Below are 56,217 nucleotides of genomic sequence, written 5' to 3'. Positions count from 1 at the left end.
GACCACGGCGACGGCGGCCTGCCGGTCCGCCACGTGCGCGACATCGTCGAGAACGGGGCACGGTTCGCGGCCCGCTGGGGATGGTGGCCGATGCGGGGGTGGCTCGACGCCTTCGAGGACCTCGGGCTGGTCACCGTGGACGCCGAGCGCGGCTACGTCCTGACCTCCGAGCGGCGGGACGCCCCGTGACCGGCGCGTGGCGGGCCGCCGAGTGGGCCACCGGTGACGTCCCTGTGGCGGGCCCGGACATCGCGGACGCCCTGGCGCTGGCCCGGGACCTCGCCCCGGTCGCGCGCGGCCTGGCGCAGGACCCGTGGCGCTACCTCGCCACGCTCGCGACCCTCGGAGCCGCCGACCTCACGGCAGCCCGGGCGGCGGAGCCGCACCTGGACGCGGTGGCCGTCCTGGCGCAGGCCGGCGACCCCGACCTGGGCGTCCTGGGGGTTGATGCCGCCAGCAGCTTCGGGGTCTACGCGGCCCGCGCCCCCGGCACCGGGCTGCGCGCCACCGCCGGGAGCGACGGCCCACGGCTCGAGGGGACCAAGGCCTGGTGCTCGCTCGCCACGGTGGTCAGCCACGCGCTCGTGACCGCCGACGACGACACCGCACCCCGGCTCTACGCCGTGCCGCTGCACCACCCCGGCGTCCGGCACGAGACCGGCACCTGGGTCTCGCGCGGGCTGAGCGCGGTGACCACCGGCAGCATGACCCTCGCCGGCGTGCCGGCCGTGCCCGTCGGCGGCCCCGGCTGGTACCTCGCCCGTCCCGGGTTCGCGTGGGGCGGCATCGGGGTGGCGGCGGTGTGGTTCGGCGCGGCCGCGGCGCTCGCCGGCGCCCTGACCACCGCGGCCGGTCGCCGTCCGCCCGACCAGGTGGCCCTGCTGCACCTGGGCACCACCGACCGGGCGCTGCACGCCGCCCTCCTCTCGCTGCGGGACGCCGCCGCCGCCATCGCCGCCGGCCGGGCGGACGGTCCGGCCGGGGTGCTGCTCGCGGCCCGGGTACGGGCCGTCGTCGCCGACGCGGCCGAGGAGGTGCTGCGGGTCGTGGGGCACGGGCTGGGCCCGGCCCCGCTGACCCAGGTCGAAAGCCACGCCCGGCGGGTCGCCGACCTCACGGTCTACCTGCGCCAGCACCATGCCGAGCGTGACCTGGCGGCCTTGGGCGGCCTCGTGCTCGGACCACGGGAGGACCGATGACCGGGGGCCCTCCGCGCTTCCACCACGCCGACCCCGGCACGCCCGAGCCGGTGTGGCTGGCCGACCCCCTGTGGTGGACCGCCCCGCTCGTGGACGTCGACGGGCTGCGCGATCGCTACGACAAGCTCCTCGTGCTGGCTGCGCATCCCGACGACGAGACCCTGGCCGTCGGCGCCTTCGTGGCGGCCGCCCACCGGGCGGGGCTGCGGGTACGGGTCGTGGTCGCGACCGCCGGTGAGGCTTCGCATCCGGACGCCCGGGCCTGGACACCGGGGCGCCTGGCCCCGGTGCGGGCGGGGGAGGTGGAGGCCGCCGTCGCGATCCTCGCCCCCGGCGCGACGGTCGAGCACCTCGGGCTGCCCGACGGTGGTCTGGCCGCCGCCGAGGGCGCCCTGGCCGACCGGGTGGCCGAGCGCAGCCGGCCGGGCACCCTCGTGCTGGCGCCCTGGACCGCTGACGGGCACCCCGACCACGACGCGCTGGGCCGGGCGGCGGCGACCGGTGCCGCCGGCGCCGGGGCCGCCGTGGCGCACTACCCGCTGTGGCTGTGGCACTGGGGCCGGCCGGGCGACCTCGACCGTACCCGCCTGCACGTCGTCGAGCCGGCTCCGGCCGACCTGGCGGCGCGGGCCGCGGCCGTGGCCTGCTACCCGTCGCAGACCGCGCCGCTCGGCCCCGGCCCGGGGGAAGCCGCCGTGGTGACCGCCCCGGTGCTGCGCCGGGCCCGGCGGCTGGTCGAGGCCCTGATGGCCGAGCCCGGGGTGCTGCCGGTCCGCCCGGCCCGCACCGACGCCGACGTCGCCCCGGCCTTCGACGGGATGTACGACGACGGCGACGACCCCTGGGGCTTCACCGGCTCGTTCTACGAGCGGCGGAAGCGGGCCCTCACGACTGCCGTGCTGGGGCGGGAGCGCTATCGGGTGGTGGTCGAGATCGGTTGTGCGACAGGTGTCCTCACGCGGGCTCTGGCCGAGCGGGCCGAGCATGTCGTGGCGGTGGACCCCAGTGCCGCGGCGCTCGAGGTCGCCGCGCGCAACGCCCCGGCCCACGTCCGATGGGAGCTCGGGCGGGCCCCCGGCGCGGTCCCCGAGGGGCCGGTCGACCTCGTGGTCCTCTCGGAGGTCGGGTACTTCCTCACCCCCGTCGAGCTGCTCGAGACCCTTGCCCGGGTCCGCGCCGCGCTGGCCCCGGGCGGCGAGGTCGTGCTGGTCCACTGGCGGCATCCCACCGAGGGCGTCCCGCTCGACGGGCCGGCCGTCCACGCGCAGGCGGCCACCGCCCTGGCCGACCTCGGCCACCGGGTGCGCCACGCCGACGGCGACGTGCTGGTCGACGTGTGGGGCGGCCCCGTCTCGGTGGCCGCCGCCGAGGGCCGCCGGTGAGTGGCTCCCGCATCGGGCACGTCGTCGTCGCCGTGCCCGCGCGCGACGAGGAGCGGCTGGTCGGCGCGTGCCTCGACAGCGTGCGGGTGGCCGCCGACCGGCTGCTGGCCGCCCGGCCCGACGTCACGGTCGAGGTGGTCCTGGCCCTCGACCGGTGCGTCGACGGCACCGCCGCCGTGGCGGCGCGGCATCCGGTCACGCTGCTGGCCATCGACGCGGGCTGCGTCGGGGTGGCCCGCCGCGAGGCGGTGGCGACCGGCCTCTCGGCGCCCCGGGCCCGCGCGGCCGACCCCCGCGCCACCTGGGTCGCGAACACCGATGCGGACTGCGCGGTGCCGCCCGGGTGGCTCACCCGCCAGGTGGCCCTGGCCGAGTCGGGTACCGACCTCGTGGTCGGCACCGTCGTACCGGTCGACGTCGTCGACCCCGCGGTCCTGCTGGCCTGGCGGGCCCGCCATCGCCTGCGCGAGGGGCACGGCCACGTGCACGGCGCGAACCTGGGGGTGCGAGCGGCGGCCTACCTCGAGGCGGGGGGCTTCGCCGAGGTGGGTCTGCACGAGGACGTCGGGCTGGTCACGCGGGTCCGCGACGCCGGCCACCCCTGGGTGGCGACCGACCGGGTCCGCGTGCGGACCTCGGGCCGGTCGAGCAGCCGGGTGGAGGGTGGCTTCGCGACGTACCTCGCCGCGCTCGGCCCGGCCGACTGACGCCGGCGTGGGTTCCGCGGACCGGTGGTCCTGCACCGCACCGGTGGTCCTGCACCGCACCGGCCGCATGAGGCCGGTGCGGTGCGAGGTGACCGGGGCGGACCGAGGTGACCGGGGCGGACCGAGGTGACCGGGGCGGACCGAGGTGACCGGCGCGGACCGAGCTGACCGGGGCGGCGTCGGGGATGATGGACGGCGTGAACGTGGTGAGCAGAGGCTTCGTCGGGCGGCGGCGCGACCGCGACCCCCGCATCCCGCCCGGCCAGTACCCCGAGCGCGACTTCCCGGTGCTCTCGGCCGGCCCCACCGCCAACGTGCCGCTCGACCGCTGGCGCCTCGACCTCACCGGCGCCGACGGCACCAGCCGCAGCCTCTCGTGGGCCGACCTGATGGCCCTGCCGAGCGAGCGCATCACCACCGACATCCACTGCGTCACGAAGTGGACCAAGCTCGACACCACCTGGCGCGGGGTGCCGGTGCGCACGGTGCTGGGCGACGTCGGCGACGCCCGCTACGCGCTGGTCCACTCCTCAGGGGGCTACACCACCAACCTGCCGTTGGCCGACCTCGTCGAGCGCGACGCCTGGGTGGCCTTCGAGTACGACGGCCGCCCCCTGCACCCCGAGCACGGCGGCCCCGCCCGGCTGCTGGTGCCGCACCTGTACTTCTGGAAGTCGGCCAAGTGGCTCAGCGGCATCGAGCTGCGCCACCAGGACACCCCGGGTTTCTGGGAGCGCCTCGGTTACCACGACTATGGCGACCCGTGGCGCGAGCAGCGCTACGCGGGCGACGGATGAGCGTCACGGCGGCCGGTGAGGCCCCACCCCGCCCCGGCCCGATGCCGTGGCTGCGCGCTCGCCTCGACGACGCCTGGCTGGAGACCAGGGTCGCCCGCACGCTGGTGCTCGACGTCCCCGGCTGGGCCGGCAACGACGCGGGCCAGCACGTCGACGTGCGGCTGACCGCCGAGGACGGCTACACCGCGCAGCGCACCTACTCGATCGCGTCGGCCCCCGAGCCCGGGCGGATGGCACTCACCGTGCAGCGGGTCGGCGACGGCGAGGCCTCGCCCTACCTGGTCGAGGAGATGCGCCCGGGTGACGAGCTCGAGGTGCGCGGGCCGATCGGCGGCTGGTTCCGCTGGGATGCCGCGTGGCCCGAGCCGGTGCTGCTGGTCGGCGGCGGGTCCGGGGTGGTGCCCCTCATGGCGATGATCCGCGAGCGGGTGCGCGCGGGGTCGAGGGTGCCGTTCCACCTCGTCTACTCGGTCCGCACGCCGGACCTGGTCATCTACACCAACGAGCTCTTCGCGCTCTCGCGCACGACCCCCGGGCTGCGGGTCGACCGGCTGTACTCCCGTGCGGGCCTGCCCGACGTTGCGCGCCCACCCGGCCGGCTGGGCCGCGACGACCTGCCGCCGGTGACCGCCACCGCCGTCCCGCCGCGAGTGTACGTGTGCGGCCCCAACGGGTTCGTGGAGAACGCGACCCGTCATCTGCAGGACCTCGGGCACGACGCCGCCGACATCCGCACCGAGCGCTTCGGCCCCTCCAGCTGACCGTCCGGACGCGTGGCGGCGCGACAAGCGGGGAGCGTTGTCTGGCCCGGGCCGCCCGGAGGGTGTAGGCAGGGGGTAGGCGCGGTACCGCGTTCGTCGACCGAGGAGGACCCATGGCCAGTCTCGACAGCGCCCAGCTGCTCGCCGCCCTCGAGCCCACCGTCGAGGAGAACCTCAACCGGCACCTCGGCGCCGCGCAGGAGTGGATGCCGCACGAGTACGTGCCGTGGTCGCTGGGCCGCGACTTCAAGGAGCTCGGCGGCGAGCCGTGGTCGGTCGAGCAGAGCCAGCTCTCGCCCATCGCGCGCACCGCGCTCGAGGTCAACCTCCTCACCGAGGACAACCTGCCGAGCTACCACCGCGAGATCGAGCGGGCCTTCGGGCGCGACAGCGCGTGGGGCGCCTGGGTCAACCGCTGGACCGCCGAGGAGGGCCGGCACGCCTTCTGCATCCGCGACTACCTGCTGGTCACCCGGGGGGTCGACCCCGAGGAGCTCGAGCGGGCGCGGATGGACACCATGGAGACCGGCTACGACTCCGGCGACAAGCCACTGCTGAACGTCTGCGCGTACGTGTCGTTCCAGGAGCTCGCCACCCGCGTCTCGCACCGCAACACCGGCCGCTTCACCGAGGAGCCCATCGCCGAGAAGCTGCTCATCCGGGTGGCCAAGGACGAGAACCTCCACATGATCTTCTACCGCAACATCATCCAGGCGGCCCTCGAGCTCACGCCCAGCCAGACGATGCGGGCGATCACCGACGAGGTCGTCAACTTCCAGATGCCGGGCGCGATCATCCCCGGCTTCGGGCGCAAGGCGGTGCAGATGGCGATGGCCGGCATCTACGACCTGCGCATCCACCACGACGACATCGTCGCCCCGCTGCTGCGCCAGTGGGGCGTCTGGGAGCTCGAAGGGCTCGACGCCGAGGGCGAGAAGGCCCGCGACGAGCTCGCCGCCGCGGTCGCGGCCCTCGACGAGGAGGCCTCCCGCTTCGTCGCCCGCCGCGAGGAGCGCGCCGCCAAGCTGGCCGCCCGACAGGAGGCCTCGGCCCAGCAGGTCACCGGCTGACGGCACCAGCCGACCGTCGCCGACCCGGCTGGGTAGGGCGGTTCAGGACGTGCGTGGCCGCGTGCGTCCGAGCGATGGAGCGGCGGGCAGCGGTCCAGCGGACCCATTAGGCGAACGACGTCCCGTAGGGGACAGTGGGGCGGGACGACGGGACCACTCATGCCCCACGCATCCTCGATGCCTCATCCCGGTACTGCCCACGGTTCCACCGCGAGCCCCGAGAACCCCAGGAGGCTCGCGCCGCGCCGGCGATCGACGAGCTCAGGACCGCCGCCGAACCCGTTCCGCGGCACCGGTCGCTGTCGTGGGGCGCTGTGACCCTACGCGCTGGGCGCAACGGGCTGGCCCCCGTGGACACGAGGTCTGCGCTGCACCTCCTGTTGATCCAGGACGGCTCCGCGACCGGCGAGCGCCACCTCGAGACCCTCCGGCACGAGTTCCCGAACGCCGACGTGCATGTCGAGGGCTGCCTGGACGACGCCATGGTCCATCTGGGCACCCACCCGGTCGACATGGTGCTCGCGGACCAGTCGACGCCCGGGTCGAACAGCGCCCTGGTGCTCCGCGCGATGCGGACCACGCACCCGGGGACGCCTCTCATGGTGATCACCGACGGCGGTGACGGTGGCCCGGCCCTGTGGGTGCTGGTCGAGGACAGCCGAGGACTCGAGAGGCCGGCCGGGTCCCACCGGCCCGTCGGGGTCGCGGTGCTGCGGGCCCTGCAGCTCCGGCGCGTGGAGAGCGAGGCGGAACGGTACCTCGGTCTGGCCCGCGGCCTGCTGGACGCGTCGCCCGACCCGACCTGCGCAGTCGACGCCGAGAGCACCATCGTCGCGGTGAACCAGGCGTGGCGCGACTTCACCGCCGCCAACGGCGGCACGGACACCGAGTGCGGGGTCGGCGTCAGCTACCTCGGCGCGTGTGACGGAGCCGCCGGCGACATCACCGACCCCGACCATCTCGAGGCGACGCTCATGGCGCAGGGTCTTCGTCACGTGCTGGCCGGGTCGTTGGACCACTTCCGGCACGACTACGCGTGTCACTCGCCGAGCGAGAGTCGCTGGTTCACCGGGCAGTTCAGCCCGGCAGCCATCAACGGGGGCCGCGGCGCGGTCATCTCCCACCACGACATCACCCTCGCGCACACCATGGAGCAGTCGCTGGCGCACCAGTCCCTCCACGACGCACTCACCGACCTCCCCAACCGCGACCTGATGGTCGACCGTGTGGGGCAGGCCATCAGCCACAGTGACCGCAACGGCCACCGCGTCGCCGTCACCCAGATCGACCTCCATCACTACCACCGGGTCAACGACCTCGTGGGGTACCGGGGTGGGGACAGCGTGCTGGTGCAGGTCGTCGAGCGGCTCCAGGCCAGGCTCCGCACCGGCGACACCCTCTCCAGCTTCACGCACAACACGTTCATGGTCCTGTGGGGTGAGCTGGACCCCGACGGACCCGAGACGGCGGTGGGCCTGACCGGGATCCTGCTGGACTGTCTCGACCTCCCCTTCGCGGTGGGTGGCATCCAGGTCCCGGTCTCCGGGAGCGCGGGGGTGAGCGTGCACACCCCCGGCCAGACCGTCGACGACCTGCTGCGGTCCGCGGACGCCGCCCTGCTGGACGCCAAGAGCCGAGGGCCGGGTCAGGTCGTCCTGTTCACCGAGCAGCTGCAGGGGGCGACGATGTTCCGCAGGAGCCTGGAGACCGACCTCGTGGTGGCGCTGAGCGAGCCGGTCCAGCTCGTCCTGCACTACCAGCCCGTCGTCGAGCTGGCCTCGGGCACGGTCGTGGCCGTCGAGGCGCTGGTGCGCTGGCACCATCCCCAGCTCGGGCTCCTGGGGCCGGACCGGTTCGTCCCCTTCGCGGAGGAGTCGGGACTGATCCATCAGCTGGGCGACTGGGTCCTGGGCCAGGCCCTGCGGGACGCTCCGCGCCTGGTGCAGGACGGCCGTGAGCTCGACATCGCGGTCAACGTCTCGGCGATCCAGATGGACGACCGGGTGGCGGCCAGCGTGCACCGGGCGCTGGAGAGCAGTGGCGTGAGGCCGCAGCGGCTGGTCGTCGAGCTGACCGAGTCGGCCATCGTCGAGGACGTGGACGCCACGGCCGCGACGCTTCGAGACCTCTCACGGCTCGGCGTCAAGATCGCGATCGACGACTTCGGCACCGGCTACAGCTCGTTGCTGTACCTGCGCCGGTACCCGGTCGACATCCTCAAGATCGACCGGGAGTTCGTCTCCGGCATCGGCACGAGTGCCGACGACGAGGCGATCTGCCGCAGCATCACCGGCCTCGCAGCGGGGATGGAGGCCACCACCGTCGGTGAGGGGGTGGAGACGATGGACCACTACGCGTTCCTGCGCTCGCTGGGGTGCACGCACGGCCAGGGCTTCCTGTGGTCGCCCGCGGTGCCCATCGAGAGGTTCGAGGCGGCCCTGACCGCCTGCGACCAGGTGCCCGTGCCAGCCGCCGGTGCACCGGTCGCCCGGCCCCGTCACGCTCTCGACACCGCCGTGACGGCGCTGATCGCCAGGATGCACCTCGAGCGCGCGCCGCTCCACACGGTGGCGGCCGCGCTGAACCGCACCGTCGGACGCCACCCCACCGGGGTGGCGTGGACCGCGGGCGCCGTGGCGCGCGAGCTGCCCGCCGACGAGGCGCCGCGGGGTACCCAGGGGCTCCAGCGGGCACCCCTCGCGCTGATCTGCACCGACCTCGAGCCGGTGCGGCGCCTGCTCCGCGTGGACCTCGAGGTGGCCGGCTTCGAGGTCGAGGAGACGAGGGACGGCCATGACGCGATGAGCCGGCTCATCGAGTCGGACGCTCCTGCGGTCGACGTCATCGTGGTCGACTCGGCCCTGGCGTCGGACGACGCGCGGTGGGTGATCGCGGCCATCCGCGGCCATGCTCGTCTCGACGACGTCCCCGTCCTGCTCGTCCGGTCCGCAGCCGGAGGCGAGCCCACCGGCGACCTGGATGACACGGCGTTCGATGCCGTCGTCACCCGACCTGTCGAGGCCGCCGCGCTGGTCGCGGCCGTGCAGGCACTGGCCCGCGGGGGCCGGACCCGCCACGCCTGACCCTCGCCCGCGGTGAGCCCGCGCCCTCCCGGGGGCCGTACGAGGCCGGTCGGGGGGCCGAACGGCTCGATGCTCCCGGCCGCGCCCGATTCACCGGACGTGAGCGGACGGACGTGCGAACCTGCACCCAGAGACGGGACGCGACACACGCCAACCAGATCCGGCCTCGGACGAGATGTCCGAGCCGCAGCGAAACGGCAAACCCGATGTGAGTCGGGGACGCAAAGCCACGGGGCCCGACCGGGTCAGCCGGGCTACCGAACGGTTCTCGTCCTTCCAGCACACGCGCGGCGCTGCCGCGCGTCCGTGCGGGCTGCGTCGAGGCCACAACAGAAGGTTGGACGCACATCATGAAATCCCTGCGCATCATCGCGAACGTCGCCATCGTCGGCGCGATCGTCACCCTGGTGCCTGCCACCGCGGCCATGGCCGCCGGCTCCGGTGACACCACGGCCACCTTCACCCTCGTGGGGGGCAGCCTCGACGTCACCGCCGCCGCCGGTGCGGCCCTGACCGACGGTGCCCCCGGCGCCGCCTCGGTCGCGGGCTCGCTGGGCGCGGTCAGCGTCAGCGACACCCGCGGCAGCACTGCCGGCTGGGTCCTGTCGGCCGCGTCGACGACATTCGTCGACGGCGCCGGGTCGGTCTCCACCGGGGTGTCGTACGACTCGGGTGCAACCACCGGCTCCACCGGGACGGTGACCCCGACCTCCACCGGCTCCACCAGCATCACGGCGGTCGCCCCGGTCGCCGCCGGAACGCTGGCCAGCGGGAACAACACCGCGTCCTACACCCCCACCCTGACCGTCGAGCTCCCCTCGAGCGCGCTGGCCGGCGACTACACGGGCACCGTCACCACGTCCGTCGCCTGAGGAACTGTCTCCTCCATGCGTCGACTGCTCACCCTGATCGCACTGGTGGCCGGGTCCCTGCTCCCGGCCGCCGGTGCGTTCGGCACTCCCGCCACGACCGCCGCGAGCGGTGGCACGGGCATCGGCATCCGCCTGGTCGACGCGCCCGTGGCGACCCGCGACAACCCCCGTGCCCGGGTCTACATCATCGACCACGTCTCGCCCGGCGACACCGTCGAGCGCCACATCGAGATCTCGAACGACACGGGGGCCCCCGCCGGGGTGGCGGTCTACGCTGCCGCCGCGAAGATCCAGAGCGGCTCCTTCGTGGGGCTCGAAGGCGACACCCCGAACGACCTCTCCACCTGGACGACGCTGTCCACGCCTCGACTCCAGCTGGCCGACGGGGCCAAGCAGCTCGTGGCCGTCACGATCACCGTCCCTCGCGACGCCGCACCCGGCGAGCAGTACGCCGTGCTCTGGGCGCAGACCACCTCCGGCGGCAAGGCCGCCATCACCCAGGTCAGCCGCGTGGGCATCCGGGTCTACCTGTCCGTCGGCCCCGGCGGCGAACCGGCCTCCGCCTTCACCATCGAGTCGCTCACCGCCCGGCGCGACGCCTCGGGCGTCCCGACGGTGGCTGCCACGGTCCGCAACACCGGGGGGCGCGCGCTGGACCTCAGTGGAACCCTCACCCTCGACGACGGACCTGGAGGTCTCTCCGCGGGCCCTTTCCCCGTCACTCTCGGCACCACGCTGGGCCGCGGGCAGAGCGCGCCCGTGACGGTCGCGCTGGACAGGCAGCTGCCGGCCGGGCCGTGGGCGGCGACCCTGCACGTGACGAGTGGGCTGCTCACCGAGTCCGCGCAGGCCAGCCTGACCTTCCCGGCCGCCGGCCGGAGTGGCCCGGTCGTGCCCGTCGAGCAGCACGCCAGCCTCTGGTGGTGGGTCGTGCTCCTCCTCATCGTCCTGCTCGGCGTGCTGGGGGTCCTGGGCGCGATCTGGACCATGAGTCGCCGTCGTCGACGGGGGGGCCGGCACTCGCTCGCCGCGCTCGCCGCGCGGCCCGCCCACCCCGCGCCTCCACCGTCCCGCATCTCGGCCTGACCGTCGTGCCCGCCCACCCCATCGGAGGTCATCCCGTGCGTCGTCTCCTCCACCTCCCGCGCATCCGCTGGCCGGCGACCGCCGCCGCCACCCTCGTCGCGTGCCTGGGCGTGCTCGGGGCGGGTGGCGCGACGGCGGAGGCCGGCGAGACGGCGACCACGGGCGCCAGCGTCACCCTGCAGGGCGGGGGCCTGTCGATCAGCGCCTCCGCCGACGCCGGCAACATCGGCACGCAGTCGAACGGGATCGGTGCCGTCACGGTCAGCGGGCAGCTCGGGTCTGTGCAGGTCACCGACTCTCGAGGCGCGCCCGCCGGCTCAGGGTGGACTGCCACCGCCATCTCGACGGCCTTCACCCAGACGGCAGGACCGTCGGTGGGGGCGGGCGCGGTGGGCTACACGGCCGGCCCGATCAGCACGGTGGGCACTGCGACGTACACCGCGAACGACCCGAGCGACCTGACCGGCGTGTCCGCGGTCGTGACCGCCACCGCCATCACCGGGGACAACACGGCCTCGTGGAACCCGACCATCCACGTGGCCTTCCCCGCCGGTGGGGTGGCCGGGGTGTACCTCGGCACCATCACCCACTCCGTGTCGTGAACCTGGGTCTCAGGTGTTGGTCGCCAGGGTTCGTCCCTCACCGCCGCTGAGCGCCCCCGGCATCCCGTCCCCCGGCGCAGATGAGCGGTTGACCCGACTCCGTCGGTCAACCGCTCATCGTGCGTCGGGGTGACAGGATTTGAACCTGCGGCCTCGTCGTCCCGAACGACGCGCGCTACCAAGCTGCGCCACACCCCGTGGCTCGTCGCCCGACCCTGCGGGTCGCGGCGACACCCGAGGATAGCCGACCCGCGCGACCCATCCGAAATCGGTCCGCGGACCCCGCGCCGGCGGCCGGGGTGGCCCGGGCACCGGAACCTTGCGGATGGCACCGGAACGGTTCCGGGGCGAGGGTGAAGGTTCCCGCACCGGGCGAAAAAGTTCACCTCAGGGTTCGCGGGCGACCAGGGTCAGCAGCGTCGCCTCGGGCCGGCAGGCGAAGCGCACCGGCGCGTACGGCGAGGTGCCCAGACCGGCCGACACGTGCAGCCACGCGGCGTCGTGGGGCGCCTCGGACGACGGCCGGACCCGCCCGCGCCGCCCCGTCGACCCGGCGCCGGGCCACCAGCGCGAGACCCCCTTGACGCGCCCGGTGTCGAGGTCGCAGTTGGTCACCAGCGCCCCGTAGAGCGGCACGGCCAGCTGCCCGCCGTGGGTGTGGCCCGCGAGCACCAGCCCGGCCCCGTCGGCCGTCATGGCGTCGAGCACCCGCTGGTAGGGCGCGTGCACCAGCCCCATCGTCAGCGCCACGTCGTCGCGGGCCGGGCCGGCCACACGGTCGTAGCGGTCGAACTGCACGTGCGGGTCGTTGACGCCGACCAGCTCGACCCGGTGCGCCCCCATCGTGACCGTCGTGCGCGCGTTGTCGAGGTCGCTCCACCCGCCGGCCTCGAGACCGGCGACCAGCTCGCGCACGGGCAGCTTCCCCCGCGACGGCGGCGCGGCCGCGTAGCCCCTCGTCAGGTAGCGCGCCGGGTTCTTCGGCATGGGGGCGTAGTAGTCGTTGGAGCCGAGGACGAAGGCACCCGGGAACTCCATCAACGGTTCCATCGCCCGCAGCAGCGGTGGCACGGCCCGGACGTGGGCGAGGTTGTCGCCGGAGTTGACCACGAAGTCGGGGCGCAGAGCCGCCAGGGAGCGCACCCACTCGATCTTCTTCGACTGCCCGGGGGTGAGGTGCAGGTCCGAGACCTGGAGGACGCGCACCGGCTCGGCGCCCACCGGCAGCACGGGCACGGCGAAGCGGCGCAACGTGAACCAGGTGCGCTCGACCAGCCCCGCGTAGGCGACCCCGGCGACACCGGCCCCGACGACGGTGGCGGCGGAGCGCAGGGCGGCGCGGGCGATCGGGTCCATCCGCCCATCCTCGCAAACGACGCCGGGCCCACCGGAATCGCGGGTGTGCCACCGCGTCGCCGGTGGGAGACTGGCCCCATGACCACCACCGGCCTGAAGGCGCAGCTCCAGCACGACCTGCACGACGCGATGCGCGCCCGCGACAAGGTCCGCGCCGCCACCCTGCGGATGACCCTCACCTCCGTGACGACCGCCGAGGTCGCCGGCGACGAGGCCCGCGAGCTCGACGACGACGAGATCCTCAAGGTGGTCGCCAAGGAGGCCAAGAAGCGCCGCGAGTCGGCCACCGCCTTCCGGGGCGGCGGGCGCGAGGAGCTCGCCGCCACCGAGGAGGCCGAGCTGGCCGTCCTGGAGGGCTACCTCCCGGCCCAGCTGGGTGACGACGAGCTGCGGAGCATCGTGGAGCGCGCCGTGGCGTCCTCGGGCGCGAGCGGCATGGCCGCCATGGGCGCGGTCATGAAGGCGGCCCAGGGCGAGGTGGCCGGGCGCGCCGACGGCGGCCGGGTCGCGGCGATCGTCCGGAGCGTCCTCTCGGGCGGCTGAGCGCCCCCACCACGACGACGGGGCCCCCACCGGAGAGATCCGGTGGGGGCCCCGTCGTGCGCAGCACGGGTCACTTGTTGGGCGGTGGGGGCTTCTTGGTCCGGCCGGGCTTGGCGGTGGTGGGCTGCGGCTGGGGTTGCTGTGGCGCCTGCGCCGCCGATGCCTGACCCGACCCGGACGACAGGAGCAGCCCGATGGTGGCGCCCTGGGGGGCCGACCCGGAGGGGCTGGTGCCCGCCACGGTGCCGTTCGGGGCGTTGCTGCTGATGTAGCCCACGACCTGGGCCGAGAAGCCGGCGTCCTGCAGGATGCGGGTGGCCGAGGACACGCTGCGCGCGTACACGTTGGGGATGTCGACCAGGTTGCCGCGCCGGGCCTTCTCGCTGGGGGCGGGGAAGTCCTTGACGGGCATCCCCTCGCTCAGCTTCTTCATCGTCGCGGCCCAGACCGGGGCCGACACCGTGCCGCCGAAGACCTCCCGGAAGCAGCCGTAGTCGCCGAAGCACTTGCCGTTGAGGGAGTAGAGGGTGCCGTTCTTGTCGGCCACCTGCACGTTGCCGATCCAGACCGCCGTGGCGAGCTGCGGGGTGTACCCGACGAACCAGCCCTGGTTGTGCTTCTCGGTGGTGCCCGTCTTACCGGCGGCGGGCCGGGCGTCGACGTTCCAGGTGCCCTGGGCGGTACCGCCGCTGCGGAAGGTGCCCTTCAGCAGGTACGAGGCCGCGTTCGCGGTGTCGGCCGAGATGACCTGCGTGCACTTGGCGGCGGGGAAGGTGATGGCCTTGCGGTCGGGGGTGGTGATCGAGGCGATCGGGCTGGGCTCGCAGTGCTTGCCGCCGGCCGCCAGGGTGGCGTAGGCGCTGGCGAGGTCGAGCGGGGTCGTGGTGCCCGAGCCCAGGGTGGCGTTGGAGATGCTGCGGTAGATGTCCTGGCCGTTGGCCATGTGGACGCCCATCTTCTTCATCGTGTCGAGCACGTTGCAGGGCCCGACGTCGATGGTGAGCTGGGCGGCCCAGGTGTTGATCGACTTTCCGATGCCCTCGCCCAGGCTCATCTGGCGGCCGCCGATGGCGTAGTCGTTGGTGACCCCCCACGGCTTGTCGGCACCGCAGGGAGCCCCGACCACCTTGTCGCTCTTGAAGACGTACTCCTTCTTCGCCGTGGCGAAGGGGACGTAGATCTTGCCGTCGAGGGGCATCCCCTGCTCGAGCGCGGTGACGAGCCCGAAGACCTTGGCCGTCGAGCCGAACTGGTAGCCGTACGGGCCGCCGCCGTAGACCTTGTCGACGTTGAGGTTGGTCTGGGTCTTCTCGAAGTCGCTGGCCTGGACCATCGCGAGGATCTTGCCGGTGCCCGGCTCGACCACGCTGATGGCACCACCGAGGTTGCTCTTGTTGTTGACCGGGACGGCGCGCTCGATCTCGGTCTGCGCGTCCTTCTGCATCGTCGGGTTGAGCGTGGTGCGGATGGTGAGGCCGCCCTGGTTGATCCGCTTCAGGCGCGCCTCGGGGGTCTTGCCGAGCACCGCCATCTGGGGGGAGTTCTGCAGGTAGGCCATCACGTAGGCGCAGAAGTAGGGCTGGCTCGAGCGGTGGCACACGCCCTTGACCGGCTGCTTCTTGATCATCTTCGGCACCGGGATCTTCTTGGCGGCGGCGACGTCCTTGGCCGAGGCGAACCCGAGCTGCTGCATCCGGGTGAGGACGACGTCACGGCGGGCCTGGGCCTGGTCGGGGTTCAGCAGCGGGTTGTAGGCCGTGGGCTGCTGCACGATGCCGGCCAGCAGCGCGGCCTGGCCGACGTTGAGCCGGCTGGCGTGCACGCCGAAGTAGTTCAGCGCCGCGGCCTCGACCCCGTAGGCCTGGTCGCCGTAGTAGACGAGGTTGAGGTAGCCCTCGAGGATCTGGTCCTTGGTGTAGTTCTCCTCGACGTTGACCGCGTACTTGAGCTCCTGGAGCTTGCGGGCGTACGACTTCTTGGTCGCGGCCTCGGCCGCCGCCTTGTCGCCGCGGCGCAGGGCGTTCTCCTGGAGGGTGATCTTCACGTACTGCTGGGTCAGGGTGGACGCGCCCTGCACGTCGCCGCCCTGGGCGTTCGAGACGACGGCGCGGGTGAAGCCGCGCAGGTCGAGGCCCCCGTGCTCACGGAAGCGCGCGTCCTCGATGGCGATCTGGGCGTTCTGCATCGCCGGCGAGATCTTCTTCAGCGGGACGATGATGCGGTTCTCGTCGTAGGGGTTGGCGATGAGCTGGCCCTGGGCGTCGAGGATCTTGGACTGCTGGGCGAGCGGGGAGACGGTGAAGTCGCTCGGCAGGTCGTTGAAGAAGTCGACGCCGCTCTTGGCCGCCTGGCCCGTGGCGCCGATGGCGGGCACCGCGAGCCCGGCCAGCAGCAGGCCCGCGACCGTGCTCAGCACGACGAAACCGAGGAGGAGCCGGAGCACGGCAGGGATGTTGTGGGCTCGACCGTCCATGGTCCCCAGGGTAACCCGGCCCCCTGGATGGGTCGGATTCCGAAGGCCCGCGACGCACCCGTCGGTCGGTGGAGGGGTCGCATCGTCCGTTCGGCGGGGTGCTCGACCGTTCGGCCAGCGCGTCGACCGGTTCGGACGATACCTGGGAGCCCGCCCGCTGCCTACGGTTTCAGTAGGTCCTCACCCACCGGTGGGGACAGGGAACGGAACGGCGAAACGAGGTGGACATGAGCATCAGCCCCGATGTGGTCACGGACGGCCACTGGGTCACGGAGTGGGCTCCGCTCGGACGCTGCGCGGGCACCGACCCCGACGCGCTCTTCGTCCAGGGCAAGGCCCAGCGCGCGGCCAAGGCGGTTTGCAAGGGCTGCCCCGTCGTCGCCGAGTGCCTCGCCGACGCCCTCGACAACGGCACCGAGTTCGGTGTCTGGGGAGGGATGACCGAGCGCGAGCGCCGGGCCCTCCTGCGCCGCCGCCCCGACGTCAGGTCCTGGACCGCCCTGCTCTCGGCCGCCAAGGCCCAGAGCGCGGAGACCGCGATCGCCTGACCCCCGTACTCCCCGGCGGGACCGACCACCCCCTGCAGCCAGTCGTGACACCCCCTGCAGTCACGAGTGGTCCGGTCGGTCCCGCCGGGGTTCTTCATGTCCGGAGGCCTCCGGCCGCTCGCGGCGCGCAGAACCGGGCCGCCCCGAGCCGCGGGCGTCAGCCCGCCAGGGCCGCCGCGACCGTGCGCAGGCCGTCGAGGTCGTGGATGTCGGTGGCTCCGGCCGGCACCGTCGAGACCGGCACCCCGGGGTGCGAGGTGACGAACCGCGCCACCCGGGCCTCGTGCCGCGTGGCCACCTCGGCCAGGTCGGCGTGCAGGCGCAGCAGCGAGGCGGTGAGCCCCGGCCCCGGGCCGTCGTCGAGGCGGTCGTCGAGCTGCTCGGCCGCGGCCTCCGCCCGGGAGCCGCTGAGCCCCGGGGCCGCCAGCACCTGCATCCGGTTGACGACGACACCGGCCAGCGGCATCCCCTCGGCCTCGAGCCGCTCGACGAAGTAGGCGGCCTCGCGCAGGGCGTCGCGCTCGGGGGCGGCGACCACGACGAACGCGGTCGAGGGCTCCTTGAGCAGGGCGTAGGTGACGTCGGCGCGCTCGCGGAAGCCGCCGAACATGGTGTCGAGCGCCGCCACGAAGGTCTGCACGTCCTGGAGGAACTGGCCGCCGAGCACCCTCGAGAGCGTGGTGGCCGCGAGGTTGGCGCCGAACGAGAAGACCTTGAGATAGGCCTTGCCGCCGGCCTTCGCGGGCGCCATCAGCAGCCGGATGAAGCGGCCGTCGAGGAAGGACCCGAGCCGCTTGGGCGCGTCGAGGAAGTCGAGGGCCGACCGGCTCGGCGGGGTGTCGACGACGACGAGGTCCCACGTGCCGTCGCGCTCGGCCTCGGCCCGGAGCTGGCCGAGCTTCTCCATGGCCATGTACTCCTGGGTGCCGGCGAACGAGCTCGACACCGCTGTGTAGAAGGGGTTCTCGAGGATCTGGGCCGCCTTCTCGGGGGTCGAGTGCGCCAGCACCACCTCGTCGAAGGTCCGCTTCATGTCGAGCATCATCGCGTCGAGCGAGCCGCCCGCGTCGTCGCCCACACCGACCACGGGCCGCGGGGTGTTGTCGAGCTCGGTCAGCCCGAGGGACTGCGCCAGGCGGCGCGCGGGGTCGATGGTCAGCACCACGACGTGGCGCCCCATCTCGGCCGCGCGGACGCCGAGCGCGGCGGCCGTGGTCGTCTTGCCGACGCCGCCGGAGCCGCAGCAGACGATGATCCCGGTGTCGCGGTCGGCCAGCAGCCGGTCGACGTCCATGGTGGCCGGGAGCGCGCGCGCCATCAGGCCACTCCCTGCTCGGTCAGCTCGTCGGCCAGGACGGACACGCCGCCGTCCTCGGTGCCGGAGGGCAGCGAGGGCAGGCGCAGCACCGGGTGGCCGATGGCCGCCACCTCCGCGGCCAGCTCGGTCTCGAGAGCGAGCCGGGCCGCGAGGTCACGGCCCTCGGCGACGAGGCCGCCGACGGTCTTCGCGCCGTTCCGGACCCCCACCAGCGCGAGGTCGGCCCGCACCCGCTCTTCGGCGTCGTCGCCGGTGAGGGCGGCCAGCCCGGGCCCGGCCAGCACCGGCTCACGCACCTGGTTCACGACCATGGCCCCCACCGGGAAGCCGGCGGCCTCCAGCTCGGCGACGGCATCCGCGCTCTCCTGCACCGGCATCTCCTCGAGGAGGGTGACGACGTGGACCCGCGAGATGCGGTCGCGCAGCATCCGGGTGATCGACTCGGCCTGCGAGTGGATGGGGCCCACGCGGGCGAGGTCGGCGACCTGCTCGTTGACGCCGAGGAAGCGGGCGACCCGGCCGGTGGGTGGCGCGTCGAGGACGACGGCGTCCCAGACAGGGTCGCCCTGACCTCGGCGTGAGCCGTCGGTGCGCCCGACCGCCTCATAGACCTTGCCGGTCAGGAGGACGTCGCGGACCCCCGGGGCGATGGTGGTGGCGAAGTCGATGACGCCCATCTTCTCGAGCGCGCCCCCGGCCCGGCCCAGCTTGTAGAAGGTCTGGAGGTACTCGAGCAGGGCGGCCGTCGCGTCGACCGACAGCCCCCACAGCCCACCGCCGGAAGGGTCCTGGACGAGGCGGACCTCGCCCGTGCCGAGCGGGGGCACCCCGAAGGTCTGGCTGATGCCCTGCCGCCCTTCGACCTCGGCCAGCAGCACGCGCTTGCCCTGCCGCGCCAGCGCCAGGCCGAGCGCCGAGGCGACCGTGGTCTTGCCGACCCCGCCCTTGCCGGTCACGACGTGCAGCCGGACGCCGTCGAACGCGTCGTCCAAGGGGGGCGTGGCCATACCGCCAGGGTATGGCGCGGGGACGAGCGGCCTCAGCGCAGGGTGAGCTCCTCGATCTCGGCGAGGACCAGCAGGTAGGCCGGGTGCTCGGGGTCGACCAGGTCGAAGTGGTCGGCGCCGCGGGCCAGGGCCGTGGTCAGCGGCGCGTCGGCGGGCCGGCCGGCCGCGTACGCCTCGACGACCGACGGCGGCACGACGTCGTCGTGCTCGCCCGGGACCAGGGCGGCCGGGGTGGTCAGGCGCTGGCGGGCGGGGTCGGCGGCCGCCCAGGCGTCGGGGACCTCGTCGGGGCTGCCGCCGAGGAACGCGCGTGCGGCGTCGTTGCCCAGGTGCTGGCGGTCCGCCTCGCCCAGGTCGACGACCGGGCCGAGTCCGACCACGCCGTGCAGGCCCGGGCAGCGGTCGTCGGAGGCGAGCCAGGTGACCAGGTGCCCACCGGCCGAGTGCCCCACCAGCACGAGGGTCTCGGGCAGGTCGGTGTCGGCGACGACCGAGGCCACCCGTGCCAGCAGCGCGTCGCCGGTGCCGGGCCAGCCACCGCCGGGCATCCCGGTGCGCGGGTACTCGAGGTTGGCGACGTGGAAGCCGTCGCGGGACAGGGCGGTGGCGAGCGGGGCCAGGTGCGCGCGGTCGTAGTGCGGGCGCCAGAAGCCGCCGTGGACGAGGCCGACCGTGACACCACGCGCGCGGGCGTGGTCGGGCTCCCACACGTCGTAGACGTCGGTCTGCTCCGGGCCGGTGACCTCCGTGCGGTCGGGCTGCCGGGAGGGGCGGGACAGGACCTCGGGCTCGTCGCTCACCTCGGCCACGGTAGTCCCCGGCCGCGCGCCGGTAGGGTGGCGCGCATGCAGAAATGGGAGTACGCGACCGTTCCGCTCATCGTGCACGCGACGAAGCAGATCCTCGACCAGTGGGGAGAGGACGGCTGGGAGCTCGTCCAGGTGCTCGTCATGCCCGAGGGCAACCTCGTGGCGTACCTCAAGCGGGCCAAGGGCTGAGCGTGGGAGCCGTCGACGAGCGCCTCGCCGAGCTCGGGCTGACCCTGCCCGAGGTGGTCCCGCCCCTGGCGGCGTACGTGCCGGCCGTCCTCGACGGCTCGCGCGTCTACGTGTCGGGGCAGGTCCCGATGGTCGACGGTGCGCTGCCCGAGACCGGCACCGTCGGCGAGCTCGTGGGGCTGGTCACGCCCGAGCGCGCCCGGCAGCTGGCCGCCGTGTGTGCGCTCAACGCCATCGCGGCCATCCGGACGGTGGTCCCCGACCTTGACCGCGTCGAGGGCATCGTCAAGGTCACCGGGTTCGTCGCCTCCGACCCCTCGTTCACCGGGCAGCCGGGCGTCGTCAACGGCGCCAGCGAGCTCTTCGCGCAGGTCTTCGGCGAGGCGGGCCGGCACGCGCGCTCGGCCGTCGGCGTGGCCGCGCTGCCCTTCGGCGCGCCGGTCGAGGTCGAGGTCATCGCCCACATCAGGGACTGACATCGTGTCGGGGGAGGTGCTGAGGGTCCCGCTGCGCGGCGGGCTGCGGGCCACGGCCGACGCGTGGCTGGCCCGCGGCGCCGACGCCGAGGTCGCCGAGCCCCGGCCGGCCGCCACGGTGATGCTGGTGCGCGACGGTGCGTCGGGCCCCGAGGTCTACGTGCAGCGACGGGTGTCGACCATGGCCTTCGCGCCCTCGATGGTGGTCTTCCCGGGAGGCCGCGTCGACCCTGCCGACCACACGCTCGACCCCACGACGCCGGGGCTGGCCGACCTCGCGGCGCACATGGGGGTGACGCCCGAGGCCGCCGCGCCGTTCGTGGCCGCTGCCCTGCGCGAGGTCGAGGAGGAGTGCGGCGTGCGCGTCACGGCCGCCGACCTGCGCGGGCGCGGGCACTGGGTGACCCCGGCCTTCGAGCCGCGCCGCTACGACACCTGGATCCTGGCCGCCGCCATGCCCGAGGGGCAGGAGGCCGCCGAGACCAGCGGGGAGTCCGACGGTCACGGCTGGGTGCATCCGGCCGACGCGCTGCGACGCGCGGCCGCGGGCGAGGTGCGGATGATGCCGCCGCAGGTGTGGGCGCTGGAGGCGCTGCGGGAGTTCGCCGACGTCGAGGCGTTCCTGGCCGACCGGCCGCAGATCGCGCGGGTCGCCCCGGTGCTCGAGGTCGACCCCGACGGCACCCCGGTGCTGGTCACCGCCCTGCCCTGAGCCCGCGTGGGCGCTGCGACCGGCAGAGCCCCAGCCACACCGTTCGCCCCAGCACCTCACGCCGCTGCTGCTGGTCCGGACGTCCGCAGGGCGGTCGTCGAGTGCCGTGCGTCTCGAAGCCGTCGGCCTCGACCGCGAGGCGCAGCTCCTCGTTACCCAGGTCGACCACGGCGAACAGGCCCGGTTCGGCGATGACGAGCTGGGGTGTGAGTTCCAGGCCCACGTCGAGGGCCAACGCCCGGAGCACGGACTCGAACGGGTTCGCCGCGCGCCCGTCGGCGTGGCGGGCGACGCGCCGGGCAGCGGTCGCACCAGGGCCGCGCGTGGCCGCGGCGGCCTCGCGCAGGCCCTCAAGCGACACCAGGCCGGATCGCAGCGCCGAGTCCGCGACCGCGAGCGCCTCGTCGAAGGGCAGGACGCGGGCGCAGTCGAGGACCGTCCGGACCGGGCTCGTGACACCGGCGGCGCGCTCGGCCGCGGTGAGGTCGTTCCAGTGCGGACGGATGCCGACGAGGTCGGGCGGCCGCAACCGGCGCTTGCGGCGGACGGTCACCCAGACGTCCTCGGGGACCGTCGTGACCCTCCACCCGTGGCGTAGCGCGGCGCTGAGGTGCGACAGCGTGGCGGTGCGGGCGGCGGCCAGGCGCTGGTGCTCCCCGACCCCCGGCACGGCGTAGCGGCCGCGGGCCGTCCGCACCACCGCTCACAGCACGTCGCGCCGGTCCGTGGAGCACCTCTGCCCGTCCGTCTGCGCGCCCTACAGTGACCCGGATGAGCGCCGTCCCGCCGCCCACCCCGCCCGAGCCCTGGGCCGGCGGCCCGGTCACCGAGCGGGCCCACTGCGTGCTCGCGGCCAACCCCGGCCCGATGACCCTCGACGGCACCAACACCTGGGTCCTGCTCGAGCCCGGCTCCACCGAGGCCGTCGTCGTCGACCCCGGGCCGCACGGCGAGGAGCACCTGCGCGCGGTGGTCGCCCACGTCGAAGCCCGCGGCGCCCGGGTCGCCCTCACCGTCCTGACCCACGGCCACCACGACCACGCCGAGGCCGCCCCGCGCTTCGCCGAGCTGACCGGCGCCCCCACCCGGGCGGTCGGCCGCGGCCACGACGACCTCGGCGACGGCGACGTCCTGCGGGTCGGCGGGCTCGAGGTGGCCGTCGTCGCCACCCCGGGCCACACCGCCGACTCGGTCTCGTTCGCCCTGCCGGCCGACCACGCCCTGCTCACCGGCGACACCGTGCTGGGCCGCGGTACGACGGTGGTGGCCCACCCCGACGGCGAGCTGGCCGCCTACCTCGCCAGCCTCGAGCGTATCCAGGCCCTGACCGGCGGCGGTAGGGTCGCCGCGATCCTGCCGGGGCACGGGCCCGTGGTCCCGGACGCCGCCGCCATGGTCGCCATCTACCGCGTCCACCGCGCCGAGCGTCTCGAGCAGGTGCGCCAGGCGCTCGCCGACGGCGCGGCGGCCGAGCCGGACCCGGTCGAGGGCGTCCTGCGCCGCGTCTACGCCGCGGTGCCCGAGAGCGTGTGGCCGGCGGCGCGGATGTCGATCCGCGCCCAGCTCGAGTACCTGGGCGTCGGGGGAGGGGTCAGCGGGCGCGGCGCTTGAGCCGCTCGACGTCGAGCAGCAGCACCGCACGGGCCTCGAGCCGCAGCCAGCCACGCGACGCGAAGTCGGCCAAGGCCTTGTTCACGGTCTCGCGGGAGGCGCCCACGAGCTGGGCGAGCTCCTCCTGGGTGAGGTCGTGCGCCACCATCACGCCCTCGTCGACCGGCCGGCCGAAGCGGCCCGCGAGGTCGAGCAGGGCCTTCGCGACGCGGCCGGGGACGTCGGTGAAGACGAGGTCGGCCAGCACGTCGTTGGTGCGTCGCAGCCGGCGTGCCAGCGCGCTCAGCAGGGTCAGGGCCACGCCGGGACGCTGGGCCAGGAACTCCTTGAGCTGCTCGTGCCCCATCGACACCAGCTGGGTCTCGGCGACCGCGGTGGCGGTGGCGGTGCGCGGCCCGGGGTCGAAGAGCGAGAGCTCGCCGAACATCTCGCCGGGTCCGAGGATGGCCAGGAGGTTCTCGCGGCCGTCGCTGCTGGTGCGGCCGAGCTTGATCTTGCCCTCGCCGATGACGTAGAGCCGGTCGCCCTGGTCACCCTCGTGGAAGAGGATGTCGCCGCGCTCGAGCCGCGAGCTGCTCATCGTCGCGATGAGGGACTCGGCGGCGGCCTCGTCGAGGGGGGAGAAGAGCGGGGCTTTCCGCACGACGTCGTAATCCACGGGGCACAGTGTGCCAGAACAGTGCAGGTCACCACGGGACGAACCGGGGCTGTCACTACCCGGCCGTAGGCTCGGCCCATGCCCGTGCGCCCCACCCCCGCCGTCCGTCGCGCGGCCACCGGTGAGGAGTCGCCGGTCGCCCGCACCCGCCGAGCCCGCCGCATCCACCAGGCTCTGCTCGAGCGCTACCCGTACGCGCACTGCGAGCTCGACTTCGAGACCCCGCTCCAGCTGCTGGTGGCCACCGTGCTCTCGGCCCAGACCACGGACGTGATGGTCAACACCGTCACCCCGACGCTGTTCTCGCGCTGGCCCACGGCGCAGGCGCTGGCCGAGGCCGACCGCGAGGAGATGGAGGCCGTGCTGCGGCCCACCGGCTTCTTCCGCGCCAAGACGAACTCGGTCATCACCCTCGCGCAGGCCGTCGTCGAGCGCTTCGGCGGCGAGGTACCGGGGGGGCTCGAGGACCTCGTCACCCTGCCCGGGGTGGGGCGCAAGACCGCCAACGTCGTGCTGGGCAACGCCTTCGGGGTGCCGGGCATCACGGTCGACACCCACGTCGGGCGCCTGGCGCGGCGCTGGGGGTGGACCCAGGAGACCGACCCGGTCAAGGCCGAGAGGGACATCGCCGCGCTCATCCCCCGCAAGGACTGGACGATGATGAGCCACGTCGTGATCTTCCACGGCCGGCGCACGTGCTTCGCCCGCAAGCCCGCCTGCGGCGCCTGCCCGGTCACCCGCTGGTGCCCCGCGTACGGCGAGGGCGAGACCGATCCCACAGCCGCGCGCGCCCTCCTGAAGTTCGAGCTCGCGCCCGGCGCGGTCCTGCCCGACCCGCCCCCGGGCCCCCTGCCGGACGAGGCCTGAGCGGTCCTGGAGGCGGTGGCCGTTCCGCACCGGGCCGTGGCCGGTCCGCCGGCCGGTCCGCCCGCGCGCCGTCCGGTCGACTCGGGCCCACATCCGGTTGCGTTCTCTACGATGACGCCATGACATCGGCCCCTGCGTGGCTCACGCGCCTGGCCGCGCGGGACGACCTGCGCGACCACGCCTGGTTCGCCGCGCATCCGCCGCCGCGCTCCGGGGCCCGGGAGTCGGCCGTCCTGGTGCTCTTCGGCCCGGGGGAGCACGGTGTCGACGTCGTCCTCACCGAGCGCGCCCACACGCTGCGGGCCCACCCCGGCCAGGTCTCCTTCCCGGGCGGCGGGGTGGACCCCGGCGACGACGGCCACGCCGGCGCGGCCCTGCGTGAGGCGCAGGAGGAGGTCGGGCTCGACCCCGAGGGCGTCGACGTCCTCGCCGTGCTGCCGCCGCTCTACCTGACCCCGAGCCGCAACGCCGTGACGCCCGTGGTCGGCTGGTGGCCCGAGCCCGCACCGATCGGCGTCGTCGACCGGCGCGAGGTCGCCCGCGTCGTGCGGGCCCCCGTGGACGACCTGCTCGACCCCGCCCGCCGCTTCACCGCCGTCTTCGGCGACTACCGCGCCCCGGGCTTCGAGGTGTCGGGTCTCTTCGTCTGGGGGTTCACCGCCATGCTGCTCGACTCGCTCCTCGACCTCGCCGGTCTCACCGTGCCCTGGGACGACACCGTCGAGCGGGGTCTGCCCGACTCGGTGATGTCGCCCTGGATGCGCACCCTCGCCGAGCACGGGGAGGGCGCGTGAACGGCTCGCTGCTCCTCGACCTGGTGCTCGGGCTGGTGCTGCTCGTCTACACCCTCAGCGGCTTCCGCCAGGGCCTGATCGCGGCGATGCTGGGCCTGCTCGGCCTCATCGTCGGGGCCTTCGTGACCCTGCGCTACGCCCCGGACCTGATCACGGAGCACAGCGACCTCGACCTCACCACCCCCGGCGGGACGCTGGTCCTGATCGGCGTCGTGCTGGTCGTGGCCACCCTGGCGCAGGGCGTCATGCTCGCGATCGCCTCCCGCTTCCGCGAGGCCATCCGGGCCGCCGCCTTCCGTGCCGTCGACAGCACCCTCGGGGCCATCGCCCTGCTGGTGGCCGCCATCCTGGTCATGTGGGTGGTCGCCGGGGCCGTGCGCACCGGTGGGCCGCCGCCGCTGCGCGCCGCGGTGGCGCAGTCGGCGGTGATCCGCGTCATCGACCTGCTGGTCCCGAGCAAGACCTCCATCCTGGTCGACGACGTCACCCGCGCCCTCGACCGCACCGGCATCCCCCGCGTCTTCGAGGGCCTGGGCCCCGAGCCGATCACGCCCATCGCCGCCCCCGACCCCGCCCTCGTCAAGGACCCGCAGGTGGCGCGGGCCGTGGCGTCCGTCATCCACGTGCGGGCCGAGGCCCCCCGCTGCGACCAGACCCAGGTGGGCAGCGGCTGGGTGCTGTCGTCGGGCAAGGTCGTCACCAACGCCCACGTCGTGGCCGGCGCGTCGCGGGTCACCATCGACGTGGGCGGCAAGGGCCCCGAGCTCACCGCCCGCGTGGTCGCGTTCGACGCCGACCGCGACATCGCCGTGCTGTCGGTGCCGTCGCTCGCGGCCCGTCCCATCCCCACCGGGTCGCCGCTCGGCCGTGGCGCGGACGCCGTCCTCGCCGGGTTCCCGGGCGACGAGGGGCTGTGGGTGGGCGCCGGGCGCGTCCGCGGCGTCCTCGAGGCGCGCGGCGCCAACATCTACGGCGACACCGGGACGACCCGCGAGATCTACTCGCTGCGCGCGCAGGTACGGCAGGGCGCCTCGGGCGGGCCGGTGCTCGACACCGGGGGCCGGGTCGTCGGGATGATCTTCGCGACCTCGCTCGACGACCCCCAGACCGGGTACGCCCTCACCCTGGCCGAGATGAACCCGGTGCTGCGCGACGCCGTCTCGGCCCAGGACCGGGTCGGTACCGGACGCTGCACGACGCACTGACGGCGGCGCGCGTCGCTCCGGGCGCGCCCGTCGGCCGGGTCAGGCAGGAGCGGTCAGCCGCCGTGGCCCTTCAGCGCGGCGACGGTGAGCTTGCCCTGCTCGACGGCCTTGGTGGGGGCGGGCTTGGCGCGCCGGACGGCCTTGATGCCCACCAACCCGAGGACGGCCGCCCCGACCAGGAACAGCACCGTGACGATGAGGTAGCCGGCCCAGACGGGCAGCCAGACGGCGATGACCCAGGCGATGGTGTGGAACAGCCCGAAGATCGCGAAGAGGCCCAGCACCGCCGCGCCGCCGAGCAGGCCGGCGCCCTTGCCGAGGACCTTGGCCCCCTGACCGATCTCGGCCTTCGCCAGCGCGATCTCACCCCGCACGATGCCCTGGAGGTCGTGCGTGGCATCGGCCACGAGCTGCCCGATGGTGCGGTCGGTGCTCTCGGGGGGCATGAGGGTCCTCGCGTCGCTCGTCGTCCCACGTCGGGGCGGTCTCACCCGACCTTACCGAGTCGCCTCGCCGCTGGTGCCCGCGCGGTCCTGGAAGCAGTCGGGGACGCCGTCGCCGTCGTCGTCACGGGTCTCGAGCTCGTGGATGCGGCGGTACACCGCGTTGCGGCGCCGCAGGACGAGCGACGCGAGGGCGGCCGCCAGCAGTGACCCGACCAGGATGCCCACCTTGACGTGCTGGTCGCGCTCCGAGCCCGCGCCGAACGCCAGCTCGCCGACCAGCAGCGAGACCGTGAAGCCGACCCCGGTGAGGATGGCGAGGCCGGCGATGTCGGACCACGCGAGGTCGTCGTCCAGGCGCGCCCGGGTGAACCGGGCCAGCAGGTAGGTCGACCCGAGCACCCCCACCAGCTTGCCCACGACGAGGCCGGCGACCACCCCGACCGCCACGGGGTCGCGCAGGGTCTGGCCGAGCCCCCCGCCGACGACGGGGACCCCGGAGGCGAAGAACGCGAACACGGGCACCGCCACCCCCGCCGACAGTGGGCGGATGCGGTGCTCGAACCGGTGCGCGACATCGGCGTCGGCCGGCAGGGTGCTGACCGACGGCACCCCCCGGCGGCGCGGCTTGACCGGCACGACCAGCCCGAGGAGGACGCCGGCCACGGTCGCGTGCACGCCCGAGGCGTGCACGAAAGCCCAGGTGAGCCCGGCCAGCGGCAGCAGCAGCCACCAGGGGGCGATGCGGCGCTGGGTCAGTGCGGCGAACGCCGCCAGCGGCAGCAGCGCGAGCGCGAGTATCCCGGCGTCGAGGCCGGAGGTGTAGAAGACCGCGATGATCGTGATGGCGATGAGGTCGTCGACCACCGCCAGCGTGAGGAGGAAGGAGCGCAGCCCGGAGGGCAGGTGCGAGCCGATGACGGCCAGCACCGCGAGGGCGAAGGCGATGTCGGTGGCGGTGGGGACGGCCCAGCCGCGCAGCGCGTCGCCGTCGGCCCCCATGGCGGTGACGACCGCGGTGAAGACCACGGCCGGTACCGCGACGCCGCAGAACGCGGCGACCACCGGCACGGCTGCCTTGGCCGGCGAGCGGAGGTCGCCGACGAGGAACTCGCGCTTGAGCTCGAGCCCGGCCACGAAGAAGAAGATGGCGAGCAGGCCGTCGGCCGCCCAGTGGCCGAGGCTCAGGCGCAGATGGAACCAGTCGGTGCCGACCTCCGTGTCGCGCAGCGTCATGTAGGAGTCGGCCCAGGGGCTGTTGGCGAGGACGATCGCGATGACCGCGGCGCCGAGCAGGACCGCGCCCCCGATGGTCTCGGTGCGCAGGGCGTTGGCCACGAACCGGGCCTCGGCCCAGGTCGACGGCCGGGAGAGGAGGCGGTGGCCGTCGTGGTGCCGGCCGGGCGGGGGGGAGGGGCTCATCGGGGTGGCTCCTACGGGCGGGGGCGGGCCGCGGGCGGGCGCGGCGAGGTCGCTGCCGACCAGACTTCCCGGCGCACCGCCCGCCAGCCTACCGGCGGGTGCGCGGCCGCCCCCCGCCGGATACGCGACGGGGCGCCACCGGTGAAGGTGGCGCCCCGTGGCGGCGGCCCGGACGTCAGTCGGCGGAGTCGGCGGTCATCCCGTCCTTGATCAGGCTCATCACCGAGCTGTCGGCGAGGGTCGTGACATCGCCGACCTCGCGGTTCTCGGCGACGTCTTTGAGCAGGCGGCGCATGATCTTGCCCGAGCGGGTCTTGGGCAGCTCGGGGACGATCATGATCTGACGCGGCTTGGCGATGGGGCCGATCTCCTTGGCCACGTGGTTGCGCAGCTCCTGGACGGTCTCCTCACCGTGGTCGACGGCCTCGCCGCGCAGGATCACGAAGGCGCACACGGCCTGGCCGGTGGTCTCGTCGGCGGCGCCGACCACCGCCGCCTCGGCCACGGACGGGTGCGAGACCAGGGCCGACTCGATCTCGGCCGTCGAGAGCCGGTGGCCCGAGACGTTCATGACGTCGTCGACCCGCCCGAGCAGCCAGATGTTGCCCTTCGCGTCGTACTTGGCGCCGTCGCCGGCGAAGTAGTACTTCGGCCCGAACCGGCTCCAGTACGTCTCGCGGTAGCGGTCGGGGTCGCCCCAGATGCCGCGCAGCATCGCCGGCCAGGGCTTGGTGAGCACCAGGTAGCCGACCTTCTCGGCCTCGGTGAAGGGCTTGCCGTCGTCGTCGAGGATCTCGGCCGAGATGCCCGGGATCGGGCGCTGGGCCGATCCCGGCTCGAGGGTGGTGACGCCCGGGAGCGGGCTGATCATGATGGCGCCGGTCTCGGTCTGCCACCAGGTGTCGACGATGGGGGCACGGTCGCCGCCGATGTGCTTGCGGTACCAGAGCCAGGCCTCGGGGTTGATCGGCTCGCCCACGCTGCCGAGGACCCGGATCGAGGACAGGTCGGACCGGGCCGGGATGTCGGCGCCCCACTTCATGAACGTGCGGATGGCGGTGGGCGCCGTGTAGAGGATGGAGACCTTGTACTTCTCGACGATCTCCCACCAGCGGCCCTGGTGCGGGGTGTCGGGGGTGCCCTCGTAGAGCACCTGGGTGGCCCCGTTGGCGAGCGGTCCGTAGACGATGTAGCTGTGGCCGGTGACCCAGCCGACGTCGGCCGTGCACCAGTAGACGTCGGTCTCGGGGTGCAGGTCGTGCACGACGGCGTTGGTGTACGCGGCCTGGGTCAGGTAGCCGCCGGTGGTGTGGAAGATCCCCTTGGGCTTCCCGGTGGTGCCGCTGGTGTAGAGGATGAACAGCGGGTGCTCGCTGTCCATCGGCTGCGCCTCGTGGGTCTCGCTCTGGGCCTCGACCAGGTCGTGCCACCACACGTCGCGGTCGTCGTCCCACTCCACCTCGGAGTCGGTGCGCTTGACGACCAGCACCTTCTCGACGGGGGAGTCGTCGTCGCCGTGGTGGATGGCGGCGTCGACCGCGGCCTTCAGCGGCGCCGGCTTGCCGCGGCGCCACTGGCCGTCGGTGGTGACGACCACCTTGGCCTCGGCGTCGGCGATGCGGGTGTGCAGGGCCTCGGCCGAGAACCCGCCGAAGATGACCGAGTGCGGGGCGCCGATGCGCGCGCACGCCAGCATCGTGAAGACCGTCTCGGGGATCATCGGCATGTAGACGGCGACCCGGTCGCCGGTCGAGACCCCGAGGGCCTCGAGCGCGTTGGCGGCCTTGCTGACCTCCTTCTGGAGGTCGGCGTAGGTGATGGTGCGGGTGTCGCCCTGCTCGCCCTCGAAGTGGATGGCGACGCGGTCGCCGTGACCGGCCTCGACGTGCCGGTCGACGCAGTTGTACGCGACGTTGAGGGTGCCGCCGACGAACCACTTCGCGAACGGCGCGCCGCTCCAGTCGAGGGTCTGGTCGAAGTCGCTCGCCCAGCTCAGGCGCTCGCGCGCCTGAGCGGCCCAGAACCCCTCGTGGCCGGCGTCGGCGTCGGCGTACATCTGCGCCGTGCCGTTGGCCTGCGCGGTGAACCCCGCGTCGGGGCTCAGGTCCATCTCGTGCAGGTGGCTCGACAGGCTGTCGTCGCTCACGGCTGGGTCCTCCTCGTCGTCGACACTGGTCACCCCCCAGCCAACCGGACGGGCGCGGATCGGGCAACCGTCGCGACGTCAGGTCCCGACGAGTGGACCCGCGCTGCGCCGAGCGGCGCAGCGCGGGTCCACCCCGTCGGTCAGCGCGTGCCCCAGGTCCGCCGGACCAGCGGCGCGGCGCCCATCGGCCAGCCCCCGCCGCCCACCGAGACGGTGGCGAGCGGGTAGGAGCCGTCGGAGGCGCGGCCGGCGTTGGCCAGGCGCATCGGGTCGAGGTAGCGCTCGGGGTCGAGCACCTCGAGCGAGACCGAGTACTGGCCGTTGGCGATGGTCGGGAGGTGGAGCGTGCGGGTGATGGCGGTGCTGCCGGGCAGGACCGACGTCAGGTTCGCCGTGAACGGGAGCGTCGCGACGCGGTACCCGGTGGAGTCCTTGACCACGACGTTGACGTTCCAGGGGTCGTAGGTCGGGGCCGAGCCGGTGTTGGCGAGGGTGAGCGTGGCGGTGAAGTCGGTGCCGGGCGCCAGCTTCGTGAACGAGGCGCGGGTGACCGAGTAGCGGAAGCCGGCCGAGGCGATGGCGTCGGCGTAGCCCGCGCGCTGGGTCGCGGTCATCGTCTCCCAGGTGAGCCGCAGGTTGGCGCTGCCGACGGTGCTGAGGTGGTAGCCCTTGACCTGCTTGGCGGCCAGGACCGGGTCGCCGCCGGTGCACCACTCGGTGTTGAAGGGGCGGGTCTTCCAGACGGTGTCATAGGGCGCCGGGGCGTACTGGATCTGGGTGCCGCCGAGGCAGTCGTTGCGCAGCCCCAGGTTGGAGTAGGCGGCCAGCGCCTGGCCCGTGATGTCCGGGCGCTTGGTCCACATCGGGACCGCGCTCAGCAGCACGTGCTTGGTCGGGAAGGCGTCGGCGACGGCGCCGATGAGCCGCATGGCGTTGGTGGGCGTGATGTCGGTGCCCGCCGGGCCCCACTCGCCGAACTTGCCGAAGCCGCCGACGTCGACGTAGCCGATGCGCGGGTCGGCGCCGTAGCGGCGGCCGAGCTCGGCGAAGAGCGCGGCCCACTCGTACTGGAACGCCTCGCTGTTCCAGTCGGGGATGTCGGTCCCCGGCTGGAGGGGGATGTAGGACGGGGTCACCTTGGGGAAGCCGGCCCGGTTGTTCATCCAGCAGCCGGGGCAGTAGGCCATCACGCGGAAGCTGAACTTGCCCCGCTGGGCCTCGGCCGAGGCGATCCCCGCGTCGATCATCGAGAAGTCGTAGACGCCGCGGCTGGGCTCGAGGCGCCCCCAGTAGACCTGGTCGCGGTAGTAGACGTCGGCGGCGGGCCAGGACGACGGGTCCGCGGCGGCGCCCGACCAGCGGTACAGCCCGCGACCGGAGTTGGTGCTGTTGGCCGGCGACTTCGCGAGCTGGGCCGGAGCCGTGGTGGTCGTGGTGGACCGCTCGGGCGGGATGGGTCGCGCCGAGGCGGGCACGGCCACGACGGTGGCCAGGGTGGCGGCAGCGGCGAGCGCCGTGATCAGCCGAACCGGCAGGGGGCGGTTCATCGGTCCTCCTTCGAGGGGGCCGGAACCTCCCCCGTGGCCAGGGGAGCCACGGTCCGAGGAAAGAGGGACCGACCGATTCCGGACAGAGCGCCCCTGCGCACACCAGACCGGGTCCGCGCCGATAGTAGGCGGATGCCCGTGGGGCTGGTGTGTCGTTTGTCGGAAACATCGGCCGAACGTGCTAGAGCCTGCTCGCGCCGGCCCGCTCCCGGGGGGTGCGGCCGGGCCTCGCTGCCGGCCCCGGGTGGGCCGGGGGACCGCGAGCCATACCGCGGGGGCTGGACATTCTGTCCACCGTCAGCCGCCTCGAGGTGGCCTGGATGTGCACGGTCTGCCCATCCGGTCGGACAGCGGTTCCATCGTGACCGGTCGCGTGGTTCCGTAGAGGACCGGTGCCGCGAGGCCACGACGACTCACGAGGAGGTGGGCACGGTGTTCGAGGAAGGACAGCTGTACTCGGCCGTGACGACGGAGGACGACGGGACCGTTCGGGTCCATCTGGCCGACAACCACCCCGGGCTGCACGACGACGCCTACCTGCGGCGGCGCGGTGAGATCGCCGCCACGGCCCTGGCCTACCGGGCGGGGGAGCCGCTCCCCACCATCGACTACACCGACGCCGAGCACGACATCTGGCGCACGGTCTGCGCCGAGCTCGCCCCCAAGCACGAGCGCCACGCCCACCCCGAGTTCCTGGCCGGCAAGGTCGCCCTCGGCCTCCCGACCGACCACGTGCCGCAGCTGGCGGAGGTCACGGAGCGCCTGCTCCCGCTCACCGGGTGGTCCTACACCGCGGCCCCCGGGCTGGTGCCGCTGCGCGACTTCTACGGTGACCTGGGGCGGCGCACCTTCAACTCGACCCAGTACCTGCGCCACGGCAGCCAGCCGCTCTACACCCCGGAGCCCGACATCCTGCACGAGGTGGTGGGCCACGGGAACCAGCTCGCGAGCCCGCGCTTCGCGGCGGTCACCGAGGCCGCGGGCGCCGCGAGCCTGCGGCTGGAGACCGACGAGGCGCTGAAGTTCGTCGCCGACGTCTTCTGGTTCTCGATGGAGTTCGGGGTGATGTCCGACGGCGACGACCTGAAGGCCTACGGCGCCGGCATCCTCAGCAGCTACGGCGAGCTGGACGAGTTCGGCGGGATGGAGATCCGCCCGCTGGACCTGGTCGACATGGGCACGCTCAACTACGACATCACGGCCTACCAGCCGGTCCTCTTCCGCGCTGACTCCGTCGCCCACCTCGAGGACGTCGTGGGGCAGTTCTTCGCGACGGTCGACGACGACCTCGCCGCCCGGCTGCGCGCGCAGGCGGGCGCGTCCGTCTAGGCCGTCACCAGGTGTGGGCCACGTCGATGACGAGGCGGCTGCGGTTCGTCGCGGCGTCGTACAGCGTGAACACGCGGAACGGCAGCCGGGCGCGGACGCCCAGGGCGAGCGTGGTGTAGCCCTCGAAGGACCCGGCCCACCGCACCTGCCGGAAGGTGCTGAACCCGGCCACGGTGGGCATCGCCGGGGTCGTGGTGGCCCCGCGCTTGACGACGACGGCGAGACGCGCACCGCCCGCGACGGGGACCGGCGCTCCCCGGCCCTCGGAGTAGACGGTCGAGACGTACCGCACCGAGTAGCCCGGCGCGCGGCCGGTCAGGTCGACGACCAGCCGGTCGTAGCAGGTGTGCCGGCCGGCGCGCACCGCCGTGATGCGACCGGTGAGCAGCGTCGGCGACGTCTTCGCGAGAGAGCCCCAGGTGACGGCGCACCCCGCGGCCTGGGCCGTGGCGGAGCCGGTCGAGGCCGGGACGGCGGCCAGGGCGAGGGCGGCGACGAGCGCGGCCACCGAGCGACGGCGGGTGGCCCGGCGTGCGCGCGGGCGGGGCGACGGTGCGGGGTCCGAGGGGTGGATGGACATGACGGCCTCCTGGTGACGTGCTCTCCCTGGTGAGGAGGGGCGCGACGTGCGTCCGATACATGGACGCACGACGGCCGCGGGGGGTTGACCCGCACCGCCCCGCGGCCGCCGCCGTCAGTGGACGCGCCCGGCCGTGCGACCACCGACGGGAGGGGCTCGGCGGGCGCCGCTCGCTGACCCAGGACGAGGACGCCGCCTCCCCCGACACCTGGTGGCAGGTCAAGGCCCTCCGCCCGTACGACGCGCGACGGCCGCGGGGGGTCGACCCACCCCGCGGCCGTCGCCGTACCGGTTGCCGTCAGTGGCTGACGGCCTCGCCGACGCCGTGGCCGGTGAGGCTGCGGACCTCCATCTCGGCGTACTTGCGGGCGTTGTGCTCCTTGCTGGTCACGGTGCCCAGCCAGCCGAGGAAGAAGGCGAGCGGGATCGAGACCAGGCCGGGGTTGTCGAGCGGGAACCAGTGGAAGTCGACCGCGGTGTTCTGGATCATCGACTGGCTCGGGCCGCCCGGCTCCAGCGACGGCTTGCCCGAGACCACGGGGCTGAAGATGATCAGCCCGATGGCCGAGATGAGGCCGCCGTAGATGGAGAACAGGGCGCCCCGGGTGTTGAAGCGCCTCCAGAACAGCGAGTACAGGATGGTCGGCAGGTTCGCGCTCGCCGCCACCGCGAACGCCAGCGCCACCAGGAACGCGATGTTCTGGGTCTTGGCGAAGATGCCTCCGACGATCGCGACGACGCCGATGACGACCGCGGCGATGCGAGCGACCCGCACCTCCTGCTCCTGGCTGCCCTCGCCGTGCTTGAAGACCTCCTTGTAGAGGTCGTGCGCGAAGGTGGCGGAGGTGGTGATGGTGAGGCCGGCGACCACCGCGAGGATGGTCGCGAAGGCGACGCCGGAGATGATGCCCAGCAGCACCGACCCGCCGAGCTCGTAGGCGAGCAGCGGCGCCGCGGCGTTGGCCTTGCCGGGGGCGGCGTTGATCCGGGCCGGGCCCACCAGGGCGGCGGCGCCGTAGCCGACGACCAGGGTGAGCAGGTAGAACCCGCCGATGAGCCAGATGGCCCACTCGACCGACTTGCGGGCCTGCTGGCTCGTGGGCACCGTGTAGAAGCGCTGGAGCACGTGGGGGAGGCCGGCGGTGCCGAGCACGAGGGCCATCGCCAGCGACACGAAGTCGATCTGGGTGGTGAGGCTCTTGCCGTACTTCAGCCCGGGCTCGAACAGCTTCTCACCCGCCTTGGGCGAGTTGTCGGCCGCGGCCTGCAGCAGGCCCGAGAAGTCGAACCCGTACTTGGCCAGCACCCAGACCGTGATGACGAAGGTGCCGGCGATGAGCAGCAGCGCCTTGATGATCTGGACGTAGGTCGTGCCCTTCATTCCGCCGATGAGCACGTAGGCGATCATCACCGCACCGACGAGGGCGATGACGAGGTCCTGGGCGAGCTCGCCGTTGATGCCGAGCAGCAGCGAGACGAGGCCACCGGCGCCGGCCATCTGGGCCAGCAGGTAGAAGAACGAGACGGCGATGACCGACAGCGCGGTGGCGATGCGCACGGGGCGCTGCCGCAGGCGGTAGGACAGCACGTCGGCCATCGTGAAGCGACCGGTGTTCCGCAGCAGCTCGGCCACGAGCAGCAGCGCCACGAGCCAGGCCACGAGGAACCCGATGGAGTAGAGGAAGCCGTCGTAGCCCTGGAGGGCGATCGCACCGGCGATACCGAGGAACGAGGCGGCCGAGAGGTAGTCGCCGGCGATGGCGATGCCGTTCTGGCGGCCGCTGAACGCGCCGCCGCCGGTGTAGTACTGCGCCGCGGTCTTCTTGCCCGAGGCCACCCGGATGACGATGACCAGGGTGAAGACGACGAAGGCGGCGAAGATGCCGATGTTGAGCGCGGGGGAGCCGACGCTGTCGGCGGCGTCGGCCGCGGGGAGGGCGAGCGCCATCGGTCAGACCTCCTTCGGGGCGTCGAGCCGGGCCCCGAGGCGCTCGGCCATCGGGTCGAGCTCGCGGTTGGCCCAGCGGGCGTAGATGAACGTGATCGCGAACGTCGTCACGAACTGTCCGAGGCCGAACAGCAGGCCGATGGTGATGTTGCCGGCGACCTTCTGGCCCATGAAGCCGGGGGCGAAGATCGACAGCAGGACGTACAGGAAGTACCAGGCGAGGAAGAAGCCGGTCATCGGGAAGACGAAGCCGCGGAACTTCTTGCGCAGGGCCTGGAACTCGTCCGTGGACTGCAGGGCGAGGTAGGCGTCCTCTTGCTGCGTGCGAGCGTCGTTGCTCACGGTCACCTCCATGGTCGGGCCCCGCGCGTCGAGCCCGGGACGGTCCCCAGGGTGGGGCCGAGGGCGCCCCGCGCGTCAGGGGGTGCGCCCGGCGGCGCGACGGGCGGCGGCATGCCGCGGCCAGCGGAGGGAGGCCGCCGCTGTGCGGCCGGCCGGGGTGCGCCGAGCGGGCCGCTCGCTGCGCCGAACGGTCGGTGGGCATGATGGGCCCGTGCGCGCACTGCGGAAGGTCACCGCCGGTCCCGGTCTCGAGCTGGTCGAGGTCCCCGACCCCGTCTGCGGACCCAAGGACGTGCTGGTGCGGGTCCTGCGGGCCGGCATCTGCGGTACCGACCTGCACCTGGAGCAGTGGGACGAGTGGGCGGCCGCCACCGTGCGGGCGCCCCTGACCCTGGGCCACGAGTTCTGCGGGCGGGTCGTCGAGGTGGGCGACGATGTCGAGCACGTCGCCGTCGGCGACCTCGTCTCGGGCGAGGGCCACGTGGTGTGCGGGGTGTGCCGCAACTGCCGGGCCGGGCGGCGGCACCTGTGCATCAACACCGTGGGCATCGGCGTCAACCGCGACGGCGCCTTCGCCGACCTGGTGGTGGTCCCCGCCACCAACGCGTGGGTCCAGCCGGCCGAGCTCGACCCCGACCTGGGGGCCGTCTTCGACCCGCTCGGCAACGCCGTGCACACCGCGCTGCAGTGGCCGGTGGTGGGCGAGGACGTCGCGGTCACCGGGGCCGGGCCGATCGGGGTGATGGCGGTCGCGGTGGTGCGGCACGCCGGGGCCCGTCGCATCGCCGTCACCGACATGTCCGCCGACCGGCTCGCGCTGGCCCGGGCCGCCGGGGCCGACCACGTCGTCGACGTCTCCCGGGGCGAGTCGCTGGCGGACGCGCAGCGGGCGCTGGGCATGGTCGAGGGCTTCGACATCGGGCTCGAGATGTCGGGCTCGCCGCTGGCGGTCGAGGACCTGCTGGCGAACATGAACCACGGGGGGAAGGTGGCGCTCCTCGGGCTGCCGAAGGACCGCTACGCCATCGACTGGGGCCGGGTCATCACCCACATGATCACGCTGCGCGGCATCTACGGCCGCGAGATGTTCGAGACCTGGTACCTGATGGGCTCGATGCTGGCCTCGTCGCAGCGCCTGCGGGAGTCGGTGTCGTCGGTCATCACGGGGCGGCACCGCGCCGAGGAGTGGCAGGCGGCCTTCGCCGAGACCCGGTCGGGACGCGGCGGCAAGGTCGTGCTCGACTGGAGCTGACCGGCCGGGCCTAGGCTGGGTCGTCGGCGACCCCGACGACCTACGACCCCGAGGAGGCCACGTGTACGGCGCGGTGAAGGACGAGCTGGCGGCGACCCTGCGCGAGATCGAGGAGGCGGGGCTCTACAAGCGCGAGCGCGAGATCACCACCCCGCAGGCGGCGCACGTGGGCACCACGGCAGGGGAGTCGCTGAACTTCTGCGCCAACAACTACCTCGGCTTCGCCGACCACCCGGCGGTCGTCGGCGCCAGCAAGGACGCGCTCGACACCTGGGGCTTCGGGATGGCGTCGGTGCGCTTCATCTGCGGCACCCAGACCCAGCACACCGCGCTCGAGCGGCGGCTGTCGGACTTCCTGCACACCGAGGCGACGATCCTCTACAGCTCGTGCTTCGACGCCAACGGCGGCGTGTTCGAGGTGCTGTTCGGCGCCGACGACGCGATCGTCTCCGACGAGCTCAACCACGCCTCGATCATCGACGGCGTGCGGCTGTCGAAGGCCGCCCGCTACCGCTACCGCAACGCCGACATGGCCGACCTGCGCAGCCAACTCGAGGCCGCCCGCGCGGCCGGTGCCCGGCGGGTCTGCGTCGTCACCGACGGGGTCTTCTCGATGGACGGCAGCTACGCGCCGCTCGACGAGATCTGCGACCTCGCCGACGAGTTCGAGGCCATGGTGCTGGTCGACGACAGCCACGCCGTCGGGTTCGTGGGCGAAGGGGGCCGGGGGACGCCCGAGCTGTTCGGCGTCCTCGACCGCGTCGACATCATCACCGGCACCCTGGGCAAGGCGCTCGGTGGTGCGTCCGGTGGCTACGTGGCGAGCCACCGCGAGGTGGTCGACCTGCTGCGCCAGCGCTCGCGGCCCTACCTGTTCTCGAACTCGGTGGCCCCGGCCGTGGTGGCGGGATCGCTGGCGGCGCTCGACCTCGTCGCCGGCTCGTCGGAGGGCCGCGACGTGCTGCGCCGCAACGCTTCCCTGTTCCGCGAGCTGATGGGCGACGCGGGCTTCACGCTGCTGCCGGGCTCGCACCCCATCGTCCCGGTGATGTTCCCCGGCGACGACGGCGCCCGGCAGGCCACCCGCATCGCCGACCATATGCTCGAGCACGGCGTCTACGTCATCGCGTTCAGCTTCCCGGTGGTCCCGCGCGGCAGGGCCCGCATCCGGGTGCAGCTGTCGGCGGCGCACTCCGAGGACGACGTGCGCCGGTGCGTCCAGGCCTTCGTGGCGGCCCGCGACGCCGTCGGCTGACCCCGTCCCCTCCCCGGCTTCCCCACTTCGTGCGACTTACACACGGTTCTCGCACGCCCCGAGCGGTGAGAACCGTGTGTAAGTCGCACGAAGTCGAGGGGTTGGGGGGCGCGGGGTGGGGGTCAGTCGCGGGGTGGGGGTCAGTCGCGCAGGCGGCTGCGCGCCAAGGTGACCCGTTCGGGGGTGTGCAGCCGCACCAGCACCCGGGTCGTCGACGCCGGCACCCGCCCCGGCGTGGCCAGGGACACCACGGCGGCGGTGGCGAAGGCCAGGGGCACCGTCCACAGCGCGGGGTTGGCCAGCAGGGCGCCCGGCCACCCGCCGAGGTCGCCGCGCCCCAACGTGGTGGCGAGCGCCGTGCCGGTGCCCAGAGCGCCGACCAGCAGGCCCGCCATCGCCCCCGGCACCGACAGCCCGCGCCACCAGACGCCGAGGATGATGAGCGGCGCGAAGGTCGAGGCCGCCACCGTGAACGCCAGGCCCACGGTGGTCGCCAGTCCGAGCGGCTCGACCGCCCGGCTCAGCAGGTAGGGCAGCACCACGGCCAGCACCGCCGCGAACCGGAAGCCGCCGGCCCCGGGCGCGTCCCCGCCGGTGAAGCGCGCCAGCTGGGGCCGCAGCAGCTCCTGGTCGAGGACGCCGGTCACCGACATTGCCAGGCCCGAGGCCGTCGACAGGAAGGCCGCGAAGGCGCCCCCGGCCAGCATCGCCGTCAGCAGGTCACCGCCCAGCCCGGGCGCGAGCTCCCCCGGGATGCTCAGCACGATCGAGTCGCTGCGCACGCCCTCGGGCAGCACCGGGAAGACCACCCGTCCGAGCGCCGCGTACACCGGCGGCAGCAGGTAGAAGGCGCCCAGCAGGGCGATGACGGTCACCGTGGTGCGGCGCGCGCCGACGCCGTCGGGGTTGGTGTAGTAGCGCACCAGCACGTGCGGCAGGCCCATGGTGCCGAGGCAGAGCGCGAGCACGGTCGAGGCGGTGCGGTACCAGGGGTGGTCACCGGGACCGCGGGGCGTGAGCGGGGCGTGCCACTCGGGCGGCACCACCGGGGCGGGGTGCCCGGCACGGAACCAGAGCAGCAGCAGCACGAACGCCGGGACGGCCAGCGCGGTGAGCTTGATCCAGTACTGCACCGCCTGCACGAAGGTGATCGAGCGCATCCCGCCGGCTCCGACCGCGGCGGCGATGACGACCATCACGACGAGGCCGCCCACCCACGGGGGCGCGCCGGTGACGAGGGTCAGGGTGAGGCCGGCGCCCTGGAACTGCGGCACCAGGTAGAGCCAGCCGATGGCCACCACCAGCACCGACGAGACCAGCCGCACCGCCCTCGACCCCAGCCGCGCCTCGGCGAAGTCGGGCAGTGTGTAGGCCCCCGATCGACGCATCGGCGCGGCCACCATCACCAGCAGCACCAGGTAGCCGAGGGTGTAGCCCACCGGCAGCCAGAGCATGTCGATGCCGCTGCCGTAGACCAGCCCCGCCACCCCGAGGAAGCTGGCCGCCGACAGGTACTCGCCGCCGATGGCCGAGGCGTTGAGGCGCGGCGACACCGTGCGCCCGGCCACGTAGAAGTCGCTGGTGCGGCGCGACAGCCGCAGCCCGAAGCCCCCCACGACCAGGGTCGTCAGGCACACGAGGGCCACGGCCACGATCGAGAGGGGATGGCTCACGGCTGCTCGACGACCTCGGTGAAGTCGGCTTCGAGACGCTCGCTCTGGCCGGCGTACCAGCGGGCCAGCACCCACGCGGCCGGGTAGACGGCCACGCCGAGGGCCAGCCAGGGGAACGGGATGCCGAGGACGGTCGTGCCCTGGGTGGCGGGCATCAGCGACAGCACCACCGGCAGCGCCACGAGCGCGACGACGGTCAGGGCCAGCACCGCCAGCGACAGGCGCAGCTGGGCCCGCATCAGGCCCACCAGGTAGACGTCACCGAGCTCGGTCTGCTCGTCGAGGTCGTGGGCCGGGCGGCGCGACCCGGGGGTGACCGCTCCTCGCCGCGAGCTGGTGACGCGGACGCGCTCGGGCGGTGGCGCCGGCTCGGTCACGGGAGGTCGGCCCCCGCCCGGCGCGGCGCGGGGCGGCGCAGCAGGACGTCGCGCAGCGCCTTGGTGTGCCGGCGGCTCACCTGCAGCTCGACCTGCCCCACCAGCACCGAGCAGCGGCCGTGGTCCATCCGCACCTCGTCGACGTGGGGGAGGGCGACGAGGGTGGAGCGGTGGATCCGGACGAAGCCGACGTCGGCCCACTTCTCCTCGAGGACGGTGAGGGGGACGCGCACCAGGTGCGAGCCCGCCTCGGTGTGCAGGCGGGCGTAGTCGCCGTGCGCCTGGGCGTAGCGGATCTGGCTGCGGGTGATGAACCGGGTGACGCCGCCGAGCTCGACGGGGATGGTCTCGTCCTCGACCGGGGGCGCGGTGCCCGGCGCGGCCTCGGTGCGGGGGCCGCCGCGGTCGCGCTGCTCGACGACGCGTCGGACCGCCTCGGCGATCCGCCCGTCGCGCACCGGCTTCATCACGTAGTCGGTGACATCGAGGGCGAACGCGTCGACCGCGTGCCGCTCGTGGGCGGTGACGAAGACGACCTGGGGGCGCACGGCGAAGCGGGAGATCACGCGGGCCAGGGCCATGCCGTCGAGGCCGGGCATCGAGATGTCGCTGAAGACGACGTCGACGTCACGGGTGTCGAGGAGGCGCAGGGCATCGGTGCCGTTGGAGGCGGTGAGGACCTCGGCCACGCGCTCGTCGCGGCGCAGGAGGTAGCCGAGCTCGGACAGGGCGGGGACCTCGTCGTCGACGACGAGGGCGACCAGCCCGGCCACGGCGGTGGACATGGGCGGCAGCCTACGGCGCCTGCTCAGTGCTGGGCGTGCACGCCGGGTGCGAACTTGGGCACGCGGAAGCTCACCCGGGTGCCCGCGCCGGGGGCCGTCTCGACGACCAGGCCGCACTCGTCGCCGTAGACCTGCCGGAGCCGCGCGTCGACGTTCCCCAGCCCCATCGAGTCGTGGGCGTGGGCCCCGTCGAGGATGGCGCGCACCCGCTCGGGGTCGGTGCCGACCCCGTCGTCCTCGATGGCGATCTCGGCGTGGGAGCCCTCGTCGCCGGCGGTGATGGTCACGTGCCCTACGCCCTCCTTGCTGGCCAGCCCGTGCCGCACGGCGTTCTCGACCAGGGGCTGCACCGCCAGGTACGGCAGCGTGACGGTCAGCACCTCCGGCGCGACCAGCAGCGAGACCCGCAGCCGGTCGCCGAAGCGGGCCTGCTCCAGGACCAGGTAGCGCTCGACGTTGCGCAGCTCCTCGGCGAGGGTGGTGAAGGTGCCCCCCGTGCGCAGGGCGTAGCGCGTGAAGTCGGCGAAGTCGAGCAGCAGCTCGCGGGCGCGGTCCGGGTCGGTGCGCACGAACGAGGCGATGGCCGCCAGGCTGTTGTAGATGAAGTGCGGGCTGATCTGGGCCCGCAGCGCCCGCAGCTCGGCCTCCATCACGCGGTTGCGGGTGCGCGCGAGCTCGGCCAGGGCCAGCTGGCTGCTGACCCAGGACGCGACCTCCTCGGTGGCGCGGGTGAGCCCCGGGCTGGGCTCCTGGGTCCAGGCCGTGAGCGTGCCGACCACGAGGTCGTCGGTGACCAGTGGCGCCGTGACCGCCCCCCGCAGGGTGCACTCGGGGTCCTCGCAGGCCACCACCTCGTACGGATGCGCCACGGTGCGGCCGGTCTCGAGGGTCCGGCCGCCGAGGGCCACCGCCTGCGCGCGGTGGTGCTCGCCGGTGCCGGTCCACGACAGGACGCTCCCGGGGCCGGCGATCGAGACCGCGCTTGCGCCGAGGATCGAGAGCAGGTGGCGGCCGGCGCGCTCGGCCGACTCGGGGCTGAGGCCCTCCCCGAGATGGCGCGAGGCGAGCGAGGCGGTGTGCAGGGTGGCGTACGTGGCGCGGTCGGTCTCGGAGATGAAGCCGCTCCGGCGGCTGCGCCGCAGCAGGGTGACGCCGAGCCAGAGCAGCAGCATGGTGCCGGCGACCAGGACGGCCGTGGGCCAGTGGATGCTGCCGGTCATAGGCACACCCTAGGCTCGGACGCCAGGACCGGGTCGGCCGTCGTGGGCCCCGGCGACGACGGAAGGGGCCGGGGTGTCCGAGCTCGACGACCTGCTGCGCGTGACCTGGGGCCGAGCGGCCGATGGGGGCGCGCCGACCGAGGCCGAGGCCGCGCTGGGCGACGGCTGGGCGGTGGGCCCCGCGGTCAACGGCGGCGCCGTGATGGCGGTGGCGGCCGCCGCGCTCGGCGAGGCGTTCGCCGGGGCCGGGCATCCCGACCTGCTCACCTGGAGTGCGTTCTTCCTCTCGCCGACCGCACCGGGCCCGGTCCACCTCCAGGTCGAGACGCTGCGCTCGGGCCGGACGGTGTCGACGGGCCAGGTGCTGGTCCTCCAGGACGACGGGGGCGGCCGGCGCGAACGGGCCCGGGTCACGGCCACCCTGGCCGACCTCGGGGTGATGGCCGAGCCGGCGCACCGCGCGCCCGCGGCCCCGACGATGCCCCCACCCGAGGCGTGCGTGCCGGCCCGCCGTGACGGCAGCCCCCTCGCCGCGGCCATCACCATCCTCGACCGGCTCGACGTCCGGGTCGACCCCGCCACGGCCGGGTTCGCGGCCGGCCGTCCCACCGGCCGCGGCGAGCTGCGCGCGTGGCTGCGGCTGGCCGACGGGCACGAGCCCGACGTGGCGGTGCTGCCGCTGGCCGTCGACTGCCTGATGCCAGTGGCCTTCGACCTCGGGGTAGCCGGATGGGCGCCCACCTTCGAGCTCACGGGTCAGGTGCTGGGGCGGCCGGCACCCGGCTGGCTGCAGGTACGCCTACACGCCGACACCGTCGCGGGCGGGGTCTACGTCGAGGACGCCGACGTGTGGGACTCGACCGGGCGGCTGGTCGCACGCTCCCGGCAGCTGGCCGGCATCCGCGTGCCCGAGGGCGGCCTCCCCCCGCGCGCTGGCTAGGCTGCCCGGATGCCCTCCGAGCCCGCCGCCGAGTCCCCTGCGGTCGCGGCCGTGGCCCGGCTCGCCGAGCTCCCCGGCGTCCCCGAGCGGGTCGAGGCCGCGCGGGCCGCGTGCACCCGGCTGCGCTGGCACAACGCCCTGCGCCGGCGCACCGCCGAGGCCGCGGCCGAGTCGCGGGTGCGGGGGGCCACGGCCAGCGCCGAGCTCGAGGGGGCGAACCTCCCGGTCGACGTCGTGCGCGACGTGATGCGCGGGGCGGCGACCTGGTCGCGGCATCCCGACCCGGTCGAGCAGGTGGTGCGGGGCGCCGCCGCCGCCACCGCCGAGAGCGAGCACGTGCTGGGCATCGTGCTGCGGGCTCCGCTCCAGGCGCTCGCGCGGCTGCACACCGTCGCGGCCGCCGGGCTCGTCGCCGACGAGGCCCTGGGCCGCCCGCGCCGGGCGGGGGAGGAGTGTGCCGAGCTCGGTGAGCTGGGCGAGCCGGCCCCCGCCGCCGAGGCGTCCGAACGGCTGCGGGCGGTGGTGCAGGTCCTGCTCGCCGCGCCCCGGCTGCCGGTGGTCGTCGCGGCGGCCGTCGTGCACGCCGAGATCGTCACCGTCCGGCCGTTCGTGCGCGGCAACGCCGTCGTCGCCCGGGCGCTGGAGCGCGCGCTGGTGCAGGCGGCCGGGCTCGACCCGACCGGGGTGGCGGTCCTCGAGAAGGGGCACGGCGCCGGCGGCGTGGCGCCCTACGTCGGCGCGCTCGCTGCCTACGGGCGCGGCGACGTGGCGGGGGTGGGCCTGTGGCTCGCCCACTGCTGCACGGCCGTCGAGGTCGCCGCCACCGAAGGGGAGCGCGTGGCCGACGCCGTGCTCGCGGGCCGTCTCACCTGACGGGACCTCCCGGACCCGTTGCCGAGAGGGCCGGGCAGGAGTACAACGGAGGGACGAGGGCTTCGGCGCCCACACGAACCACCGCAGGGACGACGGGACACCCACGCGCGGGCAGTCCACTGATGGACCGGTCGTCACGGGCTCGACCCGCGGCGACGGCACGGTTGCACGCCTGGTCGCCCGGAGACCCGCGGCAGGACGGGGCCCCCACCCCGCGGTGGGGGCCCCCTCGCGTGTCGGCCCGCAACGGTGGGGGCCGGGCGGTCGGTGGGAGATCGCGAGGGTGATCCGTGACGATGCCCTCGGACGACGAATTCCGCCGCCCTGAGGGTCCGCTGATAGCACTCTCGACGGCGGATGGCCCGGGCTTGCGCTCACTGGCATGTATGGGACACGATTGACCCACTCGCTCCCCTTCGGGGTTGAGCGGATGGCGGACCGGCTTCTCCCCCCCGGAGCTCGGCTCGCCGACGGCCCCGGTTGTCCCCCCGACCGGGGCCGTCCCATGTCCGCGAACAGGTGGCCCCTGCGACGCTCGTCCACAGGCTCGTCCGGGGCCCTCGGTCGTCCACAGATCGCAGGCCGCACCTCGACCGGTGGGCCGGGCCGGGCCAGGCTCGCGGCATGTCGAACGCAGCCACGGTCATCGCCGTCGTCGGGGCCTCCGGCGGCCTCGGGGCCAGCACGCTCTCCCTCGCCGTCGGGCGCCGGCTGGCCGTCACGGGCCCGCCGTCCGTCGTGGTCGACCTCGCCCTCGGCGGGGGCGGGCTCGACGTCACCGCGGGCATCGAGCACGTCGCCGGGCGCCGGTGGGCCGACCTGGCGGGCGTGCGCGGCGCCGTCCCGGCCGGGCCGCTGCTCGAGGTGCTACCCGGCGACGGCGGCTGCCGGGTGCTCTCGGCCGGTGGGCCGGGTCCGGCCGTGGTGCCGCCGGGCGCCGTCCGCGACGTCCTCGACACGGTGGGTACGGCCGGTGTCCCGGTCGTGCTCGACGTCCCGGCGCACAGCCCCCATCGCGCGAATGCCGTCACGCGGGCCACCACCGTCGTCGTGCTCACCGGCCTCACGACCCGCGCCCTCGCCGACGTCGACGCGGCGGTCGAGGCCCTGGTCGGGCTCGTCGAGGAGCTCCCCCAGGCCCCCGACCTGCGCATCGTCACCCGCGGCCCGGCGCCCTCGGCGGCCGTCCTCGACGACATCGAGGCGCATCTCGGGGTGGGGCACCTGGCCCATCTCGGCGACGATCCCGGGGTGCCGCGTGACGCCGAACGCGGTCTCTGGCCGGCGACCTCGCGCGACACCGTCCGTCGGTGCGCCGACCTCGTCGTCGCCGCTGCGCGGGTGCCCGGTGCGGTGGGCCGCGCGTCGTGACGTTCTCGGTGCACGAGCCGCTGCAGGCCGCCGTGGAGCGCTCCATCCGCGCCGGGAGGCCGCCGACGGTCGGTGTGATCGACCGCATGGCGGGGGAGCAGGAGGGGGTGCTCGGCGACCTCGGCCGCCACGACGCCGCGGGGCGTCTGGCCGACCGGGTCGTGGGGCTCGGGCCACTCGCCCCGCTGGTAGCGGACCCCGAGGTCACCGACGTCCTGGTCAACGGTGACGGCCGCGTCTGGGTCGACCGTGGCGGGGGCGTGGAGAGCACGGCGACCGTCGTGGCCGCCGACGACCTCCGCCCGCTGGCCGCGCGGCTGGCGGGGCTGGCCGGTCGTCGCCTCGACGACTCCCAGCCCTGGGTCGACGGCACGCTGCCCGGCGGCGTCCGGCTGCACGCCGTGCTCCCGCCGCTGGCCGAGGGCGGGGCGCACCTCAGCCTGCGGGTCGCACGACGGCGCCCGGGTGGGGTCGCGGCCCTTGTGGGCCTGGGTGCCACCGGGCCCGACGGCGCCCGGGTCCTGCGGGCCCTGGTGGCGGCCCGCGCCAGCCTGCTCGTCACCGGGGGCACCGGGGCGGGCAAGACCACCGTCCTGGCGGCGCTGCTGGCCGAGTGCCCCGCCCACGAACGGCTGGTCGTGGTCGAGGACGTCCGCGAGCTCGACCCCGACCATCCGCACGTGGTCCGGCTGCAGGGCCGGTCGGCCAACGTCGAGGGCGTCGGCGAGGTCTCCCTGGCCGTCCTGGTGCGCCAGGCCCTGCGCATGCGCCCTGACCGCCTCGTGGTGGGCGAGGTCCGCGGCCCCGAGGTGCGCGAGCTCCTGGCCGCGCTCAACACCGGCCACGACGGGGGTGCCGGCACCCTGCACGCCAACGGCCCCGAGGAGGTCCCCGCCCGGCTCGAGGCGCTCGGTTCGTTGGCCGGGCTGCCCCGCGAGGCCGTGCACGCGCAGCTGCGGGGCGCGCTCCGGGCCGTCGTGCACGTCGCGCGGGGGCCCCACGGCCACCGCCGGGTCGACCGGGTCGGGGTGCCCGTCACGCTGCCGGGCGGGGCCGTCGTCGTCCGCACCGCGATGACCCGCGACCGGGGCGACCTCCGGCCCGCCGACCACTGGCCCTCCCTGCTCGACCTCCTCGGCACCGATCCCCTCGTCGGCGCCGCACCCACCCCCGGTGCGGGCGCCGCCCGAGGCGGTGGGCCGTGAGCCTCGTCATGCTCGCGGCGGCGGCGGCCGCCGTCCTGGCGTGGCCGTCGGCCGCCACGGCGCGGGGCTCCACCCGGCCTCGGTCCAGCACCGTCGGGGCTCTCCCGGGCCGCCTCCGCGCTCGGTGGGCCCCCCGGTCGAGCACGACGGTGCAGGACGGCTGGGTCGCCGACCTGGCCGAGGTGGTCGCCGTCGGGCTGCGGGCGGGGCTCGACCTCCCGGCGGCGCTCGCGGTCGCGGCCCGCTCGCCCGCTGTGACGGCCGCCGCCCCGTGGCTGGCCGAGCGGTGCGGCGGGGGGTCCTCGCCCGTTGCCGCGGTGGCCGACCCCCCGCCCGGGGTGGGTGGCCGCACTGCCTCCGACCTGGCGGTGCTCGCCCGCGCCTGGCGGGTCTCCGAAGCCACCGGTGCCGCGGCGTCCCACACCACGGCGGCGGCGGCCGCGTCCGTGCGCGCCCGGCAGGAGGCCGGGCGCCGGGTCGGGGCCGCGCTGGCCGGGCCGCGCGCCTCGATGCGCCTCCTCACGCTGCTGCCGCTCTCGGGCCCCCTCGTCGGCCTGCTGATCGGGATCGAGCCGGGCTCGCTCTACGGCAGCATCCCCGCGCGGATGGCCGGGCTCGCCGGGCTGCTGCTCACCGTCGCCGGCTGGTGGTGGTCCGGTGCTCTCGTCGGCCGGGCGCAGCGGCCGGCCGACACGGCGGGGCGACCATGACGCTCCTCGTGCTGGCGCTGCTGGTGGCGCTCGCGGCCGGGCTCCTCCCACCGCGCCGTGAGATGCGCTGGGTGGCCGCGACCCGCGGGGGCGCGCGCGTGGGCGCCTCCACACCCGACGAGGCCTCCGACGTCGCCGATGCGGCTGCGGCGCTGGGGCTGCTGGCCGCCGTCCTGCGCGGAGGGGGCGGCCCGGTCGAGAGCCTCGAGGCCGTGGCGAGCGTCGACCCCGGCCCCGCCGGGCGCGAGCTGGCGGTCGTGGCGGCCGCGCACCGGTGGGGCGTGCCCGCCGAGCTGGCCTGGCAGCACGTCGGGCCGGGGTGGTCGGCGGCGGCCGCGGCCTGGCACGCGGCCCACGCCGCCGGAGCGGCGCCGGCGGCCCTGCTCGAGGAGGCGGCCCGGCGGATGCTCGACGTCGAGTCGCGCCGCGTCGAGGCTGCCGTGCAGCGGGCCGGGGTGCTGCTCGTGCTGCCGCTCGGGCTCTGCTTCCTGCCCGGCTTCGTCGCCACGACCGTGGCGCCGGTGGTGCTCCTGCTGCTGGGGGAGGGGGCACGGTGAGCCGGTCGCGTCGTCCACAGCCGGCCGTCCGGGCCGGCGCCGTCCACAGATCGGGCGGGAGGCCTCGCCCCGGTGCGCGGCCGGGCCGAGGCTCGAGGGGAGGGCGCGAGAGGCGCGCCCCGGCAGGGGAGGTCACCCATGACAGCACGTACGATCCACCGGTTCCGGGCCGCGGCCCGGCGGCTGCCCCGCCTCGGCGAGGCGGGGATGACGACGGCCGAGTACGCGGTGGGCACGGTGGCCGCCGTGGCGTTCGCGGCGCTGCTGCTCGCGATCGTCAAGTCCGGGCCCGTCAAGAGTGCGCTGACGCAGATCATCGTGTCGGCGTTGGGCACGTGACCCGAGCGGCTCGGGCCGAGGGCGGGATGGTCACCGCGGAGCTCGCGGTGGCCGTCCCGGCCCTGCTCGTCGTGCTGGCGCTCGCTCTGTCGGCGGTCCGGCTCGGCATCGACGGGGTCCGCGCGGTCGACGCCGCTCATCTCGCGGCCCGGGCGGTCGCACGGGGCGAGACGCCGAGCGCGGCGCGGGCCGAGGCCGTCGACCACGCACCTCCGGGGTCGCGGGTGGTCGTCGACGTCGGCGGCGCCTGGGTGGGGGTCACGGTCACGCCGCCGGTCCCGCCCCTGCTCGCGGCGCTGGGGGTCGGGGCGGCGTCCGGCGACGCCCGGGCGCGGCTCGAGGCGTCGAGCCCCCAGGGCGGCACGACCGCGGGGGCCGGCCGGTGACGAGCCGCAGCGGGTGGGGCGCCGAGCAGGGCAGTGCGAGCGTCCTGGTCCTCGCCGCCCTGGGCGTGCTCGCCAGTGTGCTGGTCGCGGCCGTCGTGCTCGCCGCGGCCGTCCGCGACACCCACCGGGCCTCCAACGTCGCCGACCGGGCGGCCCTGGCCGCGGCCGCCGGCCTCCTGCGAGGCGGTGTTCCCGACTGCGACGCGGCGGGCGAGGTCGCGCGCGCCGGTGGCGCCGTCGTGGTGTCCTGCGTCGGGGGAGGAGGGCACGTCACCGTCGAGGCGGCGGTCCCGCTGCGGGCGCGGTCGTGGTGGCCCGGGCTCCCGGCGACGGCCCGGGGTGACGCCACCGCCGGTCTCGACGGGGAGGCGCCGCGGTGACGTGTGCTGCCGTCAGGGGCCGGCCCTTCGGGCGCGGACGCCGCCCAGCGCCGGTCGCCCGGTCGGGGTCAGCGCGTGGTGCCGACCGGGGGCTCGCCGTCGGTGCGGGTCTCGGTACGCGCCTCGGCCACCTCGGCCCGGCGTCGAGCGGTCTCGGTGGCGGTGTGCTGCTCGGCGACGCGGGTCTCGGCCTCGCGGCGCAGCTCGGCCTCGCGCTCCTCGTGGCGGCGGCGCTCGTCCTCGAGCTGGCGCTCGCGGGCGGCGACCTCCTCCTTCATCCGGGCCTCCTCGGCCAGGCGACGCTCCTCGGCCTCGCGGGCGCTCTCCTTGGCCTCCACCCGGCGGCGATGGCCCCGCTTGGTGCCGACGCGCAGCAGGAACCAGCCGAACCAGAACACGGTGATGATCACCATCCCCGTCACGAGGAGGGCCAGCGGCGGCAGGCTCAGCGTGCCTCCGAGCACCTGGATGTCGACGGTGTCGGTGAGCGAGCCGGTGCCGATGAAGAGCAGGATCCCCGCGACGAGGGCGACGAGGACGAGAACCACACCGAGGATGACCATGCTGCGGACCCTACCCCGCTGACCAGCGCCGATGCCGCCACGGACCCGGGCCGTCCCGCCTCACCCGACCGACGCGAGCGCGAGCTCGAGCACCGTCACCGCTCCAGCCTTGTCGAGGGGCTCGTTACCGTTGCCGCACTTGGGCGACTGCACGCAGGCGGGGCAGCCACTGCGGCAGGGGCACCCCAGCACGGCGTCGCGGGTCGCACCCACCCACGCCTCGAAGGCCTCGAAGGCCCGCTCGGCGAAGCCCGCGCCGCCCGGGTAGCCGTCGTAGACCATCACCGTCGGCAGTCCGGTGTCGGGGTGCAGGGCCGTCGACACCCCTCCCACGTCCCAGCGGTCGGAGGTGGCGACCAGCGGCAGCATCCCGATGGCCGCGTGCTCCGCTGCGTGCAGTGCTCCCGGGACGTCCGGTGCGCCCACGCCCGCGGCCTCGAGCACCTCCTCGGGCACGGTCCACCACACGGCCTTGGTCGTCAGCGCGTGCTCGGGCAGGTCGAGCGGATGGGTACCGATGACCTCGCCGCTCGGGAGGCGTCTCATGAAGCCGGTGACCTGCGTGGTCACCCGCACCGTGCCGAAGGTGACGTCGACCCGCGCCCGGCGGGTGGTCCGCTCGGCGGCCAGGAGGTCGAAGCGGCTGACGGACTGGGCCGAGGTCGACCAGCCGGGGTCGCCGCGCACGGCATGGGCCGCCCGGGCCTCCAGGTCGAGGTTGGTCACCACCCACGTGTCGCCCTGGTGCACGTGCACGGCGCCGGTGTGCACCTGCGTGTGCGACGACGCCTCGTCGACCGTGCCGATCACCCGCCCGGTGCGGGTCTCGACCACCGCCACGACCTCACCCGCACCGCGCAGCGAGAGGTGGTCGGTGGGGCGGTCCTCGCGCGCCCAGAACCAGCCCGTCGGGCGGCGGCGCAGGATCCCGCCCTCGACCAGGACGTCCAACAGCCGGCGCGACGACGGTCCGAACAGCTCGAGGTCTGCCTCGGCCAGTGGCAGCTCGGCCGCGGCGGCCGCGAGGTGCGGGGCCAGCACGTGCGGGTTGTCGGGGTCCACGACCGTGCTCTCGACCGCGGCACCGAAGATCGCCGCCGGGTTGCGCACCAGGTAGGAGTCGAGCGGGTCGTCGGCGGCCACCAGTACCGCCAGCGAGTCCTCCCCCGAGCGGCCGGCGCGGCCGGCCTGCTGCCACAGGCTCGCTCGCCGGCCCGGCCAGCCCGCCATGACCACCGCGTCGAGGCCGCTGACGTCGATGCCGAGCTCGAGGGCGTTGGTGGCGGCCAGGCCGCGCACCGCCCCCGAGCGCAGCCCACGCTCGACCAGCCGCCGGTCCTGGGGGAGGTAGCCGCCGCGGTACGCCGACACCCCCTCGGCCAGTGTGGGGTCGAGTTCCTCGAGGCGGCGCCGGGCACCGGCGGCCAGGGCCTCGGACCCGGCCCGGCTGCGGGCGAAGGCCACCGTCTGGACCCCGCGCTCCACCAGGTCCGCCAGGATGTCGGCCGCCTCGGTGGTGGCCGAGCGCCGGCTGCCGTCCTCGCCGGTCGCGGGTTCCCACAACGCGAAGGTCATGGCGCCGCGGGGCGAGCCGTCGTTCGTCACCGCGTGCACCGGCAGCCCGGTCAGGCGCGACGCGTGCGCCGCCGGGTCGCTGACCGTCGCGGAGGCCAGCACGAAGGTGGGGGTCGACCCGTAACGCCCCGCCACCCGGCGCAGCCGCCGCAGCACGGCCGCCACGTGGGCGCCGAACACCCCGCGGTAGACGTGGCACTCGTCGACCACCACGTACCGCAGCCCCCGCAGGAACCGCGACCACCGCTGGTGGCCGGGCAGCAGTGAGTGGTGCAGCAGGTCGGGGTTGGTCAGGACCAGGTTGGCGTGCTCGCGGACCCACCGTCGCTCGTCGGGTGGGGTGTCGCCGTCGTAGGTGGCCGCGCGCACGCCGGGCACGGCCAGCCGGTCGACGCGCGCCAGCTGGTCGGCGGCCAGCGCCTTGGTGGGCGAGAGGTAGAGCGCGGTGGGGCCCCGCACCCCGGCCGCCGGCGCGCCGTCGGCCAACGACCCCAGGAGCGGCACCAGGTACCCGAGGCTCTTGCCCGAGGCCGTGCCGGTGGCCAGGACCACGTGCTCGCCGGCGTGGACCAGGTCGAGGGCCTCGCGCTGATGGCTCCACGGACGCTCGATCCCCGCGCCCAGCAGCGCCGCGAGCACCGCCGGCGAGACCTCGGCCGGCCACTGCGCCAGCCGGGCCGGCCGGGCCGGGATGTGCTCGACGTGCACGAGCCGGTCCGCCCGCTGACCTCGGGCCATATGGGCCAGGTGCTGGGCAGGGGTGGACACGACGGTTACGGTAATCCTTGGTTCCCACAGCCCACCCGGCTCGGGGCCCCCCGCCCGATCGCCCTGCGGCCTCCAGAGGAGCACAACGCGTGGAGCTCTCCGTGACCACGTCCCACCACGACGACGTCAGTGTCGTCACGGTCGAGGGAGAGGTGGACGTCCACACGGCCGCCCAGCTCCGCCAGTCCCTCGACCAGGAGATCACCGACGGCCACGTCCGTCTCGTGGTCGACCTCGACGCCGTCTCCTTCCTGGACTCCACCGGCCTCGGCGTGCTCGTGGGCCGCCTCAAGCTGGTGCGCAACGCCTCGGGGTGGCTGCGCATCGTCTGTTCCAGCGAGCGCATCCTGCGGGTCTTCCGCATCACCGGCCTCGACAAGGTGTTCGGCATCCACGCCAGCGTCGACGAGGCCATCGCCGCCTGAGCGGTCCCGCCGCAGGTCATCGCGCCGGGTGTGAACCGCGTCACCCCCACCCGGGCGGGCGGCATCCGCTGACGGACCGGTACAGTCACGCCGGACCCGTCCCTGCCATCGGCGCCCGACCGCGCCCGGGGACGGAGCACGCCGTCAAGGAGGATGGAATGTCACCCCTCGCACTCGCGAACGCCGAGTCGGGAGCCCTGGACCTGACCGGGACGAACCTGACCCTGGTCGTCTCGGTCGCGGTGATCGCCCTGGTGGCGCTCGTCATGGGCTTCGTCTTCCGTGGTCAGGTCCTCGCGGCCGACCCCGGGACAGAGAAGATGCAGGAGATCGGCGACGCCGTCGAGGAGGGGGCCCAGGCCTACCTCGCGCGGCAGTTCAAGACCCTCGCGCCCTTCGTCGTCATCGTCTTCGGCCTCCTGCTTCTGCTCCCCGCCGACACCGGCGGTGTCCGCTGGGGCCGCTCGGGCTTCTTCGTCCTGGGCGCCCTCTTCTCGGCGGCCATCGGCTACCTGGGCATGAGCCTGGCGGTCAAGGCCAACGTCCGCGTCGCCTCCGCCGCCCGTCACGAGGGCGGCCGCGACGCCGGCATGAAGATCGCCTTCCGCACCGGCGGCGTCGTCGGGATGGTGACCGTGGGCCTCGGCCTGCTGGGCGCCTCCGTCGTCGTGCTGCTCTACAAGGGTGACGCCCCCAAGGTCCTCGAAGGCTTCGGCTTCGGCGCCGCGCTGCTCGCGATGTTCATGCGCGTCGGCGGCGGCATCTTCACCAAGGCCGCCGACGTGGGCGCCGACCTGGTCGGCAAGGTCGAGGCCGGCATCCCCGAGGACGACCCGCGCAACGCCGCCACCATCGCCGACAACGTGGGCGACAACGTCGGCGACTGCGCCGGCATGGCGGCCGACCTGTTCGAGTCCTACGCCGTCACCCTGGTGGCCGCGCTGATCCTCGGCTCGGTCGCCTTCGGCGCCTACGGCCTGGTCTTCCCGCTGATCATCCCCGCGATCGGTGCGCTCACCGCGCTGCTCGGCGTCTACATCACCAAGGCCCGCCCGGGCGAGAACGCCCTGAGCGCCATCAACCGCGGCTTCTACATCGCGGCCGGCATCTCGGCCGTCCTCTCCGGTGTCGCGGCCTACACCTACCTGCCGGCCACCTACGCCGACCTCGGCTCCAGCAACGAGCAGATCGCGGCCCTCACCGGCGACCCGCGCCTCACCGCGTTCCTCGCCGTGGTCATCGGCATCGTCCTGGCCGGCATCATCCTGTGGCTCACCGGCCACTACACCGGCACCGACAAGCGCCCGACCCTCGACGTCGCACGCACCTCGCTCACCGGGCCCGCCACCGTCGTGCTCTCGGGCATCGGCGTCGGCCTCGAGTCGGCGGTCTTCACCGCGGCCATCATCGGTGGCGCCGTGTACCTGGCGTTCCTGCTCGGTGGCGGCGCGGTCTCGCTGTCGCTGTTCCTCATCGCGCTGGCCGGGTGCGGCCTGCTCACCACGGTGGGCGTCATCGTGGCCATGGACACCTTCGGCCCGGTCTCCGACAACGCCCAGGGCATCGCCGAGATGTCGGGCGACGTCGACGGCGAGGGCGCGCAGATCCTCACCGAGCTCGACGCGGTCGGCAACACCACCAAGGCCATCACCAAGGGCATCGCCATCGCCACGGCCGTCCTCGCGGCCACGGCGCTGTTCGGCTCGTACAGCGACGCCTGGCAGTCCGTCTACAACCCGATCCTGACCGACTTGCAGGCTCGAGCCCAGGGCGGCGAGCTCGGGGCTGATGAGATCGCGTCCATCCAACGTTCGCTGACCGCCTTCGACCTGCAGATCGTGACGCCTAGCGTGCTGGTCGGGCTGCTTCTCGGCGCGGCCGTCGTGTTCCTCTTCTCGGGGCTGGCCATCAACGCCGTCACCCGGGCCGCCGGTGCCATCGTCTTCGAGGTGCGTCGCCAGTTCCGCGAGCACCCCGGCATCATGGACTACACCGAGAAGCCCGAGTACGGCCGCGTGGTCGACATCTGCACCCGTGACTCGCTGCGCGAGCTCGCCACCCCGGGCCTGCTGGCCGCGCTCATGCCGGTGGCGGTCGGGTTCGGTCTGGGTATCGGGCCGTTGGCAGGCTTCCTGGGCGGCGCCATCGGCGCGGGTGCGCTGATGGCCGTGTTCCTCGCCAACTCCGGTGGGTCGTGGGACAACGCCAAGAAGATCGTCGAGGACGGCGCGCACGGCGGCAAGGGCTCGGAGGCCCACGCGGCCACCGTCATCGGCGACACCGTCGGCGACCCGTTCAAGGACACCGCCGGCCCGGCCATCAACCCGCTGCTCAAGGTGATGAACCTGGTCTCGGTGCTCATCGCCCCGGCCATCGTGTCTCTCTCGATCGGACCGGACGCCTCGGCCCCGATCCGCTACGGCATCGCCGCGGTCGCGATCATCATCGTCGGGGCGGCGGTGGCCTACTCCAAGAGCAAGGACCTCGCCATCGGCGGCGACGACGTCGAGCCCCAGGCCCGTGTCGACGTCACCCCCGCCGGTGACGCGCCGGGTCACGCCGACCCCGTCGACCTCGAGAAGGAGCGCTCGACCCAGGTCTGACGCACCCCGCACGGCCCGAGGGGCCGGTCCCGACCACGGGGCCGGCCCCTCGGCACATCCGCGGCCGGGCCGGAGCCCTAGGCTCGACCCCGATGACCGCCACCCCGCCCCACGTCGACCCCGCGCTGGTCGACCGCCTCCGTGCCGACCTGACGGCCACCGGCTTCACCGTCGCGGGGGTCACCGCCCTGCTCGGCCCCCTCGCGGCCGCCGCCCTCGAGCGCGAGCAGGCCCTGCCGGCGCAGCGGGTCACCGACACCGTGGGCGGCCCGCTGGCCGCGCTGGTGCGGCTGTTCACGCTCGGCGACCCGGTCGACGCCACCGAGGTGGCCGCCGCGCTGCCGACCCTGGGCGTCGACGGGGCCGCCGCGCTGGGGCTGCTCGCCCCGGAGGGCGACGCCCTGGTCGCGCTCTGCGACGTGCGCCCCTACGCCACCGAGGGCTCGGACTGGTGGGTCGCCTCCGACCTCGGCGAGCTCGCCACCGGCCGGCCGCTCCGCCCCGACCACGTGCTCGGCGTCGGCGGCGCCTCGGCCACCCTCGCCTCCTGGACCCCCCGGCCCGAGGTCGCCAGTGCCCTCGACCTCGGTACCGGCTGCGGCGTCCAGGCCCTGCACCTCGGGGCGCACGCCGGCCGGGTCGTGGTCACCGACCTCTCCGGGCGCGCCCTGGCCTTCGCCCGCTTCAACGCCGCGCTCAACGGCGTCACCTGGGACGTGCGAGCGGGCTCGATGCTCGACCCGGTCGACGGCGAGCGCTTCGACCTCGTGGTGTCCAACCCGCCGTTCGTCATCACGCCGCGCTCGGGGGCGGTGCCGCTGTTCGAGTACCGCGACGGTGGGGCCAGCGGCGACGAGGTGGTGCGCGACCTCGTCCGCCGGGTGGGGGCGCACCTCGAGCCCGGCGGCCTGGCGCAGCTGCTCGGCAACTGGGAGGTCCCGCGGGGTGCGACCTGGCGCGACCGCGTGGGGGAGTGGCTCGACGGGCTCGGGCTCGACGCCTGGGTCGTCCAGCGCGAGACCCAGGACCCGGCCGAGTACGCCGAGACCTGGGCCCGCGACGGCGGCCACCACCCGGG

At 74.5% G+C, this 56,217-nt stretch carries 55 protein-coding genes, 1 tRNA gene and 1 riboswitch (2 of these 57 running past the window's edge); of the genes, 35 read left to right on the top strand and 21 right to left on the bottom strand.

The window, feature by feature from the left end; translation table 11 throughout:
• From ATL31_RS06795 to ATL31_RS06745, 11 genes are all read left to right on the top strand, one after another.
• On the top strand, positions 1–189 hold the 3' portion of the coding sequence (locus tag ATL31_RS06795) for a glycosyltransferase family 2 protein (RefSeq protein ID WP_101395105.1). Its footprint begins 714 nt before the window's first position; only the last 189 of its 903 coding nucleotides appear in the window; the start codon falls outside the window, past its left edge; its stop codon occupies positions 187–189.
• Entirely contained in the window at positions 186–1,199 is a 1,014-nt protein-coding gene (locus ATL31_RS17065; protein WP_101395104.1) for an acyl-CoA/acyl-ACP dehydrogenase, read from the top strand. Before ATL31_RS06795 ends, ATL31_RS17065 begins: the two co-directional genes overlap by 4 nt.
• Complete coding sequence (locus ATL31_RS06785) at positions 1,196–2,581, top strand: bifunctional PIG-L family deacetylase/class I SAM-dependent methyltransferase (protein ID WP_101395103.1); 1,386 nt, start codon at positions 1,196–1,198, stop codon at positions 2,579–2,581. The genes ATL31_RS17065 and ATL31_RS06785 overlap by 4 nt, the downstream gene beginning before the upstream one ends.
• The gene (locus ATL31_RS06780; protein ID WP_245862004.1) at positions 2,578–3,288 is read left to right on the top strand and encodes a glycosyltransferase family 2 protein; all 711 of its coding nucleotides are present in this window, start codon (positions 2,578–2,580) and stop codon (positions 3,286–3,288) included. Before ATL31_RS06785 ends, ATL31_RS06780 begins: the two co-directional genes overlap by 4 nt.
• Positions 3,289–3,485: 197 nt before the next feature.
• Entirely contained in the window at positions 3,486–4,085 is a 600-nt protein-coding gene (locus ATL31_RS06775) for a sulfite oxidase-like oxidoreductase (RefSeq protein WP_101395102.1), read from the top strand.
• On the top strand, positions 4,082–4,846 hold the full coding sequence (locus ATL31_RS06770; protein ID WP_101395101.1) for a ferredoxin reductase: 765 nt from the start codon (positions 4,082–4,084) through the stop codon (positions 4,844–4,846). Before ATL31_RS06775 ends, ATL31_RS06770 begins: the two co-directional genes overlap by 4 nt.
• A 113-nt stretch (positions 4,847–4,959) precedes the next feature.
• Complete coding sequence (locus tag ATL31_RS06765) at positions 4,960–5,916, top strand: acyl-ACP desaturase (protein WP_101395100.1); 957 nt, start codon at positions 4,960–4,962, stop codon at positions 5,914–5,916.
• Positions 5,917–6,266: 350 nt separating this feature from the next.
• Positions 6,267–8,999: an EAL domain-containing protein gene (locus ATL31_RS06760; RefSeq protein ID WP_143598346.1), complete on the top strand. Its 2,733-nt coding sequence runs from the start codon at positions 6,267–6,269 to the stop codon at positions 8,997–8,999.
• 186 nt (positions 9,000–9,185) lie between these two features.
• A riboswitch (cyclic di-GMP riboswitch) is annotated at positions 9,186–9,261 on the top strand.
• An 88-nt stretch (positions 9,262–9,349) separates the two neighbouring features.
• Positions 9,350–9,871 (top strand): hypothetical protein, encoded by a 522-nt coding sequence (locus tag ATL31_RS06755; protein ID WP_101395098.1) that lies wholly within the window; start codon positions 9,350–9,352, stop codon positions 9,869–9,871.
• Between the two features lie 15 nt (positions 9,872–9,886).
• A complete protein-coding gene (locus tag ATL31_RS06750) occupies positions 9,887–10,957 on the top strand; it encodes a hypothetical protein (protein WP_211283974.1) in 1,071 nt (356 codons plus the stop codon).
• 35 nt (positions 10,958–10,992) lie between these two features.
• Positions 10,993–11,559: a hypothetical protein gene (locus ATL31_RS06745; RefSeq protein ID WP_101395097.1), complete on the top strand. Its 567-nt coding sequence runs from the start codon at positions 10,993–10,995 to the stop codon at positions 11,557–11,559.
• A gap of 124 nt (positions 11,560–11,683) precedes the next feature.
• On the opposite strand, the gene ATL31_RS06740 is transcribed toward ATL31_RS06745, so the two are convergent.
• Together ATL31_RS06740 and ATL31_RS06735 are read right to left on the bottom strand one after the other, a co-directional pair.
• Positions 11,684–11,757 (bottom strand) — tRNA-Pro (locus ATL31_RS06740).
• A 189-nt stretch (positions 11,758–11,946) separates the two neighbouring features.
• Positions 11,947–12,915 carry a metallophosphoesterase gene (locus ATL31_RS06735; RefSeq protein ID WP_101395096.1) on the bottom strand — a complete coding sequence of 323 codons (969 nt, stop codon included), beginning with the start codon at positions 12,913–12,915 and terminating at the stop codon, positions 11,947–11,949.
• 78 nt (positions 12,916–12,993) lie between these two features.
• Between ATL31_RS06735 and ATL31_RS06730 the strand changes: the two genes are divergently transcribed.
• Positions 12,994–13,458 (top strand): GatB/YqeY domain-containing protein, encoded by a 465-nt coding sequence (locus ATL31_RS06730; RefSeq protein ID WP_101395095.1) that lies wholly within the window; start codon positions 12,994–12,996, stop codon positions 13,456–13,458.
• Between the two features lie 70 nt (positions 13,459–13,528).
• Here the strand turns inward: ATL31_RS06730 and ATL31_RS06725 are convergent, their stop codons facing one another.
• Positions 13,529–15,931 (bottom strand): transglycosylase domain-containing protein, encoded by a 2,403-nt coding sequence (locus ATL31_RS06725; RefSeq protein ID WP_101395094.1) that lies wholly within the window; start codon positions 15,929–15,931, stop codon positions 13,529–13,531.
• Positions 15,932–16,158: 227 nt separating this feature from the next.
• Between ATL31_RS06725 and ATL31_RS06720 the strand changes: the two genes are divergently transcribed.
• Positions 16,159–16,479, top strand: coding sequence for a WhiB family transcriptional regulator (locus ATL31_RS06720; RefSeq protein ID WP_101395093.1), 321 nt, complete (start codon positions 16,159–16,161; stop codon positions 16,477–16,479).
• A gap of 157 nt (positions 16,480–16,636) precedes the next feature.
• Here ATL31_RS06720 and bagB read toward each other — a convergent pair whose 3' ends face one another.
• From bagB to ATL31_RS06705, 3 genes are read right to left on the bottom strand one after another with little or no spacing between them, the layout of a single operon-like run.
• Complete coding sequence (gene bagB / locus ATL31_RS06715) at positions 16,637–17,797, bottom strand: ArsA family ATPase (RefSeq protein ID WP_101395092.1); 1,161 nt, start codon at positions 17,795–17,797, stop codon at positions 16,637–16,639.
• Positions 17,797–18,804, bottom strand: coding sequence for an ATPase BagA (gene bagA / locus ATL31_RS06710; RefSeq protein ID WP_101397325.1), 1,008 nt, complete (start codon positions 18,802–18,804; stop codon positions 17,797–17,799). The genes bagB and bagA overlap by 1 nt, the downstream gene beginning before the upstream one ends.
• Positions 18,805–18,836: 32 nt before the next feature.
• On the bottom strand, positions 18,837–19,604 hold the full coding sequence (locus ATL31_RS06705; protein WP_101395091.1) for an alpha/beta hydrolase: 768 nt from the start codon (positions 19,602–19,604) through the stop codon (positions 18,837–18,839).
• 45 nt (positions 19,605–19,649) lie between these two features.
• Here ATL31_RS06705 and sp36 point away from each other — a divergent pair, with 45 nt between their 5' ends.
• Genes sp36 through ATL31_RS06695 form a run of 3 tightly spaced genes read left to right on the top strand, consistent with a single transcriptional unit; the run spans position 19,650 to position 20,990 of the window.
• Entirely contained in the window at positions 19,650–19,802 is a 153-nt protein-coding gene (sp36, locus tag ATL31_RS16305; protein WP_143598344.1) for a Sp36 family protein, read from the top strand.
• A 2-nt stretch (positions 19,803–19,804) separates the two neighbouring features.
• Positions 19,805–20,278 carry a RidA family protein gene (locus tag ATL31_RS06700; RefSeq protein WP_101395090.1) on the top strand — a complete coding sequence of 158 codons (474 nt, stop codon included), beginning with the start codon at positions 19,805–19,807 and terminating at the stop codon, positions 20,276–20,278.
• Positions 20,279–20,294: 16 nt separating this feature from the next.
• A complete protein-coding gene (locus ATL31_RS06695; protein ID WP_143598342.1) occupies positions 20,295–20,990 on the top strand; it encodes an NUDIX hydrolase in 696 nt (231 codons plus the stop codon).
• Here ATL31_RS06695 and ATL31_RS06690 read toward each other — a convergent pair.
• On the bottom strand, positions 20,974–21,687 hold the full coding sequence (locus tag ATL31_RS06690; RefSeq protein WP_143598340.1) for a hypothetical protein: 714 nt from the start codon (positions 21,685–21,687) through the stop codon (positions 20,974–20,976). The two genes, ATL31_RS06695 and ATL31_RS06690, sit on opposite strands and share 17 nt — an antisense overlap.
• Positions 21,688–21,761: 74 nt before the next feature.
• Between ATL31_RS06690 and ATL31_RS06685 the strand changes: the two genes are divergently transcribed.
• Complete coding sequence (locus tag ATL31_RS06685; RefSeq protein ID WP_101395087.1) at positions 21,762–22,601, top strand: MBL fold metallo-hydrolase; 840 nt, start codon at positions 21,762–21,764, stop codon at positions 22,599–22,601.
• Here the strand turns inward: ATL31_RS06685 and ATL31_RS06680 are convergent.
• Positions 22,582–23,259 carry a Crp/Fnr family transcriptional regulator gene (locus ATL31_RS06680; RefSeq protein WP_101395086.1) on the bottom strand — a complete coding sequence of 226 codons (678 nt, stop codon included), beginning with the start codon at positions 23,257–23,259 and terminating at the stop codon, positions 22,582–22,584. The two genes, ATL31_RS06685 and ATL31_RS06680, sit on opposite strands and share 20 nt — an antisense overlap.
• A 78-nt stretch (positions 23,260–23,337) precedes the next feature.
• Between ATL31_RS06680 and nth the strand changes: the two genes are divergently transcribed.
• From nth to ATL31_RS06665, 3 genes are all read left to right on the top strand, one after another.
• Positions 23,338–24,126 (top strand): endonuclease III, encoded by a 789-nt coding sequence (gene nth, locus ATL31_RS06675; protein WP_101395085.1) that lies wholly within the window; start codon positions 23,338–23,340, stop codon positions 24,124–24,126.
• 119 nt (positions 24,127–24,245) lie between these two features.
• Positions 24,246–24,920 (top strand): NUDIX hydrolase, encoded by a 675-nt coding sequence (locus ATL31_RS06670; protein ID WP_101395084.1) that lies wholly within the window; start codon positions 24,246–24,248, stop codon positions 24,918–24,920.
• Positions 24,917–26,125, top strand: a complete 1,209-nt coding sequence (locus tag ATL31_RS06665; protein WP_158239796.1) for a MarP family serine protease — start codon at positions 24,917–24,919, stop codon at positions 26,123–26,125. The genes ATL31_RS06670 and ATL31_RS06665 overlap by 4 nt, the downstream gene beginning before the upstream one ends.
• Before the next feature lie 53 nt (positions 26,126–26,178).
• Here the strand turns inward: ATL31_RS06665 and ATL31_RS06660 are convergent, their stop codons facing one another.
• The 4 genes from ATL31_RS06660 to ATL31_RS06645 all read right to left on the bottom strand — a co-directional run bounded on the left by ATL31_RS06660 (position 26,179) and on the right by ATL31_RS06645 (position 31,683).
• A complete protein-coding gene (locus ATL31_RS06660; protein ID WP_101395082.1) occupies positions 26,179–26,571 on the bottom strand; it encodes a phage holin family protein in 393 nt (130 codons plus the stop codon).
• Positions 26,572–26,622: 51 nt separating this feature from the next.
• Positions 26,623–27,990, bottom strand: coding sequence for a Na+/H+ antiporter NhaA (nhaA, locus tag ATL31_RS06655; protein ID WP_101395081.1), 1,368 nt, complete (start codon positions 27,988–27,990; stop codon positions 26,623–26,625).
• Positions 27,991–28,165: 175 nt separating this feature from the next.
• On the bottom strand, positions 28,166–30,100 hold the full coding sequence (gene acs, locus ATL31_RS06650) for an acetate--CoA ligase (RefSeq protein WP_101397323.1): 1,935 nt from the start codon (positions 30,098–30,100) through the stop codon (positions 28,166–28,168).
• Positions 30,101–30,276: 176 nt separating this feature from the next.
• Entirely contained in the window at positions 30,277–31,683 is a 1,407-nt protein-coding gene (locus ATL31_RS06645; RefSeq protein ID WP_101395080.1) for a DUF4832 domain-containing protein, read from the bottom strand.
• 432 nt (positions 31,684–32,115) lie between these two features.
• Here ATL31_RS06645 and ATL31_RS06640 point away from each other — a divergent pair, with 432 nt between their 5' ends.
• Positions 32,116–33,012: a phenylalanine 4-monooxygenase gene (locus tag ATL31_RS06640; protein ID WP_101397321.1), complete on the top strand. Its 897-nt coding sequence runs from the start codon at positions 32,116–32,118 to the stop codon at positions 33,010–33,012.
• Between the two features lie 4 nt (positions 33,013–33,016).
• Here ATL31_RS06640 and ATL31_RS06635 read toward each other — a convergent pair whose 3' ends face one another.
• The 3 genes from ATL31_RS06635 to ATL31_RS06625 form a co-directional block, all read right to left on the bottom strand.
• The gene (locus ATL31_RS06635; RefSeq protein WP_245861999.1) at positions 33,017–33,592 is read right to left on the bottom strand and encodes an AMIN-like domain-containing (lipo)protein; all 576 of its coding nucleotides are present in this window, start codon (positions 33,590–33,592) and stop codon (positions 33,017–33,019) included.
• Between the two features lie 298 nt (positions 33,593–33,890).
• A complete protein-coding gene (locus tag ATL31_RS06630; protein ID WP_101395079.1) occupies positions 33,891–35,540 on the bottom strand; it encodes a solute symporter family protein in 1,650 nt (549 codons plus the stop codon).
• 3 nt (positions 35,541–35,543) lie between these two features.
• On the bottom strand, positions 35,544–35,882 hold the full coding sequence (locus ATL31_RS06625) for a DUF485 domain-containing protein (protein ID WP_101397317.1): 339 nt from the start codon (positions 35,880–35,882) through the stop codon (positions 35,544–35,546).
• Between the two features lie 211 nt (positions 35,883–36,093).
• On the opposite strand from ATL31_RS06625, the gene tdh reads away from it, so the two are divergent.
• Together tdh and ATL31_RS06615 are read left to right on the top strand one after the other, a co-directional pair.
• Complete coding sequence (gene tdh / locus ATL31_RS06620) at positions 36,094–37,134, top strand: L-threonine 3-dehydrogenase (protein WP_101395078.1); 1,041 nt, start codon at positions 36,094–36,096, stop codon at positions 37,132–37,134.
• 61 nt (positions 37,135–37,195) lie between these two features.
• Positions 37,196–38,389: a glycine C-acetyltransferase gene (locus tag ATL31_RS06615; RefSeq protein ID WP_101395077.1), complete on the top strand. Its 1,194-nt coding sequence runs from the start codon at positions 37,196–37,198 to the stop codon at positions 38,387–38,389.
• 140 nt (positions 38,390–38,529) lie between these two features.
• Here ATL31_RS06615 and ATL31_RS06610 read toward each other — a convergent pair whose 3' ends face one another.
• From ATL31_RS06610 to ATL31_RS06595, 4 genes are read right to left on the bottom strand one after another with little or no spacing between them, the layout of a single operon-like run.
• Entirely contained in the window at positions 38,530–40,062 is a 1,533-nt protein-coding gene (locus ATL31_RS06610; protein ID WP_101395076.1) for a sodium/solute symporter, read from the bottom strand.
• On the bottom strand, positions 40,059–40,439 hold the full coding sequence (locus tag ATL31_RS06605) for a hypothetical protein (RefSeq protein WP_101395075.1): 381 nt from the start codon (positions 40,437–40,439) through the stop codon (positions 40,059–40,061). Before ATL31_RS06605 ends, ATL31_RS06610 begins: the two co-directional genes overlap by 4 nt.
• Positions 40,436–41,224, bottom strand: a complete 789-nt coding sequence (locus ATL31_RS06600; RefSeq protein ID WP_101395074.1) for a LytR/AlgR family response regulator transcription factor — start codon at positions 41,222–41,224, stop codon at positions 40,436–40,438. The genes ATL31_RS06605 and ATL31_RS06600 overlap by 4 nt, the downstream gene beginning before the upstream one ends.
• Before the next feature lie 23 nt (positions 41,225–41,247).
• Positions 41,248–42,444, bottom strand: coding sequence for a sensor histidine kinase (locus tag ATL31_RS06595; RefSeq protein WP_101395073.1), 1,197 nt, complete (start codon positions 42,442–42,444; stop codon positions 41,248–41,250).
• Positions 42,445–42,517: 73 nt separating this feature from the next.
• On the opposite strand from ATL31_RS06595, the gene ATL31_RS06590 reads away from it, so the two are divergent.
• The 9 genes from ATL31_RS06590 (at position 42,518) to ATL31_RS06555 (ending at position 49,205) form a co-directional block, all read left to right on the top strand.
• Positions 42,518–43,384, top strand: coding sequence for a thioesterase family protein (locus tag ATL31_RS06590; RefSeq protein ID WP_245861996.1), 867 nt, complete (start codon positions 42,518–42,520; stop codon positions 43,382–43,384).
• 9 nt (positions 43,385–43,393) lie between these two features.
• Positions 43,394–44,257 (top strand): Fic family protein, encoded by an 864-nt coding sequence (locus ATL31_RS06585; protein ID WP_101395072.1) that lies wholly within the window; start codon positions 43,394–43,396, stop codon positions 44,255–44,257.
• Between the two features lie 624 nt (positions 44,258–44,881).
• Complete coding sequence (locus ATL31_RS06580) at positions 44,882–45,628, top strand: CpaE-like family protein (RefSeq protein ID WP_101395071.1); 747 nt, start codon at positions 44,882–44,884, stop codon at positions 45,626–45,628.
• A gap of 86 nt (positions 45,629–45,714) precedes the next feature.
• Positions 45,715–46,833, top strand: coding sequence for a TadA family conjugal transfer-associated ATPase (locus ATL31_RS06575; RefSeq protein WP_101397313.1), 1,119 nt, complete (start codon positions 45,715–45,717; stop codon positions 46,831–46,833).
• Entirely contained in the window at positions 46,830–47,543 is a 714-nt protein-coding gene (locus ATL31_RS06570; protein WP_101395070.1) for a type II secretion system F family protein, read from the top strand. Before ATL31_RS06575 ends, ATL31_RS06570 begins: the two co-directional genes overlap by 4 nt.
• The gene (locus ATL31_RS06565) at positions 47,540–48,100 is read left to right on the top strand and encodes a type II secretion system F family protein (RefSeq protein ID WP_101395069.1); all 561 of its coding nucleotides are present in this window, start codon (positions 47,540–47,542) and stop codon (positions 48,098–48,100) included. Before ATL31_RS06570 ends, ATL31_RS06565 begins: the two co-directional genes overlap by 4 nt.
• Positions 48,101–48,238: 138 nt before the next feature.
• Positions 48,239–48,439: a DUF4244 domain-containing protein gene (locus tag ATL31_RS06560; RefSeq protein WP_101395068.1), complete on the top strand. Its 201-nt coding sequence runs from the start codon at positions 48,239–48,241 to the stop codon at positions 48,437–48,439.
• Positions 48,436–48,825 (top strand): TadE family type IV pilus minor pilin, encoded by a 390-nt coding sequence (locus tag ATL31_RS16415; protein WP_158239795.1) that lies wholly within the window; start codon positions 48,436–48,438, stop codon positions 48,823–48,825. The genes ATL31_RS06560 and ATL31_RS16415 overlap by 4 nt, the downstream gene beginning before the upstream one ends.
• Positions 48,822–49,205, top strand: coding sequence for an Rv3654c family TadE-like protein (locus ATL31_RS06555; RefSeq protein WP_158239794.1), 384 nt, complete (start codon positions 48,822–48,824; stop codon positions 49,203–49,205). Before ATL31_RS16415 ends, ATL31_RS06555 begins: the two co-directional genes overlap by 4 nt.
• Before the next feature lie 68 nt (positions 49,206–49,273).
• Here the strand turns inward: ATL31_RS06555 and ATL31_RS06550 are convergent, their stop codons facing one another.
• Together ATL31_RS06550 and ATL31_RS06545 are read right to left on the bottom strand one after the other, a co-directional pair.
• A complete protein-coding gene (locus tag ATL31_RS06550) occupies positions 49,274–49,768 on the bottom strand; it encodes a hypothetical protein (RefSeq protein WP_101395066.1) in 495 nt (164 codons plus the stop codon).
• 60 nt (positions 49,769–49,828) lie between these two features.
• Positions 49,829–52,081 carry a DEAD/DEAH box helicase gene (locus ATL31_RS06545; protein ID WP_101395065.1) on the bottom strand — a complete coding sequence of 751 codons (2,253 nt, stop codon included), beginning with the start codon at positions 52,079–52,081 and terminating at the stop codon, positions 49,829–49,831.
• 119 nt (positions 52,082–52,200) lie between these two features.
• Between ATL31_RS06545 and ATL31_RS06540 the strand changes: the two genes are divergently transcribed.
• The 3 genes from ATL31_RS06540 to ATL31_RS06530 form a co-directional block, all read left to right on the top strand.
• Entirely contained in the window at positions 52,201–52,536 is a 336-nt protein-coding gene (locus ATL31_RS06540) for an STAS domain-containing protein (RefSeq protein WP_101395064.1), read from the top strand.
• Positions 52,537–52,694: 158 nt separating this feature from the next.
• Positions 52,695–55,139 (top strand): sodium-translocating pyrophosphatase, encoded by a 2,445-nt coding sequence (locus ATL31_RS06535; protein WP_101395063.1) that lies wholly within the window; start codon positions 52,695–52,697, stop codon positions 55,137–55,139.
• 92 nt (positions 55,140–55,231) lie between these two features.
• Positions 55,232–56,217 carry the 5' portion of a N5-glutamine methyltransferase family protein gene (locus ATL31_RS06530; RefSeq protein ID WP_101395062.1) on the top strand. The gene runs 520 nt beyond the window's last position, so only the first 986 of its 1,506 coding nucleotides appear in the window; it begins with the start codon at positions 55,232–55,234; the stop codon falls past the right edge of the window.

The organism is Phycicoccus duodecadis, assembly GCF_002846495.1.
Classification (GTDB): Bacteria; Actinomycetota; Actinomycetes; order Actinomycetales; family Dermatophilaceae; genus Phycicoccus; species Phycicoccus duodecadis.
The sequence above is the reverse complement of the archived record's forward strand: the minus strand, read 5'-3'. Positions and strand labels throughout refer to the sequence as shown.

Bases quoted from the DNA above. Each gene is read 5' to 3' on its own strand.
- ATL31_RS06785 (WP_101395103.1), top strand. From the start codon at position 1,196: ATGACCGGGGGCCCTCCGCGCTTCCACCACGCCGACCCCGGCACGCCC.
- ATL31_RS06770 (WP_101395101.1), top strand. From the start codon at position 4,082: ATGAGCGTCACGGCGGCCGGTGAGGCCCCACCCCGCCCCGGCCCGATG.
- ATL31_RS06765 (WP_101395100.1), top strand. From the start codon at position 4,960: ATGGCCAGTCTCGACAGCGCCCAGCTGCTCGCCGCCCTCGAGCCCACC.
- ATL31_RS06755 (WP_101395098.1), top strand. From the start codon at position 9,350: ATGAAATCCCTGCGCATCATCGCGAACGTCGCCATCGTCGGCGCGATC.
- ATL31_RS06750 (WP_211283974.1), top strand. From the start codon at position 9,887: ATGCGTCGACTGCTCACCCTGATCGCACTGGTGGCCGGGTCCCTGCTC.
- ATL31_RS06735 (WP_101395096.1), bottom strand. From the start codon at position 12,915: ATGGACCCGATCGCCCGCGCCGCCCTGCGCTCCGCCGCCACCGTCGTC.
- ATL31_RS06730 (WP_101395095.1), top strand. From the start codon at position 12,994: ATGACCACCACCGGCCTGAAGGCGCAGCTCCAGCACGACCTGCACGAC.
- ATL31_RS06725 (WP_101395094.1), bottom strand. From the start codon at position 15,931: ATGGACGGTCGAGCCCACAACATCCCTGCCGTGCTCCGGCTCCTCCTC.
- ATL31_RS06720 (WP_101395093.1), top strand. From the start codon at position 16,159: ATGAGCATCAGCCCCGATGTGGTCACGGACGGCCACTGGGTCACGGAG.
- bagB (WP_101395092.1), bottom strand. From the start codon at position 17,797: ATGGCGCGCGCGCTCCCGGCCACCATGGACGTCGACCGGCTGCTGGCC.
- bagA (WP_101397325.1), bottom strand. From the start codon at position 18,804: ATGGCCACGCCCCCCTTGGACGACGCGTTCGACGGCGTCCGGCTGCAC.
- sp36 (WP_143598344.1), top strand. From the start codon at position 19,650: ATGCAGAAATGGGAGTACGCGACCGTTCCGCTCATCGTGCACGCGACG.
- ATL31_RS06685 (WP_101395087.1), top strand. From the start codon at position 21,762: ATGAGCGCCGTCCCGCCGCCCACCCCGCCCGAGCCCTGGGCCGGCGGC.
- nth (WP_101395085.1), top strand. From the start codon at position 23,338: ATGCCCGTGCGCCCCACCCCCGCCGTCCGTCGCGCGGCCACCGGTGAG.
- ATL31_RS06670 (WP_101395084.1), top strand. From the start codon at position 24,246: ATGACATCGGCCCCTGCGTGGCTCACGCGCCTGGCCGCGCGGGACGAC.
- ATL31_RS06660 (WP_101395082.1), bottom strand. From the start codon at position 26,571: ATGCCCCCCGAGAGCACCGACCGCACCATCGGGCAGCTCGTGGCCGAT.
- nhaA (WP_101395081.1), bottom strand. From the start codon at position 27,990: ATGAGCCCCTCCCCCCCGCCCGGCCGGCACCACGACGGCCACCGCCTC.
- acs (WP_101397323.1), bottom strand. From the start codon at position 30,100: ATGGACCTGAGCCCCGACGCGGGGTTCACCGCGCAGGCCAACGGCACG.
- ATL31_RS06645 (WP_101395080.1), bottom strand. From the start codon at position 31,683: ATGAACCGCCCCCTGCCGGTTCGGCTGATCACGGCGCTCGCCGCTGCC.
- ATL31_RS06635 (WP_245861999.1), bottom strand. From the start codon at position 33,592: ATGTCCATCCACCCCTCGGACCCCGCACCGTCGCCCCGCCCGCGCGCA.
- ATL31_RS06630 (WP_101395079.1), bottom strand. From the start codon at position 35,540: ATGGCGCTCGCCCTCCCCGCGGCCGACGCCGCCGACAGCGTCGGCTCC.
- ATL31_RS06600 (WP_101395074.1), bottom strand. From the start codon at position 41,224: ATGTCCACCGCCGTGGCCGGGCTGGTCGCCCTCGTCGTCGACGACGAG.
- ATL31_RS06595 (WP_101395073.1), bottom strand. From the start codon at position 42,444: ATGACCGGCAGCATCCACTGGCCCACGGCCGTCCTGGTCGCCGGCACC.
- ATL31_RS06585 (WP_101395072.1), top strand. From the start codon at position 43,394: ATGCCCTCCGAGCCCGCCGCCGAGTCCCCTGCGGTCGCGGCCGTGGCC.
- ATL31_RS06580 (WP_101395071.1), top strand. From the start codon at position 44,882: ATGTCGAACGCAGCCACGGTCATCGCCGTCGTCGGGGCCTCCGGCGGC.
- ATL31_RS06575 (WP_101397313.1), top strand. From the start codon at position 45,715: ATGGCGGGGGAGCAGGAGGGGGTGCTCGGCGACCTCGGCCGCCACGAC.
- ATL31_RS06565 (WP_101395069.1), top strand. From the start codon at position 47,540: ATGACGCTCCTCGTGCTGGCGCTGCTGGTGGCGCTCGCGGCCGGGCTC.
- ATL31_RS06560 (WP_101395068.1), top strand. From the start codon at position 48,239: ATGACAGCACGTACGATCCACCGGTTCCGGGCCGCGGCCCGGCGGCTG.
- ATL31_RS06550 (WP_101395066.1), bottom strand. From the start codon at position 49,768: ATGGTCATCCTCGGTGTGGTTCTCGTCCTCGTCGCCCTCGTCGCGGGG.
- ATL31_RS06545 (WP_101395065.1), bottom strand. From the start codon at position 52,081: ATGGCCCGAGGTCAGCGGGCGGACCGGCTCGTGCACGTCGAGCACATC.
- ATL31_RS06535 (WP_101395063.1), top strand. From the start codon at position 52,695: ATGTCACCCCTCGCACTCGCGAACGCCGAGTCGGGAGCCCTGGACCTG.